The organism is Bacillus sp. FSL L8-0152 (genome assembly GCF_038006365.1).
GTDB classification, from domain to species: domain Bacteria; phylum Bacillota; class Bacilli; order Bacillales; family Bacillaceae_G; genus Bacillus_A; species Bacillus_A cereus.
Genome location: NZ_JBBOVB010000001.1, coordinates 1916446 through 1974116, shown reverse-complemented (window position 1 = coordinate 1974116; position 57671 = coordinate 1916446). Strand labels below are relative to the sequence as shown.

Genomic DNA, 57671 nt, shown 5'->3' with positions numbered 1-57671 from the left:
CTCTCTTTCTCTTTACCAAGTATAATGTAAGTCTATTTATCTTCATATTGAATTTCCTTTCATTAACCTTACAATTTTGTAAGGTTACTACTAAAACCCAATATGTATTCCATTTCACATTATACTCTCGTACTTATTTTTGGCAAGTCACTATTTACCAATTTCAAAAATTTAGCACTTCGCAACATGCGAATTTATAAATTCATTAACTCTTTCATTTTAAATTAGGATATCTTTTTCCAGATAAACGATATGAATAAAGAGTCCAGCTAATGATAAAACCTCTATGAATACAGTATATTTCACGTTATTATTTCTCAAACGGCGTATACATGCTTTTCTTCCCCTGATTATCAATAAAAGCCGACTTTGCTTTTATTTTCGCTTTTTCTACTTCCATGTCTTCATTTGAGAAGTTCACAATGATTTTAATATTTTTCCCATAAGAAACAGATTGTACTAGCTTATCTTCTGACAAATACGCAAAATTCGTCATCTCTTCTTTTACTGCTTTTTCATGAACTTCATTCCAAACTTTTAGATGCTCTGTAATTTCTTTTTTATGTTTATTCCACTCTACTTCATCTAAATGGTACAACGGAGGAACATTATACAATAATTCAGACAGCATGCGATTTCCCACTTCATCTTTTACCTTTAAACTTCCCCATTCCCAATGGTGCGTTGTAATAATGGAATCATTGTATACTAATTTATATAATGGTACCGAATATACTGGGTTTAAATACACTTGTTTATATTCTTCTTTCAATGGTACTTGTTTTGCATATTTTTCGGGAACATTTTGATTTGGTGACCAATATCCACCGACATAATACGGACTTGTTTTATTTTTCCGCATATCTTCATCGTCCCATTTAATAACAGGTGTTTCAATTCCGTGTGCAAATGCAATCGTACTACTAGCAAAATCATTTCCACCTTCAGAACCAACGACCATACCCTTTTCTTGTGCAATGTAGTCCATTCGTTTTAAACGTGCTTTTAAATCTTGCTCTTGTGTCGTTATATGTTTCGCTGAATAGTCATCGTAAATTTCACCTGTCGCATCACAATCAATAAACCATGAATTATATTTAGGACCATTTTGTAATATATCATTCATGCGTTCCTTTACACTAGGCAGCGATAAAGTCGGGTTTAACTTGCGACCTCTGCCTAAAAAGCCTTGCACCTTTTCTCCGTTTTTCTTCGTTACAGTAGCCTCTTCATATAATGATGGGTCATTAAAGGATGCTGTGTTCCAATTTTTATCACTTTTTTCGTGAATGGAATGATATGAATCATACGGACCAACTAAATACCCCATTTCCTTCGCTTTTGTCACGAAATTAGGTTGCATAAATCCTTGTTCCCAGTTCGGCAGACCAATCCACGCTTTTTCTATTCCTACCTCTTTCATTTCCTTTAGTATGTCCGTTCCATCTGCATTACCCCATTTACTTACCTCTTCAACCGCATCACCAAGTAGCGACTTTAATAAATGCTTATTTAAGCTATACAATTCTGTGTTCGTTAAGTGACCTACACCTTTCTTTACTAGCACACTAGCTTCCTGATCAACGTTTTGAAAAATATCCTCTTTATAAAATTCCTTCATGGATAATACTTCGTTTATATAACGTAAAATAACATTTTTTTGATACTTATCAATGAAATCTTGTTTACTTACTTGATCTAATACATTCAGTTCCCCAGGCTCTGAACTATTCTTTTGAATAAGTTCTTTTATATGACTAAACAGCGGGCTATTTATTTGCTCCCTTAGTTTTGGCCAATTTATATTATTTTCTGATAAACCATTTTGATTCCAAAAATAAAAATGCGCCGCTCCATATAACTTTTCGATTTCTTTATTTTTTCTAGCCTTTTCTTGTAATGTTTTAAATTCACCTTTTCGAACAATATCATCCTTATACAGTTTAGCAATGCTTACCGCATCATTATTTGTCACATATAATTGAAATCCATATGTTTTATTTTTATTTATGCTCGGAAATTCATGTGTAAAATCAAATCCTATTTTCGGATCCGAATGAAATTTCAATTCATTATTAAACATATTGTTTGCAATATATACAATTGAATATTTCGAACCATTTAAAGCGAAAAACTTCATAGAAAATGATTCAGCAAATGAATATGCATCATCCTTTAAAAACTTCTTCCAATTCTCATCATTGCTCGGAATTTGCTTACCCTCCCATAACGGAAGTGTATAATTTTCAGCTTCTACTTTCGGCCATGTAAAGCTTTCTGCACCAGTCGATTCCACTTCAATGTTTAAGTGGTCTTTTTTCTTTTCTAATTTTATTTTTACTTTTTGATCTGGATATTCCCACGATGTACGATCCTTTTCTTTTTTTACATTCGATACCTTCATTTTCGGTAGGGGTTGTGATGCCTGTTCCTTTACCCCCTCATGTTCTACAGTTAATGTGAATGTTTCTGGATTTACATCATAAGTAAAATCTTTATACGTCGATTTCTTTATTTTAGACTCTTGTACAGCATTACTACCTTTTACGTCACAACCGACTAAAGTCGAAAATGGCATAGTTATTAGAAGACATATCGCTATCATTTTTTTCATCCTCTGCACCTCCACCAATGAATATACAGGTGGTTTGTTACAGGAATGTGGCAAAAAATAATAGAGCTAGCATTTGAAGTGACCCCTAAAAGTTAGACACGGTTATTTCATTAGGCAGCTTGATAAAAGTGAGTCCGGTATTGTACTGGGCTCATTTTTAATTTTGCCTTAATCCGTTTCGTATTATAATAATCTATATATTTTTCTAATTCTATTTTAAAGTGCTCTACATTTTCAAATTCTTTTATGTAGAGGAACTCCGACTTCATAATCCCAAAGAAATTTTCTATTACTGCGTTGTCGTAACAGTTGCCTTTTCGAGACATACTCTGAACGATAGCTCTTGATTCAAGTGTAAGGACGTACTGTCTCATTTGATAATGCCATCCTTGATCCGAATGCATCAGTAGCTGGTGGGTTTCAGGTAAACGTTCCAATGCTTTCTCTAACATGTCTGAAACAAGCGAATACGTCGGTCTAGAACCAATTGTATAGGTAATAATTTCACCATTATACAAATCTAATACAGGTGATACATACAGTTTTTCTCCAAACAATTTAAACTCTGTGATGTCTGTTACCCACTTTTGATTCGGTGCATCTGTATAAAAATTACGCTCTAAAATATTAGGTGCAATTCTACCGACTTTTCCTTTATAGGATTTATATTTCTTCATACGCACAACACACTTTAACCCAAGCTCTTTCATAATGCGCTGAACCTTCTTGTGGTTCACTTTCTGGCCACGATTCGTTAATTCATCACGAATGCGACGGTAACCATAACGACCTTCATTTTCCTCATAAATCGCTTTAATCTCAGCTTTCAAATCGGCATCTAGATCTGGACGATTCATTTTCTTTACTAAATCATAATACGTGCTTCGAGGAATAGTAGCTAGCTCCACGAGTGCCTTGACCGAATATTTATGCCTTAATTCGTAGACTACTTGCGCTTTGTCTTGTTTTGTGATTTTTCCTTGTTTTGAACTAAGGCATTTAACTTTTTTAAGTACTCATTTTCCATCTCAAGCTGTTTAATGCGTGCTTCAAGTGCTTCGACTGACCCTTCAGCTAAAGGTTGTTTTAATTGTTTATTTGAATCTTTTTTCATGGATGGACGCCCCTTTTTCTTAGATTGAAGGGCATCAATATCAATTCCTTGTGTTTCGAGCTGTTTTTTCCAAACAGAAATCGTTGAAGGGGCAGGAATATTAAAGATAGCTGCCGTCTCAAATAAGGACATACCGTTTTCAATCATAAAGTTTAGTACGTCTAGTTTAAATTGTTGTGTGTAATTTGTACATCGTTTTAGAAAAGCTTCCAGACCATTCTGTTTATATTGGTTTACCCAATTCAAAATGATTGTGTCACTTATACCGAGCGATTTACCTATTTCTCGATAACTTTCATTTCCGTTCAAATAACGTAGAACGATTTGTATTTTTTCATCAGCTGTAAATTTAGCCATAGAAAAACTGCACCCCCAATTGTTAGACTGTGTCTAACAATTGGGGTGCAGTTCAATTTTGCTAGCTCTATTTGGAGTATTAAAAGTTGATATGAACAACTATAATTCGCTTAGAAGATATGTAATACAGTAACTGCATTTTTTCTCAACAATTATGAAACTAAACAAATCAAAATTTTAACAAGCATTCTTTAACTGAAAAAATAAGTGTATACAATGTATCCTAAAAGTAGTACTAAAATGATTATCCCTGTACCTTTCCAATTCATACCGCCTGCTATATCAACTGGACTACCTGTTTCCGCTCTATTGAGTCCGTCATGTAAAGAACCCGTAGGATTACTTTTTAATTCACTTTGTCTCATACGCTCTCTTTTTTCTTCTGGTGACTCTTTATTCATTTAATCACCTCCAAAATGAATGCACTCTTTACTTACATTATTCAAAATCAACATTTGTTTTATATTTTTTTCCGAAAAAACCTAATTTAAAATAGGTTTGCAACGTAAAGAAAGCTAGCCATGCCAGCTTTCTTTACGATTCAATATGCTCTTCCTTATTTACAATAATACCTTTATGGTCGATTTCAAGCTCACATACTTTCATATCTGTAAATACTCTCGCTAATTGCTCAGCGATTTCTTGACGTTTCTCATATGGCGTTAATATAAAAATAGATGGTCCCGCACCGCTAAGTGCTGTACCGTACGCACCAAATTCTTTTGCGCATTTACGAATAGATGGTAATAACGGTACGAGTTCTAAACGATATGGCTCGTGAAAATGGTCTCTCTCCATCATTTCACCTACAACTTCCCACCGCTTTTGACATAATGCAGCTACTAATACGTTACTTATCGCACTAGCTTTAACTGCCTCATGAAACGGAAACATCTTTGGTAATACAGATCGACTTTCATCTGTATTTAATTCTTCATTCGGAATAAGAGAAATTACCCCTAACTCCTTGCTCTCAATTCTTACGACGGAAATATCCTTTCCATCAAGTGCTCCGATTACAGTTCCACCTAATATAGAAGCAGCAACATTATCAGGATGTCCTTCAAAATTTGTAGCAATTTGAACTTTTTGATCAGCAGTTAAGTTCAAATTGCCTAGTTGATTCGCAAGTTCTATCCCAGCTACAATCGCTGATGCACTACTTCCTAGCCCTCTTGTTAATGGGATATTACTAGTAACTTCTATTATATGGGGTGATATAGAAGGACAGACTTTACATGCCGTGCTAACGATTAAATTTTTATCGTCTGTCGGAATTGATTCTTCAAAGGAATGGATTACTTGCCATTTATCAGCTTTTTCTTTAACCACCACATCTAAATACAATGACAAAGCTATTCCAACTGAATCAAATCCAGGACCAACATTTGCCGTACTAGCAGGGACACGAACACTTAATGGTATCACGACATAATCACCCCTTTAATATGATCTTTAATCTGTTCTATATCATTTGACAAACTTGCGATGTCTAGTTGATTTGAAGAAATAGCGATATCAGGATCCTTCAAACCATTTCCAGTTAATACTGCAACAACTGTTTCTCCCTTTTTGATTTTTCCAGATTTAACATGTTTAATTACGCCAGCTAATGAAGCATTTGATCCCGGTTCAGCGAAAACTCCTTCAGTTTTTGCCAATAACCTATACGCATGTAAAATTTCTTCATCTGATACCATATCTATTTCACCACAAGACTGCTCGGCAGCCTCTACTGCATACGACCAACTTGCTGGGTTACCAATGCGAATTGCTGTTGCAATTGTTTCAGGCTCTTCAATTACATGCCCTTTTACAATTGCCGCTGCTCCTTCTGCTTCAAAGCCATGAATTCTTGGCTTCTTATAACCTTTTTCTTTCTCATATTCACAGAAGCCTTTCCAATATGCTGTAATATTCCCTGCGTTCCCAACAGGGATAGCTAGAACATCTGGTGCATTTTGCAATTGGTCACAAATTTCAAATGCTGCTGTTTTTTGTCCTTCAATTCGATAAGGATTCACTGAATTTACTAATGTAATCGGCTCTTCTGCAGCAATATTTCTTACAGCCTTAAGTGCATCATCGAAATTCCCTTCTATTGAAATAATTTCAGCTCCATAAGCGACCGCTTGCGCTAATTTTCCATGCGCAATCTTTCCTTCAGGGATTACGATTATACATTTCATCCCAAGACGTGCCGCATATGCTGCAGCTGATGCTGATGTATTACCTGTTGATGCACAAATGATTGCTTCTGAACCTTCTTCTTTCGCCTTAGCAACTGCCATCACCATACCACGATCTTTAAAAGAACCTGTCGGATTCGCTCCTTCGTACTTACCATATAGCTGAATCCCTAATTGCTTTGATATATTTAATAACGGAATAAGAGGTGTGTTTCCTTCCATTAAACTGACATCAGGTGTGTTTTCATTCACCGGTAAATAAGAAGCATATTGTTTTAATAGTCCTTTATACATATTGTTTTTCCTCCTCAATAATGTAGTAACTGTTTATTTCACTTGCGACAGCTTCTATCGCTCCTAAAACTCGTTCGAATTGATACTTGGAAGTTCGATGTGTCACAACAACAACTTCTGCCAGTTCACGGTTTAAAGGTAATTGAATAACTTCTTTTAAACTTACAGAATAATTAACGAAACATTCTGTTATTTTTTGTAACATCCCAGGCTCATCTCGTAATGAAATACGCAAGAAATATTTCGAAACTACTTCTTCATCACCTTGTAATTCATAAGGAACTGGTTCTTTTAACGCACTTTTATTTTTCGGCACTTGATTCATATTTTTAACGATGGAAATAATATCACTTACTACAGCAGAACCAGTTGGCAACTTTCCAGCTCCAGGTCCATAAAACATTACTTCTCCTACCGCTTGACCGTGAACATATACTGCATTAAATTCATTATTTACATTCGATAATGGATGACGACTTGGTAAAAGTGTCGGTTCTACACTTAAATGAATGGCTGATCCTTGTTTTTCTGCTTTCCCAATTAACTTCATAGTAAATCCTAACTTTTCAGCCATTTGTAAATCTTCTTTTTCGACCTTTCGAATCCCTCTTACTTGCACATCATCTAATGAAACATTCATCGAAAAACCTAAGTTTGCAAGAATTGCTACCTTTCTCGCCGCATCTAGTCCATCTACATCTGCTGTCGGATCCGATTCTGCAAAACCTAATTTTTGTGCTTCCTGTAAAGCCTCTTCATAAGACCACCCATTTTGACTCATTTTTGTTAACATATAATTTGTTGTACCATTTACAATTCCCATTATTTTTTCAATTTGATCTGATGCTAGCCCGTCAGTTAGTCCTCTTAACACTGGAATACCGCCTGCTACGCTCGCTTCATAACATAAATCACAATCATTATCGTTTGCCAGTTGAAGAAGCTCTGCACCATATACAGCCATTAAATCTTTATTTGCTGTTACGACATGTTTTTTATTTTCTAAAGCCTTAACAATATGCTGTTTTGCTTCTTCAATTCCGCCCATTACCTCTACTACAATATCAATATTTGAATCATTTAGAACTTCATCTGCATGACTTGTGACTGCAATTCCGTCAATACAAACATCGCGTTCTTTTTCCAAATCACGTACAACGACTGTTTTCACTTTCACTGCGTATCCTGTATCAAGAGCGATTTTTTTATAATGTTCTTTCAAAATATGAACAACACCACTTCCGACCGTACCTAAACCTAATACCCCAACATTTATAACGTTATTCATCTTCTAATCTCCTCCTAAAAGTTTAATTGTTACACCTATAAATCACCTTACTCTGCTTTTTTGTCATGCAGGTGGTGGTTATTTCCGTACTTATAAATAGTTTCATGTTACCGCACCTCCCTTCAAAGTAATAAAAAAAACACACCCATCCCTAGGAAAGGGACGAATGTGTTTTCGTGGTTCCACCCTTGTTCCAATCTAGACGTATTTCTCCCTAGATTGCTCAAGTTCAGATAACGGCTGATACCGTCAATAATTACTAGATTACTCGTTCACTATTGAAGTTCAAAGGTGGTAAAATCATTTCTCGTGTTAGGAAGCTCACACCCTTGGCTTCCCTCTCTGTAAACCGTAAAAATGATTTCTTGTCCTTATCGTTACTTTTTCGTTCATGTTTATTTGTTAACTCATTATACTCGCATAAAAAACAAAATCAATACTATTTTTTAATTATTTTAAATTTTCAATCTCTAAATCCGTAAAAAAACACACTCATCCCTAGGAAAGGGACGAATGTGTTTTCGTGGTTCCACCCTTGTTCCAATCTAGACGTATTTCTCCCTAGATTGCTCAAGTTCAGATAACGGCTGATACCGTCAATAATTACTAGATTACTCGTTCACTATTGAAGTTCAAAGGTGGTAAAATCATTTCTCGTGTTAGGAAGCTCACACCCTTGGCTTCCCTCTCTGTAAACCGTAAAAATGATTTCTTGTCCTTATCGTTACTTTTTCGTTCATGTCTATTTGTTAATTTATTATAGTTATCAACTTTTTAAAAAGCAAGCCTATTTTTACTAACTATTTTCAAGAATTTTTTTTATTATATTTCACAATATCATTATGCAACCGCCACTCAATTTACCTATTTTGTTATTTCTCCAGTTTATAAATCAACGGTTCATATATAAATTCCCCATTCTAAAACCCGTACATATCCGCTCTACAAAACTATATTAATAAAATTTTTAATACAATCTTTTTGTATAACTTTCTTCTAAAGAACGTGCAACATCTTCTTCTGAAGTATTCACTTTCGCATGCTCCAGCAACATTTTTGCTGCTGATGGTAACTCTTTTTTATTTAACCAAGATTCTGGATACCACATCTTAGAACGAATAAACGCTTTTGCACAATGAATATAACACTCTTCTATTTCAACAACAATTCCAAGCAACGGATTGCGTCCATTCGCCTGCATTTCTTTCAAAATTTCTTCGTCGTTTATAATATACGCTCGGCCATTTATTCTCAGTGTCTCCCCAAGACCTGGAATAAAAAAGATTAGTCCTACACGTGGATTTGAAATAATATTCAAAATGGAGTCTATACGACGATTTCCTGGTCTTTCTGGAATGATAATTTTATTATTATTGAGTACGTATACAAATCCAGGTGCGTCTCCTCGCGGCGAGGCATCACACTCCCCCAACTTATTTGCAGTAGATAATACTAGAAAAGGAGATTTAGAAAGAAAATCTACACAATGGTGGTCTAATGATGAAATAACTTTTTTCAATGCTCGCTCACTTGGTTGCCCCAATATTTTCCGTAACTCTTCCTCTGTTGAAATAATCGATTTTATTTCCATACGCTCTATCTCCACTTATAATCGCCCCTTTTTCTTTATTTTCCCAAAATTCAATACAAATATTGTATAATAAAATTTGAGGAAAGGGGAATTAAAATGACAGAGTGGTTAACAATATTTGATCCTGAAAGAAATACACTTGGGAAGAAATTACGTGATGAAGTGCATCGTGACGGCGATTGGCACGAAACATTTCATTGCTGGTTTGTAGAAAAAGATGCTAACGATATATTCTTATATTTCCAATTACGCTCTAAAAACAAAAAAGAAGCTCCATGTATATGGGATATTACTTCAGCTGGACATATTATGCATGATGAAGATGTACAAATTGGTGGTCTTCGTGAAATCGAAGAAGAATTGGGGCTTTCCTTTCAAACTACTGATTTAGTATACAAAGGAATCTTTAAAATAGATTATGAAATTTCAAATCTTACTGATCGTGAATTTTGTCATATGTATTTTCACAATGTCATCAATCCACTTCCATTCGCACCAGGTGAAGAAGTAGACGATGTGATGAAAGTACATGCAACTTCTTTTCTACAACTTTTAAAAGGAGAGATTTCATCTTTAACGACTATTTCAGTCTTAAACAATACACCGATTACGATAACATTTGAAAATATTTATCCGTATGATCTTGCATACTATGAATTTGTTATAGAGCAAGGAAAAGAATTATTAAAAAATAATAGTTTATAAATAAAATAGGACTCCTAGCAAAATATTGCGTAGAGTCCTATTTTTTTATTATTGTTCAAGTATTTTTAATCTACTCTCTACTTGTATAAATAAACGAATGATTAATAACAGCATAACCACTATAATCGCTATTATTGTATGTGGATATCTAAACAGTATACTAATAACACTTCCAATTAACATCATGATAAATCCGTTTTGCTTCATCACTTCTGCACTATACCTGTTACCCGCATCCCATAATTCCTTATTTTTCATAGATCGTTTCGTACGATAACCATATGCCGCATTAATATCGGTCGGTGGATTTTTTTGAAGAATAATTGCCGCAAGTATAAAAATAATACCAATCAATATGCTTATTCCTATGTTTACTAGTGCATCAATTAATTATATCCCCCCTAACTTACACTTTCATTATACGACACAACCCTTATTTTTCCAATTTATAACACATTCACTTTCTTTCTTTCGATGTCTGGAACATACTTGGAAGTGTTACAAAACGTGCCCCTTTCGTTTTTAACTGCGGAATGATTTTGTCTAGTGCATCAACAGATCCTTGTAAATGCCCACCTGGAGTAGAATGCTGCAGTATGACACTACCTGGAAATGAATTCCCTAACACATTATTTGTAATCGTATCGGCACTTACACCTTTCCAATCAACTGTATCAACACTCCACTGTACGATCATAAAATTTTGCTCAGTTGCCCAATTCAATTGATTTTCAAGTATTTCACCATACGGTGGACGTATAAATTTAGGAGCATAGCCGGCTAAACGTTTTAATATTTCTTCCGTTTTTATAATTTGATTACGGTACTCAGCGTCATTTACTTTCGCTAAATTCGGATGACTGTACGTATGATTACCAATTACATGCCCTTCATTTGCAATACGCTTTACTACATTCGGAAATTTTTCTGCGTTTTCACCAAGTAAGAAAAAAGTAGCTTTTACATTATGTTGTTTTAACTTATCTAATATTTTTGGCGTGAATTCTGAATCTGGTCCATCATCAAATGTAAGAGCTACTTCCGCTTTATTATACGGTCCTGAAAATGCGTACGCATATTTTTCAACCCATGTAAATGGTGTCCACGATCCACGATCATCTGCTTTCATTTGTACTTCATAGCTTTGAGGGATATATGCGTATGGCAATGCGCTTATATAGTCTCCATAATAAAATGAGTTATATGGCATATAAGCATACGAAACATCTCGTTCTAGTCCCCATTGATATGGAGCAAACATTTCTGGCGAATAAAAATAATACATGATAAAAAACCTCCCTAAATTTTCATATGTAATTCATCTGCACTTTGTTAGAGAAATTGTTATTCATAAACAAAAATAAGACTGTCCTTAATTAGGACAGTCTTACTGCTTACTATTATTAATAAATCGATGTACTATCTTTTGGCAAAGCTTTCACATGTTTTAAATAGTTCGTCACTTTATCATCATCATCATCTTGCGGATATTGATATTCATATTTGTTAGCGATTTCGTTCGCCACTTCCCTAAATAAATCACCCATGACAAAGAATGACTCCCATATGTTTTCATATTCTGCATTAGAAAATGTTCTTTTAAATTGCACCCACATATCTTTTTCAATATATTGCTCGAAATGCTTTCCAAACTTCCCTGCATTAACTGTAAAATCTGTTTTCATACCAATATACCATTCTAGCATTACGATGAACATATCTCGCACTGGTCCCTCAAGCATTCCTTTTGCATAAGAAAGCTCTTCTCTCCATAGCCCTTTTGCCACATTCGTACTACACCACCAAAATTCATTACAACAATCCAAAAACTCTTTTTCTGTAGGCTTTTTTATTAAGTAATCTTTATCGCTTGCTGGCGGGAATCCTTCCATACAATTATCTTTATCGAGAAATAATTTACTTAAACTATCTTGTCCAACGAACTTTTTTATTAACTCAACTGGAACTAGCGTTAAATCAATCCGATTCCCATCCATGAACTGCATTAAATACGGAAACTTCCCATCTTCATCTGGTTGAACTAACGACATTTCTTCTGGCATTTGTACTATCATTATTTCTCCAAATCTATGAACCCAATTATGATTAGACGTAAAAGATTGTATATCATTTACAACATACATAATATCATAGTCTTGAAAACAATCTCTTTTCACATTTGGATTTACACGCGATCCATTCATGATAACTGCTCGAATTCTTCCATCCTCTTTTGCTGTATTAATAATTAAGTCTAGCATTTCTTTTTCAGTTCTCATCTACTTATAGCCTCCAATTTTTTGATATATAATATAGTGTTATGTATGTCGGAGGCCCACGAGCTAATCTCGTTATACAAGATACATGTTATAATTTTTCAAACATCTTTTTCATTCTATCTATCTCCTTACCTCATTCTTTTACGATTGCCATTACAAATCCATCGTATCCCTTACTTCCGACAGTTTGAAGCGCTGTAGCACTAACACGTGGCTCAGCAGCTATTAATTCATAGAAACGACGTATCCCTTGTACACGAGGATCGGTACTAGTATTGTCAATAACTTCTCCTTCACGTACTACGTTATCCCCAATAATTACAGTACCCGGTCGTGATAGTTTTAGTGCCCATTCAAAATAAGCAGGGTTATTTTGTTTATCAGCATCTATAAAAATAAAATCAAACGGTTCATACTTCTCGTTTTCTATTTGTTGTAAAGAATCTAACGCTAATCCTGTTCGTATTTCAATTTTATCAGTCAAATTAGCACGCTCAATATTGCTACGTGCAATTTCAGCATGTTTTTCACTTGCTTCCAATGTAACAACTCGGCCTCCAGATGACAATGCTCTAGCAAGCCATATCGTGCTATACCCGCCTAGCGTGCCAATTTCTAAAACATTACGAGCCCCTTGAATTTGTACTAATAGTTGTAAAAACTTCCCTTGCATTGGTGATACATCATGTGCTGGCAAATTAGCTGCAACATTAGTTTGAAGAACCCCTTCTAATGTAGAATCTTTCGGTATTAATACATCACTCATATATTGATCAACAGCCGTCCATTTTTCAATTGTACTCATGTAAATACCATCCCTTTCAATTTCCCAATGCTTTCTACCATTCACTTTTAATTATACCGAAAATTCTGTCTCCAATACAAAAAATAAAGAAGGGACATCTACCCCTTACAGAATAGATATCCCTTCTTTTAAAGTTAAATTTACTTCCTATGGATTAGTAGACCAAAGCCCAGCAGATTTAATAAATGTACGTTTATTTAATTTCAGCTGCGCTACGATAAATTCTGCAATATCTTCTGCTTGCATTACTTTATCAGGGTTTCCATCAGTTAACCCTAAATCTACAGCCATATCAGTCGCTACTGTACTTGGAGTTAAAGCTGTTACACGAATGTTATGTTTGCGAACTTCCATCGCTAACGATTCTGTTAGGCCAAGGACACCAAATTTAGAAGCACTATATGCACTTGTTACAGGTGCACCTTTTTGTCCTGCTGTAGATGAAATGTTAATGATATCACCAGATTGTTGTTCAATCATGCTTGGTAAAGCAGCACGAGTTGCATAATATACACCCATTAAGTTTACTTGAATGATTTTTTCCCAATCAGCAACATCTAGTTCTAAAAACTTACCGAATTTAGAAATACCAGCGTTATTAATTAAAATATCGATAGATCCTAAACCATTTTTTAACGTTTCAATCGCAGTTGTTACTTCTTCGTATGAAGAAACATCAGCAGTTGCAATAACGGCTTTTACACCTTCTGCTTCTACTTCTTTCGCTACAGCTTTTAAGTTTTCTTCTGAACGAGCTAATAAGCCTACATTTACGCCTTCTTTCGCTAATGCGATTGCTACAGCGCGACCAATCCCTCTACCTGCTCCTGTAATTAAAGCATTTTTACCTTGTAATAATTCTGCCAAGTATAACACTCCTTAATCATCTCTGTTATGTATTATATTAAAATTGTATCTATGTTTATGTAAAAAGGCAATGATGCACTTTCATGTGCGTAGGTTACTTGTAGGTAACTATAGAAAATTACTATTAATTCATTGCACGTATTTATCCTTATTCATGCAAAATAAAGACACCCTCCTCATAAGAGAGTGTCTGCGTATGAAATAAAAAATGGTTCTTTATCACTACACTATTTTTCTTCATAATTAGGAATACACACAATAAATTCAGTGCCATTCCCTTCCTCACTCTCAACTTTTATTTCCCCATGATGAAGATCGAGTACTTTTTTTACAATAGCTAAACCTAAGCCACTTCCTCCATAGGCACGATTTCGTGAAGAATCCGCTTTATAAAAACGCTCAAAAATATGTTGTTTCTGTTCTTCTGATATACCGATTCCCGAATCATGGATGCGCACTTCCACTACTGTTTCATGTTCCTTTAACTGAATAGTAATCGTGCCACCGCTTGGAGTAAATTTAATACTATTATGAATTAAATTAATCCACACTTGACTCATACTTTCTTGGTCAGCAATAACATGTACTTTTTCTAAATCTAGTTCTAACTCGATTTCTTTTTCAGCCCAGAGCGGTTCACTATTTAACACAATTTGCTTTAACTGCTGATCTAATCGATAACTCACTCTTTCTGGTATATACTCTTCTGATTCTAAAAGAGTTAGCTTCAATAAGTTTTGACTTAGTTTAGATAATCTCGTTGTTTCAGTTTCAATAATGGTAAGATAATGTTTTCTTTTTTCCTCAGAAAGATTATCTTCTTGTAGTGCTCTAGCAAACCCTTTTATAGAAGTTAATGGTGACTGTATTTCATGAGAAACATTCGATACAAATTCTTGTCTTATTTTCTCCATCGTATTCAGTTCATCTGTCATATCATTTATACTTTTTACGAGCACACCAATTTCTCCATCATACTTTTCTTCATTTCGTATTTTTACGGAGAAGTCTCCTTTTGCAATTTTTTGTATCGGTTCAATAATAGTCCAAATCATTGCCTCTCGTTTTGGCCTCATTAATATTCCAATTAATGTCCAAATAAGAATAATAAATACAAAACCGACCATATCACTAATTAGAAAGGCAACAAATGGCGATACGTTTACGTCAAAAGCATTCAATATACTAGTTGCTACATAAAATGCGATAGACCAAATGATAGTAAGAAAAGAAAAGAGCGCTAATACCGCTCCAAATACTTTCAGCATCTTCAACTTACTCATCCGTTTTCTTTTTCTCATTTACTTACCTCTAAGCGATACCCTAATCCTCTTATTGTTTTAATACTAAAATTCGACTGTTCTTCTTGAAACTTCTCACGTAACCGATTAATATGAACGTCTAGTGTACGTTCATTCCCTTCAAAGTCATATCCCCATATTTCCTCAATTAATTGCTCTCTCGAACAAGTTCTTCCCGATTTAGACCCTAAAGTAAAGAGTAACTCAAATTCTTTTAACGGTAACGTAACCGTTTGTTCTTCAGATGTAACTTCGAATGTTTTACGATTTAATAATACATTTCCAACTTGAATCGATTGTGAAACTGTAATTTGGTAACGTTTCAATAATGCCTTTACTCTCACTACTAGTTCTATAGGGTCAAATGGCTTTACAAGATAATCATCTGTTCCAAGGTGAAATCCTTTTACTTTTTGTGATGTTTCCCCTTTGGCAGTTAGCATCAGAACCGGGATATCATAGTATTTTCTTAATTCAAAACATACATCAAATCCATCCATATTTGGCATCATGATATCAAGAATAACCATATCGACTTTTACGTCATCCATTTTCCGAAGTGCATCTACTCCATCAATTGCCTCATATGTTTGAAAACCTTCTCGTTCTAAAAATACAGAAACGAGTTCCCTAATGTGTGGATCGTCGTCTACTATTAAAATTTTAGGTATCAAAGGAACCATTTCCTTTCTACTTAGCATCTAATATATTTTTTTAAAATGCACCCTCTTTAATTTTCAATTGTTGCGTTGCAAACTCACGATACATATCATGCGTCTGTAATAATTCATCATGCGTACCACTACCTGTAAGATTCCCTTTTTCAATAAAGATAATTTTATCTGCATCTACAACAGTAGAAAGTCTATGCGCAATCACTAACGTTGTTCTGCCTTTCATTAAGTTATTTAACGCTTTTTGAACGACAGACTCAGATTTACTATCTAAGCTTGAAGTTGCCTCATCGAGCATAAGAATTTGCGGATTTCGAAGTAACGCTCGGGCAATGGCAATTCGCTGTCTTTGTCCACCAGAAAGCTTCACACCGCGTTCTCCAACTTCTGTTGCATAACCGTTTGGTAAGTCATGAATAAATGCATCAACATATGCCATTGCTGCTACTTTTTCAATTTCTTCATCCGTTACTTCACCTTCAACGCCGTAACAAATATTATCACGAATCGTTCCATCGATTAACGGACTATCTTGTGATACGTAACCGATTTGACGTCGCCATGAATGTAATGAATAACTCGTAATTGATTCTTTTCCTAATTTAATGGCACCACTAGTTGGCTCATAAAAACGTTCCAGTAATGAGAATAACGTTGTTTTCCCACTACCACTTGGTCCTACAATCGCTGTCACTTTTCCAGATTCAATTGTAAAATCAATATTTTTCAAAACTTGCTCTTCTTCGTTATACTCAAAATGTACATTTTCAAGAACGATCGGTTGCTTAGCATTTGTCACTTTCACACCAGTTTCATGATCTTCTACTTTATATTCTAAAATCGTACTAATTCTTTCCGTTGCACCAATTGCCTTTTGGAATTGTGTAAAGAACATAGATAATTGACTCATCGGCATTACAATTTGAACTAAATACAAAATAAACGCTACAAGTTCACCAGTTGTTAATGCACCGCTAGAAACTCTCATCCCGCCATATCCTACGATAATAACAAGTAGTGCCATTAAAACAAACGACATAACTGGCGAAATTAATGCTTGCACTTTTCCTTCTTTCAAACCAAATTGTAATAACTTTTGTATGCCTGTATTACCCGTTTCATATTCTCTTTTTTCTGTATTTGAAGATTTCACTAAACGAATTTCTGATAACACTTGCGTTAACACACTTGTAAAAGATGCCGTTTCATCTTGAAGCGCTTTTGAAATCTTATACATTTTTCGTCCAAGTGGAACTAAAATTAATACAGACAACGGAATAACCGTTAAAAGTAACGCAGTCATTTTCCAATCTAACACAAATAATACAATTAACGATCCAACAATTGAAATACCACCTGTTAATAAGTTTGACAAATGCTCAGAAATTAACGTTTTCACAACACCTGTATCATTCGTCATACGGCTAATGGTATCACCTGTTCTATTTTGATCGTAATAAGATACCGGCAAGATAAGTACCTTTTTCCACAAACGTTCTCTTAGTCCCGCTACAATCTTCTGCCCAATATAATTTAGTAAATATATAGACAACCCTGCCGCAATAGTTTGCATTACAAAGAAAGCAACTAACCCAACAATTTGTCCTGCACTAATTGAAGAAAGCGAAAAATTATCTACTAATCCTTTTGTTAGCATAGGAATAAATAAACTCGCTCCCGTAGAAAGCAAACTCATTAATAACGCAAAAATTAAAATTCCTTTCGGAGGATTTGTATCTTGAATAAGGCGTAAAAACTGCCTCCAGCTCCCTTTTTTCTTCATTTCATTTCTAACTTCCATTCCTGTTCATCTCCTCATGTTAAACCAAACTATTCTTTCTAAAATTAGAATACGATACAAATGTAAACTGAATGTAAACACACTTTTTCTATTTTTACAAAATATACATAAAAACTCATCTTTACAACAGATATAAACATCTGATATTATTACCTGGTACTTAATATTATTCTATGTGAATTATAGATAAATAATTTAAAACACGATATAAATCTCCAGTTAGTGAAAGGAGTATCCTTTTTGCAAACAAATATACATTCTGAAAAGGAAACAATTATTTTTATTCATGGATTAGTTGGCAATCGTCGCGCCTTCAAAAAGGAGCAAAAACGATTTTCTGCCTCCTACAACATTATAACTTATGACTTATTAGGTCACGGTGATGATAAAGGAGAAGCAATCGACTTTTCATTACAGCGTCTCGTAGATCAATTATTAAACTTATATGAACAAGAAGGTATTAAAAAAGCTCATATTTGTGCGCTAAGTTACGGCTGTTACATCTCTACGATTTTTGCACAAATGCATCCAGAAAAAGTATTAAGTATTTGTCATATTGGAGGACATTACAATAACCCTTCTCGCTTATATAGCGTATTCCAAAATTTTTGGGAGAAGCGAGGGGATGAATACTCTAAATGGCTCTCTCAATACGCAAATACTATTTTTCCAAGTGGTATACTAAAAGCAAATCCGTTTGCAGTCATTTCAAGAAATATTTACTACCGTTTCGGATTACAATTACATTCATCCATTATTGCCCAGTCATTACGACATCGGTTAGAATTCGATTTAAAGTCTAAATTAAAATCACTTCCTCACCCTATACTATGGGTAATGGGAGAGCATGATCATCTCTATAAATCTTGTCTATTTGATTTGAAATCTATTTTACCTAACGTTCTATATAAGGAAATACCTTTAGCAGGACATGCAGCGAACTTATTTCGTCCTAACTATTTCCATGACTTATATGATCGATTTTTAAATGGAAATTTAAAATAAAAACTATTAAACTTCCAATTTATACAACTATAAAAAGGCTTCCCAAGTTTCCTTGGAAAGCCTTTTCTCTATACGAAAAGTATATAAAACTACTTTTTCTTAGTATGCTTTTGTGTAACCTAATAGGTGCTTGCTCCAGTAAGAGTTACTTACAGAACTAATACGTACACCAGTTGCATCTGTTTCTGCACTAATGAACTGACCGTTTCCTAAGTAAACACCCATGTGAGAAGGACCTGATTTATAAGTATTTTGGAAGTATACTAAATCACCTGGTTGTGGATTGCTAGTTTTTGTTTTAGAGCTCCAGTATCCAGCAACTGTTTGACGAGCGCCTTTATGACCAGTTTGATTTAATACGTAGTGAATGAATCCACTGCAGTCAAAACCAGCAGGTGTTGTACCAGCAGTTCTGTATGGTGAACCATTTAAAGATCTAGCGAATCCAGCGATTGAAGATGTATCTCCACCTGTTGTTGGTTTTTGTACGTCTTTACCTGGTTGTTGAACGTTATTTGTAACGTTATTGTTATTGTTATTTGTAACGTTGTTTACTCCGCCTTTTACAAACTTAACGAAGTCTGCACTTACGTAACCCGTGCGGCCGTTATGGTTAATTTTGTACCAGCCATTTTCAGCGTCAGTAACGTTTAGTACTTTACCATTTGTTACTCCACCGATTACAGCGTTGTATGTAGCTGGGCCTGTACGTACTTTTAAAGCACCAGTGTTAACAACATAAGAACCACCAGTTTGAACTGTTGTAGTATTGTTGTTTGTAGTTGGTTGTTGTGTTTGGTTAGATACAGCAGAACCACCTTTTGTTACGAAGTCTTTGCTTACGTATCCAGTTCCACCATTGAAGTTGATTTTAAACCAATCTTGTACTTCACCTACAACTTGTACTGTTTTACCTTTGTTTACAGAACCTAATACTGTATGAGATGTACTTGGGCCTGTACGTACGTTAAGTGAAGAAACGTTTACTGTGTAAGTACCTGTTCCTTGTTGAACAGTCGTTCCTGTTTTGCCACCAGTCATTACGAAGTCACCACTTACATAACCTGTTTGACCATTTACGTTTACTTTGAACCAACCGTTTTCTTGTCCAACTACTTGTAGCACTTGACCTGATTTCACTTTAGAAATAACGTTATGTCCTGTACCAGCACCTGAACGAACATTTAATACATCAGCAGTTACTGTGTATTTTAATTCAGAAGTTGTTTCTACAGTTTTTGTTTCAGTTACAGTCGTTTGAGTTTGAGTTTGTCCATTAATTTCTTTTAGCGCTTCATTTGAAACTTGTGCATGAGCAGAATCCATTCCTGGAACTGCAACGCCAGCTACAGAAGCTGCTGCTAAACCTGCAATTACTTTTTTCATAAGTTGTCTTTACTTCCTTTCCCTACTATCCTCTTAAAAAAAACTTAAAACTTTAATACTTTACAATATTATCAAAGTAAAATATTCATCCAGTTCCATTTTTTAGCAAGAGTTTTATTTTTCACACAGAGTTCATTTTAAATGAACAAAGTGAAATCCGTGTGAACTTCATGTGAACTTTATCATTAATTATAGTGTTTTTGCAATTATTTTTTCAAATTTCTTATATATCGCATGAAAATTCGACATTTTATTTAATATCTCAATATAAAACATCCCTTTTCTATCTTCTATAAAAAATTCTATTAACCTAATACAAACCACATTATGTATTTCCTTATAAAGCTCCTTACATGAAGTATACTTTCATCATGACAAAAATCACTCTATTTATCAATAGTATAATATTTTTAGAAAACTAAATTTCTATACTATCTACAATTTTGAAATAATTTGACGAATTGTAAGATTTATTTCACAAAAACCATTTCTCCTTTAAAGAAAACACACACTATACCAACTGTTTTCTTTTCCGATAATGGAATTTATAGGATAATCATAGTATTATATATCATAATAAAACTTTAATTAGTAAAGGTTTTATCCCCCCGCTAATTATTAACCCTCACTACTCGGGCTACCCATTAATGCGGAATTTTATTGGAATAAAAAGAGGAGGCATATTTGTGAGAAATATAATAGATGATCCAATACAAAAAAATATAGAGCTATACTATGCTTTTATTCAATTCGTTTCAATGATAACATTACAAAAAGTATCAGCTATTGAAATACGTAAAAATGAATTAAAAAATCAGATGAAAAATGCTGGACAAAAAAACCCTTATTACGTATAAAAAAGGTGAACAGGTTATATTCCTGTTCACCTTTTATCAAATTATTTTATTTATAAATTTTCACACGGTTTTCTAACGGTTGGAATTCTTTTTCACCAGCATGTACTACCGGTTTACCAAATGGCATTTGCGCAGTGAGCTTCCAATTTGCTGGAACATCCCACTCTTTTCTCACTTCTTCATCAATTAGCGGATTGTAATGCTGCAACGTAGCACCAAACCCTTCAATTTCTAAAGCTGTCCAAATTGCAAATTGTAACATTCCTGATGATTGCTGAGACCAAGTTGGGAAATTATCTTTATATAATGCAAAGTTTGCTTGAAGGCCTTCCACAACTTCACTGTCTTCAAAATATAAAACCGTTCCATAACCACTTTTAAATGCATTCATTTTTTCTTCAGTAGGTGCAAAGTTATTTTCAGGTACAATTTTTCTTAATGTTTCTTTCGTAATATCCCATAATTTATCATGTTGTTCTCCTAATAAAACAACAACGCGAGCACTTTGAGAATTAAAAGCTGAAGGTGTATGTTTTACAGCATGATAAATCACTTCTTGAATTTTTTCATCAGAAACTACTTGCTCTTTACTAATTGCATAAATAGATCTTCTGTCTTCAATTGCTGAGTAAAAATCTTTTGCCATCATAATTCCCTCCAATTTTCAATTGAGGCTATTTCATATGTATATGTCATATTACGCCCCTCAAACTTATTATTAATAAGCTTATAACTTTATAATATCACAGCAACAAATAAACTCAAATGATAACACTTGTATTTAGAATCTTTTTCCTTTTTAAAGTTAAAATAAAAAGACCGTTTGTTGTTATCTAAAATTAGTAACAACAAACAGTCTTACTTATGTAGCGATCTAGATTCGTATTTTACTTAATTAACTAATCCAAATGCATACGACATTAACTTATTTGTCTCTGTAAAACGTTTTGTTTTACTTGATGTCCCCATGACCACTGTAATAATTCGATTATCACCTTGCTTTGCAGTCCCCGTAAAACAGTATCCTGCGCTATCTGTAAATCCAGTCTTTAGTCCATCCATTCCTTCTATATATAAACTTTTATTATTTTTATTTAACATGTCGTTTGTGCTTATAACATTAATATTATTAAATGCTAGCTGACTTTGACGTAAGTGAGTCACTTCTAATATTTCCGGATAATCTTTTATAAGATGATACGCCAATTGTGCTACATCACCAGCCGTCATTTTTGTTTCACTTCCATCTGGCTCTTGTAATCCAGAAGCATTTGCAAATTTAGCATGTTCCGACATTTTTAACTGTTTCGCTTTTGCATCCATAAGCTGAACGAAATCTTTCTCCGATTTTGCCATATGTTCTGCTAAAGCCACAGCTGAATTATTAGCTGACTCAATCATTAATGCATGATATAAATCTTTAACAGTTAATGTGTCATTAACTTGTACTGGGATTCTCGCTCCCTCTGTTTGTGCCGCCTTCGCACTCATTTTAACTGGATCTTCCCAGCGAACTTTCCCGTTATGTATACTCTCTAGTAGGAGATACGCTGTCATCATCTTAGACATACTAGCCGGTGCAAAAGCTTCATTTTCATTATATTGATAAATAATATCTCCATCACTCGCATCGATAATCATAGCCGCTTTTGCGTTAATTTCTGGTGGGATGTACTTTGGCGGGACTACTTTTTCAGTAAATCCTGCTTTAGGTAGTTCTGCCACTTGCAAAGGTTGTCCTTCTACATTCGCTACGCTCTTTTGATTTCCTTGGAATAAGAACCAACATATCCCTAAAATAATGACTAATAGGACTGTCATCCTTCCCCATTTTAACCGATTCATTTCAAAACTCCTTTAGCAAACCTTTTATACACTCACATTTAACCTTAACAACAATTCCTTTATACAGTCAAGGTAAAAAGTATATTTATTCATATACAGTAATTATTATTTTAATTTGTTTATGTTACACTAATAATACTGAAATATAAGAATATTCAACAATAAAATCTTGTAAATAAACTATTTAATAGAAGGGTTTCATACAAATGCTACTTCCAAAATCATTAAAATATGGAGACACAATTGGGATCTACTCTCCTTCTTCACCAGTAACCTACACTTCCCCAAATAGATTCGGACGAGCAAAATCTTACTTACAACAGAAAGGGTTTCATATATTAGAAGGTTCATTAACAGGTCGATATGATTTTTATCGTTCTGGTAGTATACAAGAGCGTGCTGATGAACTAAATGCCTTGATAAGAAACCCTAATATTTCTTGTATTATGTCAACAATTGGTGGGATGAATTCAAATTCAATATTACCTTATATTGATTATGATGCTTTTCTAAATAACCCTAAAATAATGATTGGATATTCAGATGCAACTGCTTTATTACTAGGAATTTATGCTAAAACAGGAATCCCTACATTTTATGGGCCAGCTCTCGTCCCTTCCTTTGGCGAATTTGAACCTTTTGTTAATTGTACATACAAATATTTTGCAGAAACTTTACTACATGATCAATCTCTTCCTTATCATATAAAACAACCATTATTTTGGTCAGATGAATTTATTAATTGGGAAGAAAAGACGAAGGAGAAAGAACTTCGACCAAACAATTGGATTTCAGTAATTGACGGAAAAGCTACTGGCCGTATTATTGGCGGGAATTTAAACACGATACAAGGAATTTGGGCTAGCCCCTATATGCCACATATTCAAGAAGGCGATATTCTCTTTATTGAGGACAGTTCAAAAGATGCAGCTACTATCGAAAGAAGCTTTTCATTCCTTAAAATTAACGGTGTATTCGATAAAATTTCAGGTATCATTCTTGGAAAACATGAGCAATTTGATGATTGTGGTACAAATCGAAAACCTTTTGAAATACTGTTAGAAGTACTTCAAAATCAAAGAATTCCTTTTCTAGCTGACTTCGATTGTTGCCATACACATCCAATGATCACCATGCCTATTGGTGTTCAAGTAGAGATGGATGCAACAAATAAAACGATACATATTATAGAACCTTGGAAAAAATGAATGCATGGCTTCTATTGTTTTACAATAAAAGCCATGATACTATGTAATTTGGAATGTGAAAGATTAAACAAAATAGGTTCCAATATCTATTATTAGAAAAATTAGGTATAAATATATATTTATATGCAAAAGAGAGTGAATAAATGAAACCAACTATTAAAAATTATGTATTTTTACATGTAGCTTTTTGATATATTCTATCATTATGGTTTACATGAAATGGGCAGCTCAATTCCCAATTGCTTCCACCTAATTTTTGTTACTTATTTCGGACTAGTTGTACTTTTATTCGGATATGCAATGTTATGGCAACAAGTAATTAAACATTTCGAAATTTCAAAAGCATATTCACATCGCGGGATTATTATACTATGGTCAATGCTTTGGTCAGTATTTCTATTTGGAGATACGATTTAGTGGAATCATTTACTTGGTGCAGCTATTATTATCGTTGGTGTAATCGTTTATTGTATCCAATAATAAAAAGCTCCGTTTATCACAAACGGAGCTTTTTACTATTGACCTAAATTTTGCACCTTATCTTTCAAATCTCGAACTTGATCTACGGTCTGCATAAGCTCTGAGTTTTTAAATTGCTCTACATCCACTTTTCCTTCTTCTATCTTTGTCATCGCCGTATCAATTAACGTATTTAACTTTTCGTTATATCCGACGATTTGTTGATGAAGATCCTTTGCTACATCAGGTGGCGTTAATTCATTGAATGCGGGTATATCTTGTTTAATTTCACTAAGCTTCGTTTCTAATTCTTTTCGAGCCTCGCTATCATTAACGGCCTTTTCTGCTAATGCTGGTGCATCGTTTGCAAATGCACTTATTTCATTTACATAGTCTGTCGCCTTTTGAGCATAATCTATGGAGTTCTTTCCTTCTTCCACTATTGAACATCCCATTAAACCAATTGAAACTATAAATACTAATAAAATTGATTTTATTTTCATTTTAGACTCCCTTCGTCTTTATCATTGTCTGTAATTTTCTCTATACATAACTTCTAGCTAAATTGTTTATAACCTTTTTCAAATAGCTATTTATCCTCTTACATGCCCTATTATCGTTACAACATCTATTTCTATATGTACGCTTATAATATCTTCAATTATATCCATATATCCTTGTCCTATAGCTGTTCCATAGTGTAATGTAAGCCCCTTCTTTTCATACACTGACTTTGGCACTGAAAAAATAAATCTCCTCAAGTTTCTTTCATCAGCTGGTTCCATAATTAAAACAATCCCATCCTCATCAAACATATACGCTCGCCCTCCAACTTTACATTCACTATGGCTCAGTATTGCCTTGGTCAGCAAAATTTAAAACATAATAAGTTAAGATACACTCCGCTCTATCATAAAGTGAAACTTTAATTAGCCCTCACCAGTCGAATCTTTACCAGCAAATAGCGGGATAAAAATAAAAAGCATTCATTCTTTTTTGTTAAGAATGAATACTTTTTAAAAAATCAATTTCTAACTCTAGCATCTTTTTTTGACGAGGTTTTACTTTCCTTACGGGAACTCCAGCGTAAATATACCAATCATCTAAACTCTCTTTTACCATACTCATCGCGCCGACTGCCGTTCCTTCTCCTACCGTTACATTTGGAAAAATAATAGAATTAGCACCAATAATCACATGTTTTTTTAAAATAACTTTTTCTGCTTTCACATTCCTATATTGATTCGGGACGGTTGGCCCCATTAATGTATTTCCACTGAAATCATCAAGTACTGCATATACGATTGTTTTAGCTGAGATGTTTGCAAAATCATGCATTTCAATCCCAACTTCCCCTCCATATAACGCTGTATACGCTGATATGTGCGAATAACTTCCAATTGTGATTTTACCACTTAAAATGCAAAAATCATCAATTCTTACATGATTGCCAACTGATATAGCACTCGGATTATATATACTTGCTTTTTTACTAACCAATACATTTTTCCCAACAGATAAAAATCCAATTTTCTTTAGTTCTTCTTGACTATAAAAACTATTCATCTACCGACACCACCTTCTGCTCTAAACAGATTACAATTTGCTCTACTAGTTCTTTCGTCATTCCTTCCCATAAAGGTAAACTTACGATTCGTTTTGCTATTTTATTCGTTTTTGTTAAATCTGTAGACTTATAGTTTTTAAAAAGAACTTGTTGGTGGCAAGATGGTGAAAAGTATAATCTAGCTTCTATTTTCTGTTTTTTCAGTTCTTCTATTACTTGTATGTTGCGAACTTCTTCTGGACAAATGATAGGCATAAATTGGTGAATAACTGCTTCTGTCTTTTGGACATTCCACCCTTTTTTCATTAGCCTAGTATTTTGTAACAACTGTTTATACCATTCAGAAATACGGGTGCGTTCTTTTAATTTTTGATCCCACTTTTTTATAGTCGCAATCCCAATAGCTGCTGCGTATTCAGACATTTTACAATTAAACCCCATCATCGTGCATTCACGATTTTTATCAAATCCGAAATTCCCCATTCTTTTAATACGTTGTATATCTTCTTCGTTTTTACTATATATGAGCCCTCCTTCACCAATTCCGAACGGCTTTGTTGCATGAAAGCTATATACGATCATTCCACTAAAATCTTGACCGTAATGCATCCCTCCATTCATTAATCCAAATCCCGGCGCCGCATCTACGACAACCGGAATCCCCTTCTTCTCTAATTCTTCATATTCTTCTAAGTTCATCCATGATCCAAAGGTGGCGTACGGGACAACAATCGCAACCTCTTCTTTTAATTCTTCTATCTTATCCAAAAGTACCGTTTTATCCATATACCAATCATCTATTGAAATATCAATAAAGTAAGGTTCCAATCCACACCAAATAGCGGCTAAGGCAGTCGCAGGGAATGTAAAGCTAGGCATGAGAGCATACTTTCCCTTTCTTCTTTTCTTTAGTTGAATAGCCGCCATTAACCCTAACGTTGCGTTTGCTACTGTTGTAACAGCTCCCCTGTTTTGAAAAAATGACGACATAATTGTTTCCTCAAAACGTTGATTTATAGGTCCATAATTCGTATATATGTGAGATGTATCAATTTCCTTCAATTCGTCCAAATACTCACTTACAGGTACAGTTGAAGCACGTAAAAAAGGAATATTCTCCATATCTATCTATTCCTTCCTATCATTTTCGGACAATATAGAGCATATCTGTTTCAGATAATCCAAATTTCCTAGCACTTTTCATTCCTTGTTTTTCCGCTATGTTATATAATTCTACCTTAAATCCTGCATTCATTAATCGTTGAATAAATCCCGATTGATTGTAAATTCTCACATGATCTTCTTGACCAAAAGCTAATTTCCTCAATTGTGGTGTTACAATTAATTCATTCTCTATAATAAAATCTACATTCATTACGATTGGTACTTGAATAATTCCCCATCCATTTGGCTTTAACACTCTATATAACTCTCGCATTGCTTTGTCATCATCAGGAACGTGTTCTAATACATGGCTACATAATATTACATCAAAAGTATTACTATCATATGTAATTCTTGTAACATCAATTTCCTTCATTAATGGATCCTTTGGTTCTAAGTCACCACATACATACGTAATATTTTTATACTCGTTAAACCAATCTCTTAACTTTGCTTCAGGTGCAATATGAAGCATTGTATAGTTTCTATTTAACAAGTCCGTTTCCGTTTCAATGTACGCACGGTACAATCTTTCACGATCCATCGAATTACAAACTGGACATATCCCTGTATCTTTATTCCACATTTCAAATTTATATTTCGGAAAATCATAATGTGCTGGCCAAGGTGAAAATTTTTCAAATTGTTGATTGCAATATTGACAATAACAACATTCTTTCTCGAACATATGAGCAACTAACTTGTTTAAGCCTTTTTTTATCTTTTCATTATAAATTTGATCTAGTTCGCCATTTCTTACTGCATCCTTAACTATAAATCCCGCATTTTCTAAACAATAAGATAAACTCTCTTTATACTCACTTTCGGAGCTTAAAAACCCACTATTATATGCATCTATAATTAATTCAATCCACTCTTCAATTGTCATTAAAATAAAATGCATTTGTTTTTGATTTTGTCCACTATGCTGTCTAAAATAACTAAGAGGTTCATGTATATAAACTACTTTTCCTTTCCTCATCATATCTAGCCAAGTTGCAATGTCATTAATAGCAGAATAAGCCTTTCCTTTAAAATATCCAAACTTCCCGTCAAACAAATTCCGATTAAACAAAACAGTTGTCGGCTCACCAACTACATTTTTCAAGTTTTTTAACATATAATTCCCTAATTCTTTTCCTTCAAAAAGTGTAGTTTCTTTCGCGATTTTCATATTTAATGTTGAAGGTGGTAATATCTCTCCATTCTCATCAATCAGTTCACGATATGACGTCACAAATGAAATATTTTCTAACGCCAAAAAGTATTTCATCATTCTCTCGATCTTTTCATGATGAAATAAATCATCATCTAATAAAAAGTTTATATAGTCCCCATTCGCAAGTTCTACACACTTATTAAAGTTTTCGGCAACTAACGGCGTTTCATTTTTTACATATGTAATACACTCATATTCACGTAAGTACGGTTGAATCATAGCATTGACTTCATTATTTGTACTGTCGTCAGAAATAATAATTTCAATATTTTCATATGTTTGATTCAAAGCGCTGTTGAGTGCTAATTCCAAGTAATAAGGTCTATTGTATGCAGGAATAAGTATACTTACTTTCGGTAAAGAAGAATTATTATTTATATGTTGTTTTTTCTTTTCTATGTTTATTTTCTTCGCTCTAATTTTTTGGTAATAGTCTAATGTATATAATATTGATGATGGAACTATCCTTCTTGCATAATCTAGAAAATTAGTTATCGCTTTGTCTAACTCTTTTTCAGTGGATAAGAAACCATATTGTTCTCCTGCTATAATACTGTGTGAAAAATCTTCTAACCCATCCATCATTTTATTAGATTCATTTAACTGTTGATCTGGATGTAATCGAAAGTAACTAAGTGTCTCTGCTATATATACAGCTTTTCCTTTACTTAATAAAGATAACCATGAAGCTATATCTACGTTACATAAATACCGCCTCTTATCAAAAATCCCAAACGGTTCTTGTAAATCATTTTTACGAAATAAAACTGTTGTCGGTTCTCCAATATAATTTTTTTGATCCACAATTACCTTATTTCCTAATTCTGTTCCCGCTATAATGGTATCCTCTTCAAATAAACGGACAGTCGAATAAATATGTCGTAGCTCTTTCCCTTTATCATCAATGACTTGACGATGAGATGTTACAAGCTTAATTTCATTATCTAAATCATCGAAAAAATACTTCATCATTTTTTCAATTTTATTCACATGAAATACATCATCATCCATTAAAAAATTTATATATTCACCGTTCGCTTCATTAAATAACATTAGCGCATTTTCAAATTGTCCGAGAGTTGATCTATTTTTTATATAAATAATATTTGAATGATCACATAAGTATTTTTGTAACACTTTTTCTGTTTCATCATTCGTGCTGTCATCTCCAACTATAATTTCTATATTAGGGTACGTTTGTTCTAACACACTACATAGCGCCTTTTCAAAGTAACGAGGACGATTATACGTAGGAATTAATACACTTACCAATGGAAGTTGCTCTACCACCTCTTCAGTTCTTTCAATACGAGTTCTCATTTTAACTCTCTCACCTCTTCGCATATTATTTATATACGCGACACAAAAATCACATTACTTTAACTGTATGGAGCCTATATACTTTTATGCAAACATGAAACAAAATATCATACTTTTCGTTCCTGAATAAACATATTTAATAAAGCGGACATTTTATTTGCACCTTTTTTATTCATATGATCACTATCATAAAAATCAGCCTCACAAAATAATGGCGAATCAAATAGGTCTATGATTTGAAAAGAATATTGAGTTTGAAACTCATTTATAACTTTATAAAAATCTTCTTTTAATTTCTTACTACTACAATTGAAATAATGTGAAGTAACAGGGAATACAACAATTAATGGCTTTATATCGTTTTTCAACAGTAATTCTAAATATTTCTTAAAAATCATTTTATTTTCAACTAAAGTATGAGGATACACCAATTTAGTATGTGAAGCTGCTCTTATTTTCCCGTGTTCTTCAAAAGGAATATGAAGAGAAGTAGTATTCCATTCAGCATTTATCCAAGGCAGTATCAATGATTCATCTTTTAGTTCGTCTAATAAAATATATTCAAAATGCAAATTAAAAATAGAAAGAAGTGGTTTCGGAGTATTTAGATGTGAGAATCCATCAGTGGGTAGAGGAGAGTGAACTACAGTATGATGACCATCTTGAAACAATGGATAATATACTTTGTGAATTCTATATGATTCAGATGATAACGACATATCAAAGTAAAACGAGAAATAGGCTATTCCTATTAAACAATATTGAAATGAATGATTGTTTGATAAAAGTTGTGACGCTATTAAATAATCATAGTATAGATCTTGCGATGGAAGTGTTAATTTTATTGACTTTTTTGAGAGAAGCTCCGTACTTATGCCACAATGTGGATAAGACAAACCGGTAGCAAACAATTCATACGTCGGATCACTCTTTGCTTTTTTCATAGAAATGTATAAAGACATAAGATCCGGATTTATTTGATAGATAGAAATTAATTTATCCTTCCATTCATACATGTATTTTGTTAAATTAATAATTTTTGAACTTTGCACGCCCCTATTTATCAAGTCATTTGTAAGTTTTTCTGCGTCCACTCTCCAAATGACTATATATTGAAAAGAACTTTCTATACGAACAACATTTGAAACGTCTACAACATGAACTATTGTTTTACATTTATTTTTGTCTAACGTATTTCGAATCCTATCCCCTGATAATTCATCACTTAAAACAATGATTTTATATTGCTCCTTCATGTACATCCCCTCCATTATATGTATAATATGAAATTCATTTTTAATTCGTAACAATCATATACACCTTCAATCTAACAAAAAAATAGCTCCACCATTAGGCGTAGCTATTTTTACAATTATTGCTTATTCAAATCATATTCCTTTATCTAACTCATAAAGTTTACGATACTTTTCATTTTCTTTCAGAAGTTGTTTATGACTACCTTGCATGACAATTTGGCCACGATCAAGGAATATAACTTCGTCTACATGTTCTATTCCTACAAGATGGTGCGTAATCCAAATAACCGTCTTTTCTTCCGTTGCAGAAAACATTGTTTCAATTAAAGACAATTCTGTTTTTGGATCTAAACCGATAGTCGGTTCATCAAGTACAATAATTGGTGTTTCTTGCATAAGAGTTCTAGCAAAAGCAACTCTTTGTCTTTCCCCACCAGAAAACCGCTTTCCCATTTCATGCATTTTTGTTTGTAATCCGTCTGGAAGAGAAGTAACATGTGAAGCTAGTTGTGCTTTCTCTAAAGCTTTCCATATCTCTTCATCCGTCGCCTCTGGTTTGCCAATTCGTACATTATTTCCAATTGTCGTATCAAACAAATGCGGCTTTTGATTTAATACAGAAATATATTTAGATAAAAGATTCGTATGAGCTCGTTCACCATTCAATACAACTTGGCCATTTACTGGGCTTAACGCCCCTGTTAACAATTTTAGTAAAGTAGATTTCCCTGTGCCACTTCTCCCTAAAACAGCAATTTTCTTCCCTGCTTTTATTTGTAATGATACATCTTTTAATACAATCTCATTACTATCTGGATAACTATACGATACGTGATTCAGTTCAATATCTACATGTTTTGGTTCAATATAATCTTTCTCTCCATGCAAATCCGTTTCATCATGTAAAACACTATCACTTTCTACGCCATTAAGACGATGGGTAGATTCTACATACGACGGTATTCGATCGATGGCATCTGCAATAGGAATAAGCGCGTTCGTTACAGATAAAGTCATTAATACGAAAGCTGCGATAACTGTAGGAGCAATTTGTTCACTTGCCGCTTCATTACCAGTCCATATGATCATCGAAATAACTACAATACCTACTACTAATTGAATGATACTGTCCCGAATATGATACCAGCGTTTCACTCTCTTTTCGATTTTTAACAACTGATCATTTTGTTTTACATACTCATTAATAAATTCATCTTTACGACCACTTGCTTGCCAATCAGATAATCCAAAAACAGCATCTGTCAGTTGTTGATACAAACGGTTTCTTCCTTGCTTTAAAGTAACATGATGTTTCTTCATCAAAAGTAATGATACAAACGGAAGAAGAAAAACGATAATAGCTAACATACAACCTACAATAAGTGCAAAAACAAAATCAAATGCACCGATAACAAGTACGAAGATACTATAAACAACTAGCGCTAATATGCTAGGAAATATTGTACGTAAATATAGGTTTTGCAAATGCTCTATATCTTCGGATAACACTCCTAACATATCACCCGTTTGAAATCGAGAACGGAAAAATAACGCCTGTGGTTCTACTATTCTATATAGCCTCGTTCTCATTTTTTCTAATATACGTAGTACGACATCATGTCCAACTAAGCGCTCTATATAATGAAATACAGCTTGCCCTATACTAAACGCTCTTGTTGCAACAATAGGAACATATACAGCCATTACATTTTCTGGTCTAAGGGCAGATTTTGAGATCAAATAACCTGAAATAAAAAGTAACATCGCTCCTGAACTAACTCCAAGAAGACCAAGGAAAATAGTTAAAGTCATTCTACCTTTATTTTGTTTTATATAAGGTTTAACCCAGTTACTCATTTCTCTCCCCTCTCTTCCCTATGAAAATGTAATGTCTCATTCTCTAAAAGTTCTTCATACGTCCCACTTTCTTTCATTTCCCCTTTATTTAAAATAAGAATATGGTCCATTTGTTTCATCCAATGTAGACGGTGGGTTGCTAAAAATACTAACTTTCCATTAAATAGACGTAACATCGCTTGCTTTATTTCAAATTCGGTTTCAATATCAAGATGTGCCGTAGGCTCATCTAATAAAATGATTGGTTTTTTACTTAAAAGCGCACGCGCCATAGCAACACGCTGTTCTTGTCCGCCACTTAGCATACGTCCACCTTCCCCAATTCTTTCGTGCATCCCATTTGGAAGTGATGTAACGAGTGAACGAAGGCCGACTTCATTAATAACTCTTTCAACTTCTTCATCTGTTGCATTTGTTTCATAAAAACGAATGTTATCCTTTAATGAAAGCGGAAAAATATAAGGTTGCTGCGGAATATAAGCGATATTTTTTTGCCAATCTTCACGAGTAGATCCATCAACTTCTAGACCATTTACTAACATCTTTCCACTCGAAGGAGATAAAAAACCTGCTAATACGTCGATTAACGTCGATTTGCCTGCACCACTTTCACCAATAACACCAATAGCACCGTTACCTTCCCAAGTAAAATTAATCCTTTCTAATATAGCCTTTTCAGATTCAGTATTATTAACTTTGATATCTTGTAATTTCAAGCTACTAGAGGCATTCCATACTATGTCTTCGTTTAAATCTTTCTTTTGTATTCCTTTTTGTTGTTGCAAAATCTCTTCTATTTGCTCCATCGCAATTTGTCCATCTAATGTCGCATGATAATTTGCTCCCACTTGTTTAATCGGCAGAAAATATTCCGGAGCTAAAATCAAAATTGTAAGGGCTGGTAATAGTATAATCGTTCCATCTATTAAACGTATCCCTAATCCAACTGCCACAAACGCGATTGATAAACTCGTAAAGAAATCTAATGCAAAAGAAGAAAGAAAAGCAACTCGCAAAGTACGCATCGTTGCTTTTCTATACCTTTTACTTACTTTTTCAATCTTTCCTTCGTGCTGTTCACTTTTCCCTAAATACTTTAATGTTTCTAAACCTTTTAACGTATCTACAAAATGGTTCGAAAGTACACGATATATCTCGTACTGACTATCTGCCATTTTTTGCGCTGCTAATCCGAGAAGAATCATAAATATGATCACGATAGGAATCGTTACAACTAAAATGATTCCAGACTCAATATCTAGCGTAAAAACGTATAGTGCAATTAGACCTGGAACGATGCTACTTCTAATCATTTTAGGAATCGTTAATTCAATATATGTTTTAAATTTCTCAATCCCTTCAATTGATAAGGTAACCAGATGACCAGTTCCAACAGTTTGAACATACCTTGGACCTAATGTGAAATATGCCTCTATTAGTTGTTTTCTTAGTAACGACCCTGTTTTTTCAGCAAAACGTTCCACTAATATTTGTGATGTTCGAACTACTATGTGACGCGCTGCAAACGCGATACCAAAATAAACAATTTCACTTAATATTGTTTGTACTGTCTCTCCATGAAATAAAAACGTAATAGCTCGTGCTAAAAAGATTGTTTGCGCAATAATACTAAAAGCTTCTAAAATACTAATAATCGTTAACGCTACATATAAAATACGGCTACCGGGATAAGACGGAAGTCCTCTTTTTCTTTTCATTAGTACTCCAAATCGTTGTCTGACTTAACAGGTTGTCTAAATACATAATAACTCCATATTTGACTTCCGATAACGAAAGGCAAAATAGCAATCGCAAAGTAAGTCATAAGTTTTAATGCATAAGCTCCTGATGCTGCGTTGTAAATTGTCAAATCATTCATTGCTCCTAAAGAGCTAATCATAACACGTGGGAACATACCGATAAATACACTCGCACTTAGTAAAATGATTGTTAAACTCGTCATAAAGAAAGCCCAACCATCTCTTCTTCTTTTATTTAATAAAGTGGACACTAATAGTGCTACAAAAGCTCCGATTGGCACCATAATCCATTCTGTTCCATGAGCAGTGAAAATGTCGGTTTTCCATAACCCCACACCAGCAAAAACAAGAAGTGTAATTAATGAAAATGGTGCAATTTTTATTGCAGCAATTCGTGCACGTTCTCTCAATTTACCAGTTGTACGTATCGTAAGAAATTGTAATCCGTGAACAATACATAGCAGGAGAAACATTACTCCTCCAAGTAACGCAAATGGATGAAGTAATTGCAAGAATCCACCTACAACATTTTTACTCTCATCAATAGGTACACCTACCATAAAGTTTGCAATCGCAACTCCCCAAAGGATAGGAGGTAACATACTTCCAATAAACATCCCCCAATCCCATGCACTCTTCCATTTATGATTATCTATTTTCGCGCGAAATTTAAAAGAAACACCTCTTAAAATTAAAGCAAGAAGCATAAATACAAATGGAATATAAAAACCACTAAATAAAGTTGCATACCAGTGCGGAAATGCTGCAAACATCGCTCCGCCAGCACAAACAAGCCATACTTCATTCGCGTGCCAGAACGGTCCTATTGTATTTAAGTAAACTCGTTTTTCAAAATCATTCTTTCCTAAAAACCTCGAAACCATTCCTACCCCAAAGTCGAAACCTTCCAGTACAAAGAATCCAACAAATAAGATTGCAATAACTAAAAACCATAACTCATTAAGAGATAACATACTCTTCCTCCTTATCAAATGGATCATGGCTTTGATAATCCTTTTTCGTTTTCTTATTCTTGTGGCCCTTAATGGTACGAACAAATAAGTACACACAAATTCCACCCATAATTAAATACATTGATGTGAATGAAATAAGTGAGAATAATACTTCACCGAATGTTACATTTGGTGATACAGCATCTTCTGTTTTCATTACACCAAATACAACCCAAGGTTGACGACCCATTTCAGTCATAATCCACCCTACTGTATTACCGATGAATGGAAGAGAAATTGCATACACCATTAATTTTAAATACCACGTTTTTTCCGCTAAACGATCTTTTCTTGATAAGAACCATCCGTAAGCTCCTAGAAGAAGCATGAATGTTCCACTCATTACCATCGCTCTAAAACTCCAAAACATTGTATGCACTGGAGGAATATAATCTCCAGGTCCATATTTTTCCTCATATTGTTTTTGAATTTGATTCATCCCTTCAACTTGACCGCTAAACTTATCATACGATAATAGACTTAGCATATAAGGGATTTGAATTTCAAACGAATTTTCTTTCTTCTCTGTATCAATTTTCGAAAATACTGTAAATGGTGCTGGATCCTCACTTGTATTCCATAGCGCTTCGGCTGCCGCCATCTTCATTGGATGTGTCTTAATTAATTGTTGCGCTTGTGCATGACCGAAGAATAATACAAGCGCCGTTGTAATTGTTCCAACAATGATAGAAATTCGGAAAGATTTTTTAAATACTACAGTTTCTTGTCCTTTTGTAATTTTCCATGCACTTACACCAGCAATAAAGAATGCACCTGTTGCAATTGCCGCTGTAATTGTATGCGGGAATTGTACCCATAGTTGTGGATTTTGAATAATGGCTAAGAAATCATTCATTTGCGCACGACCATCAGCTGCCATTTCATACCCGACAGGTGACTGCATAAATGCACTTGCAGTTAAAATCCAGAATGCTGATAACATCGTTCCAATTGAAAGGAGCCAAATACACATTAAGTGAATTCGCTTCGGTAATTTATCCTCACCGAATACCCATAAACCCAGGAATGTAGACTCAATGAAAAATGCCAGTAATCCTTCAATCGCAAGTGATGGACCAAATACATCACCTACAAAACGTGAATACGTTGACCAGTTCATACCAAACTGGAATTCTTGTAAAATACCTGTTACTACACCTACTGCAAAGTTAATAAGGAATAATTGCGTCCAAAACTTTGCCATCTTCTTATATACTTCTTGCCCTTTTACCACATACAACGTTTGCATGATCGCAATAATAAAAGCTAAACCAATTGACAGCGGAACAAAAAAGTAATGGAAAATCGTTGTTGATGCGAACTGTATTCGTGCCAATTCGAGCGTTTCCATACTAAAATCACTTCCTTCATAGTTTTTATAATAAAAGTTAATTGAGCAATCTTATCAAACTCAATTATTAAGAAATACGAAAAGACAAAAACATTTTGTATGTATTGTCGAAAAATATGAAGTTTCAGTTTTTCAAACTATTGTAATGCTATTTTTTACCTTTTCACTATTTCTGTAGTGTTTTATTCGTTAATCGAATTGTATAATATACCTGCATAGTAAATTCAGGTTATTTTTGACGTATTATTGACATCATTTTGTCTGAAATATGTCTTTTGTCATTTTTTTGAATCAGATTTTTCTCATTAGAAAAATGTGTTTTTTCAATATACTTCTTACTTTTATATCTATAAAACAATCGTTTTTCTCTTCATACACTTGACTTTCACCCGAAAAAATGTCCTCGAAACTACCCTCGATAAATGCTTGTTTTTTGTCAAGAGAAAAATGTATTTTCAAAATTCAAACTCGAAATAATGTTATTCAAAAATAGAAAATAACTTCCCTCTTCTCGACTAAAAGTTCATTTTTTTGTCATTTTTCCAGAATAAATAAAAAAAACTGAAAGTCGATTAGACTCTCAGTTTTTTATTTATTTTGCTGTATGTTTTCTAACGGCTGGTAAAATTTCAGTAGCAATTAATTCAATATTTTTCTCAATTTTATCAAATGGTACACCGCCAAAATCAATTTGTGCCATAAAGCGTTGTTGGCCAAATAATTCATATTGGTAAAGCATTTTCTCAATGATTTGTTGTGGGCTACCAACCATTAAAGCATCACGGTAATCTATTGCATTTGTAAATTGCTGTTTCGGATACCCACCACCGCGCAGTGTAAGCATACCAGCATTAATGTGAGGGTAATATTCACTAAGTGCATCTTGTGAATTTTTTGCCGTATAAAATAAACTCGTTGTCGCAACTGGTAAACTAGCTGGATCAAATCCACTTTGCTGAGCAGCCTCGCGGTAAGCATCTACTGACACTTTAAAGTTAATTGCTGGACCACCAAGTGTTGTTATCATCATTGGCACACCTGCACGTCCTGCTTTAATTGCACTAGCTGGCGGTCCACCAACCGCACGCCAAATTGGTAGGTTATTATTTTTAGCTCTAGGGATAACTGAAGCATGCTCAAGTGGTGCTCTGAACTGCCCATTCCATGTTACATGTTCCTCTTTATTAATTTTTAATAAAAGATCCATCTTCTCTTCAAATAACTCTTCATAATCATTCACATCATAACCAAGTAAACTATATCCTCCAATACGAGATCCACGACCAGCTACGATTTCAGCACGACCATTAGAAATCAAGTCAATGGTAGCGAAATCCTCATATACACGAACTGGGTCAGATGTACTTAATATCGTTGCGGAACTTGCAATTTTTATATTTTTCGTAGCTTGCGCGACCGCACCTAAAATAACTGTATGAGCTTGCGTTGTAAAATGCGTTTGATGACTTTCGCCTACAGCAAACACATCAAGCCCTGCCTCATCTGCTAACTTAGCTGTTTCAATTAGTTCGTGAATTCTTTTTTCTGGCGTAATTTTCTCCCCATTATGTGGATTTAAAACATGATCGCCAATTGAATATAACCCAAACTCAATTCCTTTTCTTGTATCTATACGGTATTTTTCCATAGTTACTCTCCCCTTTAATAATGTAGTATTAGTTTTTCTTCTAAAAACGTTGGTAAGTCAAGTATATCTCCGTATTACCTACCTCATCACTTGATTAGTCAATTGATAAGGTAAAAAAAATTACTCTTGCGGTAATTCTTTTTTTTCGCTATGCTTATGAACTTTCGTCATCAGCTCGTATAATATTTTCTGCTCTTCTTCATTTAATACATCATCAAAAAACGAAGATTGAAATGCAAGTTGCTCTGGCAATGCTCTCTCTAAAGCAGCTTCTCCTTGCTCTGTAAGACTAATTGTTTTCGTTTTCCAATCTTGTTTTCGTACAATATATCCTTCTTTTTCAAGACGAGTTAACATTCGAGAAATGCCACCTTGTGTAACAGTTACCTTTTCAGCTAACTCCATTTGTGTGAGTGGTTGATACGTACGTATTTGCAAAAGCACATCAAATTGAGCTGTCGTTAAATCAAAACGTTTTAAAAACTCATTTGACATTTGATTACTTTGGTTCGTAAATCGTATTAAACGTAACCATATTAATGATCCTATCGTATTATCACGCATGTTTCATCACTTCCTAGCGTTCATCTTACTATCACTTTACTACGCAAGTGATAAAAAAGCAAGATAAAATGTAATAAATATAGCGATAGAGTATTGCATAAATAATGATAAGTAAGAATTCATATAAACATGAATTCTTACTTATCATTATTCTTAACTTTTCATTTCATTCATTACTATATTTAAAGCTGCCATAGCTTTTGGCCAACCAACGTAAAAAGCCATATGTGTTATTAATGCAACCAATTCATTCTCCATAACCCCATTTTGTTTAGCTAGCTTCAGATGAAATTGTAATTGTTCTGTATTACCGAGACTGATTAGTGCTGACACAGTACACAAACTTCTTTCTCTTAATGTTAAAGTGGCATCCCGCCACACTTCCTCAAATAATATCTTTTCACTATAATGAGCAAATGCAGGTGACATTTCTCTCATTTTCTTTTTAATATGTACTTCAATAAGTTCATTTTTCATTTTTTTCTCCCTTTATTTTCACCATTTGTGCTATCCCTTGACCAAATGACCAGTTTTCAGCAGCTGTCTCATTTAGTGTAATAAAAATATCCGAAGTTTTAACGTCGGAATGTTCCGTAATTTTTAGGGAAACCGATTGATACAAATCTTTTTTCTGTTGCACCGTTCTTCCCGGTCCACATGTAATAGAAACATAAATCATATTCTCTGTTCTCTTTTCTCCTCTTTCCAACAAATAATATGGATTATATAAAAATTTGTTTTGTTGGTAAGGTAAGAACATTTGAAAATAATCATTTTCAGGGATGTTAAAATGTTCAATTAATGAAAGATGGATACATTCACCCATTTTTTCCAACTCTTCTTCATTTAATATGTTTTCAGAATAATAAATCTTCACAAAAGGCATAGACTTTCATTCCTTTTCTTATTTTTAATATACAACAAAATTTCATCGTGAAATGTGTAAAATCTCATATACTGTAACACCCTTATTCACTACAATATCAGGCTTCTCTTCATAAAACTCAAACCTACTATATCCCCATTTATCCGGATTATAAACGATTACATTCCCTAAACACTTTTCGTTGTTTTGTACATCTTCATTCATAGTGCTTAATTGAGTCCCAATCAGTGTTTTACTTTGAGAAATACTTCCTGCATATTCAACAACATATCTACTTTTCCTAAATCCATCACTTAGATTAACCACTAATGGAACACCTATATGTATTTGTTGCCATCCAAAAGATTGTAAAATGTTATCGTAATACCCTTCAAAGATAAATTTATTCATCCCTTCATGACCATTCCAAATATATAAAGGTGCATAGCAGTTATAAAAATTCCCGTCTTTCTCCGTTTCCGTAATTAAATAAGCTTTAAAATTTAGTTCTTGGAAACCATCAGTTTTATAGCCATTATCCTTTACCCTTTTCTTAATAATTTCCATGTCATAATCCTTTGGAAGAATGACCTTATATTGCATTCCAATCATGTTTATCACTCGCTTTCAATCTTATATACATTATGATAACTCGATAAGTAGCTAACGTAAAATAGGTATAAATTATGTTTGGTATCATTTATAATGATAGTGCATAAGGGGCTGAGATATATGGAAATAAATGATCTTATTATATTCAAAACTGTAGCCAGTGAGGGTTCTATTAGTAAAGCTGCTAAAGAGTTAGGTTATGTTCAACCGAACGTAACTGAAAGAATCAAAAAATTAGAACAAGAATTAGAAACACCCTTACTACATAGAGATAACAAAGGCGTTTCCTTATTACCTTCTGGTGACATTTTATTAGATTACACGAATCAAATATTAACTCTATTAGAAGAAGCGAAAGATAAAATTAAAACAAGTGGGTCTTCTTATATAATCGCGACGTCACAATCGATTTTGACTAATTATTTAAGTAAGCGTATTAAAGAAAATTTCATAAATTATCAAATATATGTAGAAAATAGTAGTCATTTGCCAAAATTACTGCAGCAACAAAAAGTTGATATGGTCATCACTTATGAGGATGATTCTGGTACAGGTTTTAAAAAAGTATTTACTACTTCAATTTCTATAGGCTTACTAAAAGATCAAGAAAAATGTATCATTGACTATTCAAAGGAACTCTTCTTCGTTAGTAATGACAAAAAGTGCCCTTTTAGAAATAAGACGATACAATTTCTAAAAGAAAATAATTTATCTCAGCGTCAACTTCAACAATTAGATTCTTATTCGCTTATGGAAGAGTTTATTCAGGACGGAAAAGGGATAGCCTTTTTGCCGATTAAAAATGATAAATTGGTACCAATTGAAGATTTTCCAGTTGAGAAATTAGCTGTTCATTTCTTTACAAATCAAAACTCTTTCAAACAAATCCCTGATGAACTATTTGGTTAATAAAAAATCCCTCCTTTATGAATCTAAAAGAGGGATTTTCATATTCTATACAATTGATTTTTCACACATTTTGCTCCACTTCTGCACTTTTCTCCTTCTTATTCCGTTTCATATTCTTCAGTCCCTTAACCGTGCCAACTAATCCTTTCGGGAAAACTAGCAATACGATAATGTACAATAAACCAAGAATAATCGTCCATCGTTCAAAGATCGGATACTCTGTAGCTAGTTCTGATAAATAATATTTTAGAGATTCAATAATTCCAGCTCCTGCAATTGCTCCAATTAACGTTCCAACCCCACCAATCATCGTCATCAATAATGCATTTAATGTCATTTCAATTGAAAATACAGTCGTATTAACAAAACGCAATGTGATAACAAATAAACCACCGCTAATCGCAGCTACTACTCCTGCAACAATGCTAGCAATAATTTTATAATGAAGCACTTTATATCCTAGTGCTTCAACACGTTGCTCATTTTGGGAAATTGCCTTTAATACTTTTCCAATAGAAGATTTGGTGAAAAGACGTAACAGAACAAAAATGATAAGTAAACATATAAGTGTTACATAATAAAACGTAAAACGATCACGGAATACGTCTGGTACACCAAATGTAAAACCATCTCCTCCGTGAGTAAGCCCACGCCATTTTTCAGCAAGTACAAAAAATAACTGTGAAATAGCAAGTGTTAACATTGCATAAAAATGACTTTTCAATCGTAAAGAAAGCAAACCAATTATATAACTAACGATTGCTGAAACGATAATTGCAGCTACTATTCCAATTAAAAAGTTCGTTATTGATACGCCTTGTCGATCAAATAAAAGCGCTACCCCATATGCTCCTATCCCAAAGAACATACAATGACCGAACGATACAATTCCTGTATACCCAAGCAATACATCAAAACTCATTGCAAAAATAGCAAAGATGAAGATTTGAGTGAACAAAATTAACAGGCTCCGTGAATCATTTACGAACGGAAATACACTTAAACAAATGAGCATACATACTCCGAAGTATACTTTAATTCGGTCCGATGTGTTGTTCACCATTTCACCCCTTTTCACCAACAAGTCCAGTTGGCTTCACTATTAAGAAAAATAGTAACATTAACATATTAATTGCAAGTGATAAATCTGGTATAAAATACGCTGTAAAAGCACCAGCTAATCCGACAATTAAAGAAGCAATAGCTGAACCTTGAACACTTCCTAATCCACCGATAATTACTACTATAAAAGCTAAAATTGCATACTGCATGCCCATCTCGGCGAAAATAACGCCCGAATACGGCGCTAATAAGAATCCTCCCAAAGCTGCCATCCCTGCCCCTAATAAAAAGACGAAAGAAAATATCGCTTTTACATTAATACCAAGCGCTTGAACCATTTCTTTATCCATTACACCTGCACGGATCATAAGACCTATCTTCGTCTTTTGGAGTAATAGTAGTAGTGCAATGTAAATAATTATCCCAATCAAAATAACAAATAGACGATATTTAATTAATATAATACCTCCGAATGTAAAACTTCCTTGTAACCATAACGGTAATTTTGCACTAATAGGGTTTGGCCCCCAAAATATTTTAATACACTCACTAAGAACGAGCATTCCTCCAAGCGTAACGAGCAGCTGTCGAACATGATTTCCATATACCGGCCTAATAAGAAACCTTTCTAAAATAAATCCTAGGAACATTCCCATGGCTACTGCTCCAACTAAAGCTAATATATAACTTCCTGTCATATTAAATAACCAAACACCTGTAAATGCTCCCCATGCAAATAAACCACCGTGTGCAAAGTTTAAAACGCTCATTAAACCAAAAATAAGTGAAAGACCTGATGCTAACAAAAAAATGAGCATCCCTGTTGAAATCCCATTTACAAATAAATTGATTAACACATCCATCCTTTTCACCTCGGATTCATGTTAAGAGATTCCTAAATATTTATGACACATTTCCTTATCCTTTTTTAATTCATTCATAAAACCGTTATGAACAATTCGTCCGTTATCCATAATGTAAAAATAATCGCCAATTTGACTAGCCATCATAAAATTTTGCTCAACAAGTAAAACTGTTGTTTTCTCTTTCATCTTCAAAATAGCTACCATTAATTTCTCCACCATTATCGGGGATAGCCCTTTGCTCGGTTCATCAATAAGTAATAATCCATCACTATTAATAAACGCTCTTGAAATAGCCAACATTTGCTTTTGCCCTCCGCTCAAGAGCCCACTTTTCTTATTCCAAAACTGCTTTAAATCCGGAAATAGTTCCAGCATCCACTCTATTTTCCCTTCTACTTCCTCACCTTTTCCCCTAGCAAGAGCGAAAGTTTCTTCTACTGTCAAATCATGAAAAATACCTTGATTTTCTGGTACATACCCTATTCCTTTCCTTGAAATTAAATGTGTAGGTAATCCACTCACTTTTGCACTATCATAATAAATTTCACCATCTGCAATGCGGTGAAACCCCATCACTGAACGTAATGTCGTTGTTTTCCCTGCCCCATTTCTACCAAACAGTACAGTAATCGTCCCTTTCTCAACAGCAAGAGATACTCCTTGCAAAATATGAAACTGATCTAAATACGTTTCTATATTATTCACTTGTAATAGTGCCACTATATAATCCCCCTAAATAAGCACTTTGTACACGCTCATCTTTCATAATTTCTTCTGGCAATCCTTCAGCCAATAACTCTCCATGAAATAAAACGATAAGATGATCTGACAAACCTAGTATCATATCCATTTTGTGTTCGATAAGTACAATTGTGCTCTCTGGATGTTTCTTAATATTTTCAATCACTTGTAATATAGCAGGGACTTCCTCAACCGAAATACCTGCCGTCGGCTCATCAAGTAATAACACATCCGTTTTTAAAGCTAATAACATCGCAAGTTCTAGCTTCCTTTTCTCTCCATGTGCCAAATCTTTCGCTAATACGTTCTCTTTTTCATGAAGTAATACTGTTTTTAAGAAACGTCTCGCCTCTCCAACTTGTTGCTTTAATTTTGCTGAACTCGGGAAAAAACTATAGTAATCTTGTACGAATGATTGAACACTTAAACGGACATTTTCAAGTACCGTTAATTCTGGGAATATGTTTGTAAGCTGAAAAGAGCGACCGATTCCTAAGCGTGTTCGATCTGAAATCGATAGTTTTGTAATATCTTGCCCTTTAAAATACACTTCACCTGTTGTGGGTGAAATCTGTCCACTTAGTAAATTAAATAACGTTGTCTTACCCGCACCATTTGGCCCAATAATAGAAATGAGTTTTCCTTTTTGGACAGTTAAATTTACATCTTTAATAACTTGATGTTCACCAAAAGATACGCTAAGATTTTTCGTCTCTAGCAAATGTGTCACGAAATCCCTCCCTTTAAAGCCGTGAGTATGAAAGAAATATGTATAAAGAGGGTCCCCCCTCTTTATACAAAAACAACAGAAAATTCAGTCTATTTATTTTGAACTGGTGGTTCTGTTTCTTTCATCGTTAATTCTCGCTCTAACACTGGCACCGGATAATCAATACCGTCTTGCTTTTTCAATGTGATAGAATACAGTGTCTGCATCGCTTGGTGGTCCTTCTCTCTAAACTTCATCTTTCCTTTCGGTGTATCAAATTCCATTCCTTCCATTTTCTTAATCAAGGTATCTACATCTGTATCACCTTTTGTTTTCTTTAAGGCTTCTACAATAGAAATTGCTGCTGACATTCCTCCTGCTGTAAACAAATCTGGCATTGCACCATTAAAACGTTTTTTATGCTCTTCAACTAGCCAATCATTCACTTTATTTTTTGGAAGTGTGTGATAATATACAGAAAAACCTTGCATACCTACTAATGCATCCATTGTTTTTAATGCTGGTATATCTGGCGCACCTGTAGAAATTTTAATACCTTGCGCTTCCACATTCATATCTTTCAACTGTTTCCAAGGTGAATTTGCCCCTGCCCAAACGATAAATAAATAATCTGGTTTTGAACTAATGATATTTTGAATATTCGCTGTAAAATCTGTTGAATTTGTATCCGCGTATTGCTCATTCACAATGTTCGCACCTAATTTTTTCGCACCCGCTTTAAATGCAGCAATCCCTTCACGACCAAAAGCGTTATCTGGGGCAAATGTCGCAATCTTTACATCTTTTTTCGCAATTGCTGCTGCTCCTGCAATCGCATCTTGTGAGGAACTTCTTCCAGTTCTAAAAATATATTTATTCCAGTTCTTCCCGGTAATACTATCCGCAACTGCCGGTTCTACAACCATAATCTTTTCATATTCTTCAGCCAGTGGTAAAACCGCTAACGTATCACTTGAACTAGACGATCCAACTAAAAAATCAACTTTCTCTTCTTCTAATAACTTCGTAGCTTTTTTAACTGCTACATCCGCTTTCGTTTCTGTATCTTCTACAACAAACTTAATCTTTTTCCCATCTACTTTCCCAGTTCCACCAGTTGCATAATCTAACCCTAATTCAAATCCGTTCACTGTTTGTTTTCCATACGATTCTAGCGGTCCTGTTAAAGAAGCAAGGACTCCTACCTTAATCGTTTTTTCATCCTCTGTACTTGTTTTCTTTCCTGAACAAGCTGCCGTTATTAATAACGAACCTAAAACACAACCAGTAAACATTGTCTTTAGCCACTTACGTTTTTTCATCGACATTGTGATCCTCCCCATACTTTACTTTCTGATAGAATCAAACACGCCAAAATCCCCTGTCCGTAATCATGACTAACTAATTCGATAGATAATGGAAAACTCTTGTAGTACCCTCTACATTCGGCACAAATATATAATCACCTTCCTATGTAATGGAAACGGACATACAATCAATATATATTCTGCAATCCAATTGAAAATACTGTTTCATTTCAGCAATGACCATACAAAAAGACTAACTTATTTTTAAGTTAGTCTTTTCCCCTTAATTAGAGTTAAGTTCTACTTTCTCTAACCCTTCAGCCAATTGTTTCTTATCTAGTCCTTCTCCTATTACTACTAAGTTTGTCGGGAAACCGAAGTCTTGTTCTAATAAAGTTGGTACTCCGAACGAATATTGGAATAGGTGAGGGTATTTATCTCCACGGAATTTCACAAAACCTTTCACTCGATAAATACTATCTGGTAAATTCGAAAGCCATTCATATAATTTGTCTTGATCAATCGGTTTCGTAAATTGATATGTCATCGTTTGTATATGTAAATGCTGTTTGACATGTAGTGTCTCATGTTCCTCATCATTTGGAAATTCTGCTTCTTCTATATCTTTTAAAGATATATTACAATACTTTGTCTCATACATTTTCGCATGATCATTTATTGCCTTTACTTCTTCAAATACTGTGTTCTTATCTTCATCTGTTAGTAAATCTGCTTTATTAACAAGAATGTGACTACCAAATTTAAGTTGCTCATGCAATAGCTGTTGTACATTTGCACTTAATATACTTCGGTTTAACCACCTTACTGCATCTAAAACGACTACAATTGATTTCACTTCCAGAAAAGGAGCTAAAATTGGCGAGACACACGCGTCTAACACTTCAATTGGATGCGCAACACCTGTCGTTTCTATATAAATTACATCTGGTCTTTCTTGTTGGTATAACGAATGTAATTGTATTTCAAGCTCTTCTTTTAACGTACAACAAATACATCCTTTAAGAAGTTCTCTTAAAACATTCTCTTTTCCAATAATATCTGTATCTACCGAGTATTCACCAATTTCATTCATTAATACTGCAACTTTTCTATTCTTCTTTTTCTCTGCTAACAATAAATTTTGTAATAATGTTGATTTACCACTACCTAAAAAACCACCTAATATATGAATCTCCACTTTATTCATTCAACCGACCATCCATTTCTTTACTTCAAATGTATTCAAAGCGTAATAATTACGATTTATATTTATCATTTTATTAAAAGAATGACCATTTGTAAATATAAGAGATTCACTGTTCATTTACTTCATATGCAACTCTAACTCCAGACTCAATTGCCCCTTGCATCCACCCATGTGTTAATGTCGTATGCTCTCCTGCAAAGTGTACTTTTCCAGATGGTGGTGTAATATACGGAAATAACTCGAGCTCTTGGCCTGGTTCGAAAGCTGTAAATGCACCGCAAGAATACGGATTTTTACTCCAGCTAAAAGATGTTCCAGTGACAAACTCACTATAGACGATGTCACCGTATATTTCCGCTAAATTTTTTAATGCGTAACGAATACGATCTCTTTGCGGGAGACTATCCCATGTTAACGCCTCATCTGCCCACGTATAACTTGCTATAACGATAGCTGGTCCTGGAGTATGAATGCCATAACTCGGATAGTATGTAAACCGTATCGGTAAATCAGTAATAGATTTACCTCCACACTGTCCCGCTTTCTCCCAAAATCTACTTTTAAACTCTATTGCAATTTTAGTTGCAGCAATATAATTTAATTCACGAATTGCTCTTTTTTTAAAATAAGAGAATAAATAGTATGGCTGAACTTCTACAAATCTTAACGCTGAAAATGGAATTGTAATAATAGCAAAATCACTTGTTATTGTAAATTGCTCTAACGTTTGTTCATGATTTCCTTGTAACATTACTTTATTATCTTCTTGTATAATTTTATCAACCTTATACTGCATTAAAATATGTTCCCTTAATTGTGGTAAGAATGCATTCGATAACTTATCCATTCCACCAGTTATTTCATAATATTTCGTTGTTGAAGTAAAGAAAATCATTTCACGTAATACTTCAATTAAGGACATTCCCATATAAGCTTCCATATCAAGAAGTACCCCAATCATATCTATTGCACCATCTGAATAATACTCCATTAAAAATGAACCAAGCGAATACGTTTTATACTTTTTTTCAACGATAAGCCAGTTTTTATCAGGATCCTTCTTAATGTAATTTAGTATTGGTTCTAATACTTCGATCATTAGCTCTTCTGCCGTTTTTCCTTTTTCTTTATCCAAAACCGGATATTCAAGTACACTTGGATCATTTTCAAACACATTCAATCTCGTTTGAATGTTATTCGTATAAATGATATCTGCAAAAGTTTTATTTATAAAAAGGTTTAAAGGTAGTTTAAATTTATGAATATACGCTAAGGTTAACTTATGGGTGTCAGGGATTCTCATCGGTCCCGCATTAAAATATAAACCCACACTAAATGGTTCCCGAATCGTATACACTCTGCCACCTATTCTGTTATTTGCTTCTATAATCGTTACTTCGTGCCCAGCCTCTTTTAATAAAGAACCTGCAACTAATCCAGAAATCCCTGCACCTGCAATCGTAATCCGTTTTGGGTTATTCTTTTTAACAAGCCCTGCATGAATAATATGAAGCATTTCTTCCATTGTTAATGGGTTCCCCATACCATTTCCCCTTTTACAAAGGATTTTACTGAATTATATTCGGTTCACTGAATTCCTATGTTTTGTTCGCAGATTTGCACGGATACATTTTCAAATACTTGAATATCTTTTATAAAATGTAATAAACTAGATATGACTCTATAGAAGTAAGACGTATTATCTTACATAACAAAACCAATGAAATTGCGAGGAATTTTGAAATGAAAAAAGGTATTAACCGTGTTGTATTAGTAGGAACAGGAGCAGTTGGATGTAGTTATGCTTACTGCATGATTAACCAAGCCGTAGCTGAAGAATTTGTTTTAGTCGATGTAAATGAAGCAAAAGCTGAAGGGGAAGCAATGGATTTAAGTCATGCTGTTCCATTCGCCCCAGCTCCAACTAGAGTATGGAAAGGCAGCTACGAAGATTGTAAAGATGCTGACCTTGTAGTTATTACAGCTGGATTACCACAAAAGCCAGGCGAAACACGTTTAGATTTAGTTGAGAAAAACGCCAAAATCTTTAAACAAATCGTTCGCAGTATTATGGATAGCGGATTTGATGGCATCTTCTTAATCGCAACAAACCCTGTAGATATTTTAACTTATGTAACTTGGAAAGAATCTGGTTTACCGAAAGAACGTGTAATCGGTTCTGGTACAACGCTTGATTCTGCTCGTTTCCGCTATATGTTAGGTGAGTACTTCGATATTGGTCCACACAACATTCACGCTTATATTATCGGAGAACACGGCGATACTGAACTTCCAGTTTGGAGCCATGTTTCCGTTGGTATCCAAAAACTACAAACACTGCTTGAAAAAGACAACACGTATAATCAAGAAGATTTAGACAAAATTTTCATAAACGTCCGTGATGCAGCTTACCATATTATTGAGCGTAAAGGCGCAACTTATTATGGTATCGGTATGTCACTTCTACGTGTTACAAAAGCAATTTTAAACGACGAAAATAGTGTATTAACTGTATCAGCTTACTTAGAAGGTCAATACGGTCAAAAAGATGTTTATATCGGGGTACCTGCTGTTTTAAATCGCGGCGGTGTTCGTGAAATTTTAGAGGTTGAATTAAGTGAAGATGAAGAATTAAAATTCGACCACTCTGTTCAAGTATTGAAAGAAACAATGGCTCCGGTTCTTTAATTAAGATAAAAAGCAATCCAATTTATTTTGGATTGCTTTTTATTTTCATTATCTCCTATGACTTTTTAGTGATTTTCTATCATTTCTTATTTTTTAGTCGCATCCTCATTATTTATATCAAGTACATCTAATAAAAAGATAAAGATTGGTATCCCGATAATAAGCCCCCATATTCCGAGGAAATGCTCTGAGAAGATAAGAATCATAAATGTGTAGAATATTGGTAAATTTGTTTTTGCAGACATAAACTTCGGATTTAAAAAATAACTTTCAAGAGCATGGATTACTGTTATGAATACGAGTATGTATACTACGTACATAACTCCGCCTACGTTGTAAGCAATGATACAAAGTGGAAACAAAGAAATAATCACACCTGCAACAGGAATCAACCCTAGTAAGAAAATCATAACAGCTAATACAAGTAGCTGTGGAAATCCTAAAACGATTAATGCAATGACAGTAAGAATACAATTTACAACGGCAATTAAAAACTGAGCCTCAATTACTTTGCCGAACGATCTTGCAAATCTTTCACCAAAATATGCAATTTCCTCATAAAAGATTTTTAACTTACTATCTTTAAACTTAGATGTAAATGTAATAATACGCTCTTTTTCTAATAAGAAAAATAAGCTTAAAATTAGAGATAATAATATTTGTAAACTTACCTTCCCTATATTTGCTATCGATTGATAGATGACATCCACACCTTGTTCTATATATTTTGATACTTCCATCCCATTAATTGTCGAAAGTGCATATTTAACGATTTCATTATCAGGTGGATTTTGAAAAAATAGTTTAAACTGATAAATTAATTGTGAAATTTGTATCGTCAGCACAGGTAAATATTTATATAACGTTGTGCCTATAAAGGAAACTAATATTATATATAAACATGCAATAACAATTTTCCGGTTTACTTTCAATTTTCTTGAAATAAAACGTTGAAATCGATCCATTAAAAACGTCAGTATAAACGTAATTAATATTAAATTAATCATACTTTTTAATGCGTATAATACAAGCGCTACTATTATTAAAACGAGAAACCGTTGAAACCCTCTACTTCGAAAAAAACTCTTTACTTCATTCATTAAGAATTAACCTCCCCCTTCAATGGATGGAAATTGAATATATTACATTTTATGAACTCCTATAGACAATCTTTCTTACTAATTGAGAAGAATCCTTTTTTTCTTTTCATATTGTTAGATTCCAGTTATTTTTCATATAATCTTTTATAAACTAGGTAATTTTCTATTTTTAGACTGCTGTTCATACGCATATCCAATATTGAAAAGCTCTTTTTCACCAAACTGTTTCCCTACAAATACTACACCGATTGGTTCTCCATTTTTATCATATCCAGCAGGAACCGCTAATTCCGGATAACCAGCTACAGCTGATAGAAGAACTTCATCGTTATTAATCATAACTAGAGCATCCAAACCTTTTTCTACTAAATACCTATCTAGCTCTTTTCTTGCATTTTCTTGACTCGTTTGCACTACGTTTTCAAACTCTTCTTTCGTTATAACAGATTTTTCAGACCCTTCAATTAATGTTTGTCCGTATTTTATTCGTCTTTTACTATCCTTTTTATTAAACGCTATAATCTCTTCTAACGATTTTACCGGTACATTCTTTTGCTGTGAAAGATAGTCGTTTACATTATGCTTGAACTCATATTCTAATGTTTGCAAATTATCTACACCCTCAGCACTTAACTGGATATTATCAGTTAATATCGCACCTGCATCTTGAAGGTCTTTTCTAATTTTTTCTGCTACTGCTTTTCTATTTTCATCTTGTTGGTCTACAGAAAAAAGAAGCCCTATCTTTTTCCCTTTTAATCCATCTATCGATAAATCCTTTGTATAATCAATTCTTTCTTTATCTTTCATTTTTTCTGTCATAACATCTTTTTCGTCATAACCTATCATTGCATTAAATAATGTTGCTGCATCTTTTACCGTTCTTGCCATAGGTCCTGCTGTATCAAGAGTTTCAGCTAACGGAATAATTCCTGTTCTGCTTACCATACCTAAAGATGGACGTAACCCAACTACTGATTGCTGCGCCGCGGGTGCAACAATCGATCCCGTCGTTTCTGTTCCAATTGCAAGCGGTGCAAAATCTGCTGCAACTACTGTAGCAGATCCTGAACTTGATCCTGAAGTATCGAATGTAATCGGACCGTACGGGTTTAAATTTTGTCCTTTCTTCCCGCTATACCCGCTTGGCATTGTAAAAGATAAATAGTTCGCCCACTCAGACATATTCGCTTTTCCTAAAACAAATGCTCCTTCTTCTTTCAACTGCTTCACAATTGTTGCGTCTTGATCTGCAATCCAATCTTTTAATACATAAGTTCCTGCACTAGTCGGCATCACTTTTTCCGTCTGTACATTATCTTTTACAACGACAGGAATACCATATAAATTCGAATTTTTGTTTCTACCCCGCTCTTGATCTAACTTTCTTGCTTCTTCCATCGCATTAGGATTTATCTCTGTAACAGAATTTAATGTTATTCCATTTTGATCATGTTCTTGTATTCTAAAGAGATAAATACTCGTTAATTCTTCATATGACAACTTTCCATCATCAATCATTTTTTGAAGCTCATCTACAGTCGCATTTACGACTTCTTTTTCTTTTATCTTTACATTTTCTATATTGATTCCTTTAAGCTGATTATGTATCGGTTGTAGCACTCTTTCTTTATCATATACAATACGCTCAGGTTCCTTTGGAAAATAATTTTTATACACGTAATATCCACCAGCACACGCTAATAAGACAATGCCTCCAGTGATAGACAGCGTTACCTTTACCCATTTCTTCATGTTGCTTCCTCCACTCTATAAGATGCTTAGCTATACAAAAAAGAGAGTTACCTTTTACTTAACTCTCTCCAATCAAAATGCTAAATGAAAAAATGAAAGATTTCAATCTAATTACTTCTTTTTTTGCATTTGCTTTGCTAACATTTCTTTCACTTGATTATACGTTAACCCTGAATTTTTATTTAAACGCTTTACTTCCTCAACATCAGTACCTACCACTGTATATTTTTTCTCATCATTCATTTTTCTAATTCCCTTCTCACCGTATTATTTCTTATATTTCTTCCCTAAATACGCATAAATTAACACCACTACAAAAAAGGAAGCTGTTTTTAAGCACAGCTTCCTTCTCGTTACATATTGTATTTCTTAATAAAATTTCACTACATCTTCAGTAGGTAAGAACGTTCTTTCTGCTGGTTGTTCGTTTGGTTCACCAAATGGCATTTGACCTACTAAGCTCCACTCTGCCGGAATGTTCCAAGTTTCTTTCACTTCAGCATCTACGATTGGGTTGTAATGTTGTAATGACGCTCCAATTCCTTCAGCAGATAATAGCATCCACACAGTATGTTGTAACATCGCATTTCCTTGATGAGACCAGAATGGGAACTGATCTTTATATAATGGCGCATTTTCTTGCATTTTTTCTACAGTTGCTTGATCTTCAAAGAATAGAACTGTTCCTACACCTGCATGGAAGCCTTTTAGTCTTTCTACAGTCGCTTCAAAGTTTTCTGCTGGTACGCGGGCTCTTAGTGTTTCTTTAACGATATCCCAAAACTTTTCATGCTCTCCATCCATTAATACAACCATACGACCACTTTGCATATTGAAAGATGTTGGTGCGTGTAAAGCTGTTTTTAACACTTCTTCAATTCTTTCTTTCGTAATTGCATCGTTTTTTGCTACTTTACGAATTGAACGGCGGTTCACGATTGCTTCTTTTAAGTTTGTTGTAGTTACTGACATTTTAATTCCTCCAAATGTTTGTTTTATAATTTATTTTGTTATTTCATAACAAGCGAATTAGCAATATCCATCGTTATTACATTGCATACCTTCAAATGAATTTGTTTTATCCTTTTCAATTTCTTTATCAATGACCCTTTCTAGTGTTTCTTTACTAGCAAGCCCTTGAATGACTTCATCTCCAATCATGACAGTTGGAACAGCCATAATATTCGCTTCATCATATGCGTGTTGAATTGCTTCTTGATGCTTTTCTTTATATTTACGAGTTACTAAAGCATCTTTAAATTCCGCCTCAGGAAGTCCTACTTCTACCGCTAATTTTGTTAACACATCAATATCTTCAATGTTTTGCTCTTCTTGGAAAAATGCTGTGAATACGCGGTGATGATACTCATTACCTAGTCCACGTTCTTTCGCAAATTGACATCCTTCGAAAGCTAAATGTGTATATGGATGCGGTGAAACACGTGGCAAGCGCATATCAATTCCTAACTTCTTCGCTGTCGGAAGAATGAAAGCATCCCATGAACCTAATTTTTCTGGTTCATTCCATGGATCTATTTTTGAATATGGACTTGGACGTAATTCAAATGGCATCCATTCAATCTCTACATTTTTCTCTTTCGCTACCTCATCTAATGGACCTTTTGCTAAAAAACAAAACGGACATATAAAATCTGAGTATACTTTCATTTTTACAGTCATAACTTTTACACCTTACCTTTATAGTTGTAACTCAATCAGTTACATTAGTGATAAAAAAATATAAATATTATTTAAGCATTCATTTTTTCTTGCAAAGTTTCAAACAACTGCTCCATCGTAATATTTCTCAAAACTTCTTCCATCGCGGATTGTGCTTGAATTAAAATAATTTCTAACACCGCTTGAATGTTCGCCCCAATTGGACAATCTGGATTCGGTTGGGCGTGAATATGAAATAGCTTGTCTTCTTCCACTACGTTCACTGCATGATACACATCTAACAATGTGATTTCATGTAAATCCTTTAGTAATCCCGCGCCACCCGGTCCACGATTTACGTAAACAAAGCCAGCTTGTTTCAAGTACGACATGATTTTACGAATGACTACTGGATTTGTATTGACACTCTCAGCCATATAGTCTGAAGTACAAAGTGAAGATGGATTGTTTTTCAAAATAGATAAAATATGAACAGCTATGGAAAAGCGGCTACTAATTTTCATCGTAATCACCACCTTGATGTAATCATTATAGTTACAACTAAAAAATAAGTCAATCCTTTTCATAGATTTTTTATAAGTAAATTAAAAAGTGTCCCATTATGATATATGAGACACCTCTTTTTATTCTGCAAATAGCGATTGAAATTCTTCAATAAATAGCTGCACAGCGATTGAAGAATCCTTTAATGAAGGAATAGCTAAAGCAATTTCTCTCCATACTTGTGGTTCCAATTCTCTCGTTTGCACATTTTTTGGTAAATTCGTTAAAGATAATTCAGCTAATATTGCAATGCCTAATCCTTCTTGAATCATATTTAAAGCTGTAGTAACTGTCGAAATTACATACTCAGCCCGAAGTGGTACGTTTGCTTGTTTAAACATATCAATAATAGGTGGTTCGTATCCGCCCTTACATAATATGATCGGTTCATTCTCTAAATCACAAATTGTAAGAGCGTCCTTCTTACAGAGAGGATGATCCTCTCTTAAGATAGCAACCATTTTCCCCTTCGTTAATGGAACAATCTCCATATCTTTATTAGGCAAAATAACAATTCCTATATCAATAACCCTCGATACTAACCAATCTTCAACTTCTTTAATCGTTCCTTCACAAAGAACCACTTCTAATTTCGGATACTTCTCCTTAAAAAGGTTTATCATTTTGGGTAAGAAATGTGCAGAAGCACTCGGAAAACTACCAATTCGAATCGTCCCAACTTCGTGTCCTTTCTCCATCGCAACTTCTTGTTCAATCTTCTCTACACCGTTCAAAATCTCTCTAATATGTACAAGAATCCTGTTTCCTACATCCGTAACGAGGAGCCCTTTTCGTTTATCACGTATAAGAATAGTAACTCCTAACTCTGACTCAATACTTGAAATCGCATGACTAACAGCTGGCTGCGTCATATTTAATACCCTGGCAGCTTTCGTAAAACTACCTAACTCAACAGTTTTTATTAATACTTGCAGTTGTGTAATGGTCATAACTAATCACTTATACTCCTCATAAAAAAGATTCATTTTATTTATTACAGTCGATATCATATCATAGTGAAATGAATAACAACAAGGAGGTCTTTCAGTGACACAGCTTTCTCGAACTAAGACGGCCATAATCCTTACCTTTCTCGTTTTCATGTGGGGAATCAATTGGCCTTTATCAAAGTTTGCCCTGCATTATACACCACCTGTTTTATTTGCAGGCGTTCGAACTTTAATTGGAGGATTCATTTTACTCCTGTTCGCATTACCGAAATACAAAGAGTTACATTTAAAAGAAACGTCGCATTTATACGTTATTTCTTCTTTACTTAACATCATTATATTTTACGGATTACAAACTGTCGGCCTTCAATATATGCCTGCTGGGTTATTTTCCGCCATTGTATTTCTACAACCAGTTTTACTCGGTATTTTCTCGTGGATATGGCTTGAAGAATCAATGTACGGCTTGAAAATTTTCGGGCTTTTTCTCGGATTTATTGGTGTAGGTGTTATTAGCTCTAGCAGTTTAACAGGACATATTTCTATTATTGGAATCCTTCTCGCGTTAGGATGCGCTATCGGCTGGGCACTTGGCACAGTATTTATTAAGAAGACTAGTCACCGTGTTAATGCCATTTGGATGGTAACACTTCAGCTTATTATTGGTGGCCTTTGCTTAATTGGATTTGGTTCAGAGTTTGAAAGCTGGTCTAGTATCGCTTGGAGTATACCATTTGTTAGCGTACTTCTCTTTATTTCGTTCTTCGTTATTGCAATGGGGTGGCTTGCATACTTCACACTTGTTGGAGCTGGTGAAGCAAGTAAAGTTGGGGCTTATACATTCCTCATTCCACTAATAGCTATTATTGTAAGTTCAATTTTCTTACATGAGGCTATTACCATTAGCTTATTCATCGGACTATTATTTATTGTTGTGAGTATTTGTTTTGTAAATATAAAACCGAAAACACTTGCTGTAAGGCAGCAAGTTGAAGTGAAATAAATATGGGAAAGAGCCTACTGTTTGTAGGCTCTTTCTTACGTTTTACTTTTTACGACGTACTACAAAAACACACGCACTTACCGACGATACTATCGCCAAAATAGATAAGACAATTGCTATCAATTGCATATTACTAGTACCTTCATTCTTTTCTACACTAGACACTTCACCATGTTCTCCTGTTAATGACGTACCTTTTGCAATTGTAGTAAGTGAATGCGGTTTTTCAGCTTTTTCATCACCTGTCCATTCAACAATTTCTCCATCTTTATATTGTTGATATGCGTCCCAAGCTATTTTTTGTTCCTTATTTGGA

The 57671-nt window shown here is 34.1% G+C and carries 55 protein-coding genes, 1 pseudogene and 2 other annotated features (1 of these 58 running past the window's edge); of the genes and pseudogenes, 8 read left to right on the top strand and 48 right to left on the bottom strand.

All coding sequences use genetic code 11. The annotated features are described in order from the left end of the window. Nucleotides 1–310: 310 nt before the first annotated feature. From MHH27_RS10035 to MHH27_RS10005, 7 genes are all read right to left on the bottom strand, one after another. On the bottom strand, nucleotides 311–2614 hold the full coding sequence (locus tag MHH27_RS10035; protein WP_340942394.1) for a glycoside hydrolase: 2304 nt from the start codon (nucleotides 2612–2614) through the stop codon (nucleotides 311–313). 110 nt (nucleotides 2615–2724) lie between these two features. Beyond that, nucleotides 2725–4085 (bottom strand): IS3 family transposase gene (locus tag MHH27_RS10030; RefSeq protein WP_340942218.1). Its coding sequence is split into 2 segments (ribosomal slippage): nucleotides 2725–3626 and nucleotides 3626–4085, totalling 1362 coding nucleotides; the frame shifts between segments, so codons are not numbered across the junction. A 191-nt stretch (nucleotides 4086–4276) separates the two neighbouring features. Next, nucleotides 4277–4486, bottom strand: a complete 210-nt coding sequence (locus tag MHH27_RS10025) for a DUF6366 family protein (RefSeq protein ID WP_001031479.1) — start codon at nucleotides 4484–4486, stop codon at nucleotides 4277–4279. Nucleotides 4487–4619: 133 nt separating this feature from the next. Beyond that, nucleotides 4620–5513 (bottom strand): homoserine kinase, encoded by an 894-nt coding sequence (gene thrB, locus MHH27_RS10020; protein ID WP_098251029.1) that lies wholly within the window; start codon nucleotides 5511–5513, stop codon nucleotides 4620–4622. Further along, nucleotides 5510–6568, bottom strand: coding sequence for a threonine synthase (thrC, locus tag MHH27_RS10015; RefSeq protein WP_000276434.1), 1059 nt, complete (start codon nucleotides 6566–6568; stop codon nucleotides 5510–5512). The genes thrB and thrC overlap by 4 nt, the downstream gene beginning before the upstream one ends. Further along, nucleotides 6561–7856, bottom strand: coding sequence for a homoserine dehydrogenase (locus MHH27_RS10010; protein WP_098251028.1), 1296 nt, complete (start codon nucleotides 7854–7856; stop codon nucleotides 6561–6563). Before MHH27_RS10010 ends, thrC begins: the two co-directional genes overlap by 8 nt. Before the next feature lie 155 nt (nucleotides 7857–8011). After that, nucleotides 8012–8243 (bottom strand) — a binding site (T-box leader). A gap of 115 nt (nucleotides 8244–8358) precedes the next feature. Then, nucleotides 8359–8590, bottom strand: a binding site (T-box leader). 233 nt (nucleotides 8591–8823) lie between these two features. After that, complete coding sequence (locus MHH27_RS10005; RefSeq protein ID WP_340942391.1) at nucleotides 8824–9462, bottom strand: pyridoxamine 5'-phosphate oxidase family protein; 639 nt, start codon at nucleotides 9460–9462, stop codon at nucleotides 8824–8826. A gap of 81 nt (nucleotides 9463–9543) precedes the next feature. Between MHH27_RS10005 and MHH27_RS10000 the strand changes: the two genes are divergently transcribed. Further along, nucleotides 9544–10152, top strand: a complete 609-nt coding sequence (locus MHH27_RS10000; RefSeq protein ID WP_098251026.1) for an NUDIX hydrolase — start codon at nucleotides 9544–9546, stop codon at nucleotides 10150–10152. 48 nt (nucleotides 10153–10200) lie between these two features. Here the strand turns inward: MHH27_RS10000 and MHH27_RS09995 are convergent, their stop codons facing one another. The 8 genes from MHH27_RS09995 to MHH27_RS09960 form a co-directional block, all read right to left on the bottom strand. Further along, entirely contained in the window at nucleotides 10201–10539 is a 339-nt protein-coding gene (locus MHH27_RS09995; protein WP_025118474.1) for an SdpI family protein, read from the bottom strand. 70 nt (nucleotides 10540–10609) lie between these two features. Then, nucleotides 10610–11437: a peptidoglycan-N-acetylglucosamine deacetylase gene (locus MHH27_RS09990; protein ID WP_000291203.1), complete on the bottom strand. Its 828-nt coding sequence runs from the start codon at nucleotides 11435–11437 to the stop codon at nucleotides 10610–10612. 118 nt (nucleotides 11438–11555) lie between these two features. Continuing rightward, complete coding sequence (locus MHH27_RS09985; RefSeq protein WP_340942388.1) at nucleotides 11556–12431, bottom strand: aminoglycoside 6-adenylyltransferase; 876 nt, start codon at nucleotides 12429–12431, stop codon at nucleotides 11556–11558. A 133-nt stretch (nucleotides 12432–12564) separates the two neighbouring features. Further along, nucleotides 12565–13236, bottom strand: a complete 672-nt coding sequence (locus MHH27_RS09980; protein WP_090976720.1) for an O-methyltransferase — start codon at nucleotides 13234–13236, stop codon at nucleotides 12565–12567. A gap of 147 nt (nucleotides 13237–13383) precedes the next feature. Then, nucleotides 13384–14103, bottom strand: a complete 720-nt coding sequence (locus MHH27_RS09975) for a 3-ketoacyl-ACP reductase (protein WP_000818985.1) — start codon at nucleotides 14101–14103, stop codon at nucleotides 13384–13386. A gap of 227 nt (nucleotides 14104–14330) precedes the next feature. Then, complete coding sequence (gene hitS, locus MHH27_RS09970; protein WP_340942387.1) at nucleotides 14331–15404, bottom strand: envelope stress sensor histidine kinase HitS; 1074 nt, start codon at nucleotides 15402–15404, stop codon at nucleotides 14331–14333. After that, nucleotides 15401–16078, bottom strand: coding sequence for an envelope stress response regulator transcription factor HitR (hitR, locus tag MHH27_RS09965; RefSeq protein WP_141541719.1), 678 nt, complete (start codon nucleotides 16076–16078; stop codon nucleotides 15401–15403). The genes hitS and hitR overlap by 4 nt, the downstream gene beginning before the upstream one ends. A 40-nt stretch (nucleotides 16079–16118) precedes the next feature. Beyond that, complete coding sequence (locus tag MHH27_RS09960; RefSeq protein ID WP_098251023.1) at nucleotides 16119–17879, bottom strand: ABC transporter ATP-binding protein; 1761 nt, start codon at nucleotides 17877–17879, stop codon at nucleotides 16119–16121. A gap of 240 nt (nucleotides 17880–18119) precedes the next feature. Here MHH27_RS09960 and MHH27_RS09955 point away from each other — a divergent pair, with 240 nt between their 5' ends. Continuing rightward, complete coding sequence (locus tag MHH27_RS09955; RefSeq protein ID WP_023521720.1) at nucleotides 18120–18884, top strand: alpha/beta fold hydrolase; 765 nt, start codon at nucleotides 18120–18122, stop codon at nucleotides 18882–18884. Nucleotides 18885–18983: 99 nt separating this feature from the next. On the opposite strand, the gene entFM is transcribed toward MHH27_RS09955, so the two are convergent. Further along, complete coding sequence (gene entFM / locus MHH27_RS09950; RefSeq protein ID WP_340942384.1) at nucleotides 18984–20270, bottom strand: enterotoxin EntFM; 1287 nt, start codon at nucleotides 20268–20270, stop codon at nucleotides 18984–18986. Between the two features lie 686 nt (nucleotides 20271–20956). On the opposite strand from entFM, the gene MHH27_RS09945 reads away from it, so the two are divergent. After that, a complete protein-coding gene (locus tag MHH27_RS09945) occupies nucleotides 20957–21127 on the top strand; it encodes a hypothetical protein (protein ID WP_063547083.1) in 171 nt (56 codons plus the stop codon). A gap of 46 nt (nucleotides 21128–21173) precedes the next feature. On the opposite strand, the gene MHH27_RS09940 is transcribed toward MHH27_RS09945, so the two are convergent. Both MHH27_RS09940 and MHH27_RS09935 read right to left on the bottom strand, forming a co-directional pair. Then, a complete protein-coding gene (locus MHH27_RS09940) occupies nucleotides 21174–21776 on the bottom strand; it encodes a nitroreductase family protein (RefSeq protein ID WP_002093949.1) in 603 nt (200 codons plus the stop codon). Between the two features lie 242 nt (nucleotides 21777–22018). Then, on the bottom strand, nucleotides 22019–22972 hold the full coding sequence (locus tag MHH27_RS09935; RefSeq protein WP_001080881.1) for a D-alanyl-D-alanine carboxypeptidase family protein: 954 nt from the start codon (nucleotides 22970–22972) through the stop codon (nucleotides 22019–22021). A 206-nt stretch (nucleotides 22973–23178) separates the two neighbouring features. Here MHH27_RS09935 and MHH27_RS09930 point away from each other — a divergent pair, with 206 nt between their 5' ends. Both MHH27_RS09930 and MHH27_RS09925 read left to right on the top strand, forming a co-directional pair. Continuing rightward, nucleotides 23179–24180, top strand: coding sequence for a S66 family peptidase (locus tag MHH27_RS09930; RefSeq protein WP_090976228.1), 1002 nt, complete (start codon nucleotides 23179–23181; stop codon nucleotides 24178–24180). Between the two features lie 143 nt (nucleotides 24181–24323). Then, nucleotides 24324–24594 (top strand): annotated as a pseudogene (locus MHH27_RS09925) (hypothetical protein); the annotation flags it as partial. Nucleotides 24595–24695: 101 nt separating this feature from the next. Here the strand turns inward: MHH27_RS09925 and MHH27_RS09920 are convergent. From MHH27_RS09920 to MHH27_RS09850, 15 genes are all read right to left on the bottom strand, one after another. Next, nucleotides 24696–25142: a DUF6376 family protein gene (locus MHH27_RS09920; RefSeq protein ID WP_000695203.1), complete on the bottom strand. Its 447-nt coding sequence runs from the start codon at nucleotides 25140–25142 to the stop codon at nucleotides 24696–24698. 90 nt (nucleotides 25143–25232) lie between these two features. Beyond that, entirely contained in the window at nucleotides 25233–25454 is a 222-nt protein-coding gene (locus tag MHH27_RS09915; protein WP_000459099.1) for a hypothetical protein, read from the bottom strand. 184 nt (nucleotides 25455–25638) lie between these two features. After that, nucleotides 25639–26205, bottom strand: a complete 567-nt coding sequence (locus MHH27_RS09910) for an acyltransferase (RefSeq protein ID WP_001084185.1) — start codon at nucleotides 26203–26205, stop codon at nucleotides 25639–25641. Continuing rightward, nucleotides 26198–27328, bottom strand: a complete 1131-nt coding sequence (locus MHH27_RS09905; RefSeq protein ID WP_098235575.1) for a DegT/DnrJ/EryC1/StrS aminotransferase family protein — start codon at nucleotides 27326–27328, stop codon at nucleotides 26198–26200. Before MHH27_RS09905 ends, MHH27_RS09910 begins: the two co-directional genes overlap by 8 nt. A gap of 19 nt (nucleotides 27329–27347) precedes the next feature. Next, nucleotides 27348–29909 carry a glycosyltransferase gene (locus tag MHH27_RS09900; protein ID WP_070757554.1) on the bottom strand — a complete coding sequence of 854 codons (2562 nt, stop codon included), beginning with the start codon at nucleotides 29907–29909 and terminating at the stop codon, nucleotides 27348–27350. 107 nt (nucleotides 29910–30016) lie between these two features. Further along, complete coding sequence (locus MHH27_RS09895) at nucleotides 30017–31165, bottom strand: hypothetical protein (RefSeq protein ID WP_340942380.1); 1149 nt, start codon at nucleotides 31163–31165, stop codon at nucleotides 30017–30019. A gap of 132 nt (nucleotides 31166–31297) precedes the next feature. Further along, nucleotides 31298–33022: a thiol reductant ABC exporter subunit CydC gene (gene cydC, locus MHH27_RS09890; RefSeq protein WP_065228660.1), complete on the bottom strand. Its 1725-nt coding sequence runs from the start codon at nucleotides 33020–33022 to the stop codon at nucleotides 31298–31300. Next, on the bottom strand, nucleotides 33019–34740 hold the full coding sequence (gene cydD / locus MHH27_RS09885; RefSeq protein ID WP_065228659.1) for a thiol reductant ABC exporter subunit CydD: 1722 nt from the start codon (nucleotides 34738–34740) through the stop codon (nucleotides 33019–33021). Before cydD ends, cydC begins: the two co-directional genes overlap by 4 nt. Continuing rightward, nucleotides 34740–35756, bottom strand: coding sequence for a cytochrome d ubiquinol oxidase subunit II (cydB, locus tag MHH27_RS09880; RefSeq protein ID WP_000950083.1), 1017 nt, complete (start codon nucleotides 35754–35756; stop codon nucleotides 34740–34742). The genes cydD and cydB overlap by 1 nt, the downstream gene beginning before the upstream one ends. Further along, nucleotides 35743–37146, bottom strand: coding sequence for a cytochrome ubiquinol oxidase subunit I (gene cydA, locus MHH27_RS09875; RefSeq protein ID WP_000448869.1), 1404 nt, complete (start codon nucleotides 37144–37146; stop codon nucleotides 35743–35745). Before cydA ends, cydB begins: the two co-directional genes overlap by 14 nt. Nucleotides 37147–37738: 592 nt before the next feature. Next, nucleotides 37739–38794 (bottom strand): LLM class flavin-dependent oxidoreductase, encoded by a 1056-nt coding sequence (locus MHH27_RS09870; RefSeq protein ID WP_079519245.1) that lies wholly within the window; start codon nucleotides 38792–38794, stop codon nucleotides 37739–37741. A gap of 120 nt (nucleotides 38795–38914) precedes the next feature. Then, nucleotides 38915–39358 carry a MarR family winged helix-turn-helix transcriptional regulator gene (locus tag MHH27_RS09865; protein ID WP_001205523.1) on the bottom strand — a complete coding sequence of 148 codons (444 nt, stop codon included), beginning with the start codon at nucleotides 39356–39358 and terminating at the stop codon, nucleotides 38915–38917. 153 nt (nucleotides 39359–39511) lie between these two features. Next, a complete protein-coding gene (locus MHH27_RS09860) occupies nucleotides 39512–39835 on the bottom strand; it encodes a carboxymuconolactone decarboxylase family protein (protein ID WP_000787201.1) in 324 nt (107 codons plus the stop codon). Further along, complete coding sequence (locus MHH27_RS09855; protein WP_090976222.1) at nucleotides 39825–40244, bottom strand: tautomerase family protein; 420 nt, start codon at nucleotides 40242–40244, stop codon at nucleotides 39825–39827. Before MHH27_RS09855 ends, MHH27_RS09860 begins: the two co-directional genes overlap by 11 nt. Before the next feature lie 42 nt (nucleotides 40245–40286). Beyond that, complete coding sequence (locus MHH27_RS09850) at nucleotides 40287–40835, bottom strand: DUF4865 family protein (protein WP_340942375.1); 549 nt, start codon at nucleotides 40833–40835, stop codon at nucleotides 40287–40289. A 120-nt stretch (nucleotides 40836–40955) separates the two neighbouring features. Here MHH27_RS09850 and MHH27_RS09845 point away from each other — a divergent pair, with 120 nt between their 5' ends. After that, nucleotides 40956–41744, top strand: a complete 789-nt coding sequence (locus tag MHH27_RS09845) for a LysR family transcriptional regulator (protein ID WP_090976220.1) — start codon at nucleotides 40956–40958, stop codon at nucleotides 41742–41744. A gap of 61 nt (nucleotides 41745–41805) precedes the next feature. On the opposite strand, the gene MHH27_RS09840 is transcribed toward MHH27_RS09845, so the two are convergent. From MHH27_RS09840 to MHH27_RS09810, 7 genes are all read right to left on the bottom strand, one after another. Continuing rightward, the gene (locus tag MHH27_RS09840) at nucleotides 41806–42759 is read right to left on the bottom strand and encodes a branched-chain amino acid ABC transporter permease (protein ID WP_002040965.1); all 954 of its coding nucleotides are present in this window, start codon (nucleotides 42757–42759) and stop codon (nucleotides 41806–41808) included. A gap of 49 nt (nucleotides 42760–42808) precedes the next feature. Further along, nucleotides 42809–43669, bottom strand: coding sequence for a branched-chain amino acid ABC transporter permease (locus MHH27_RS09835; RefSeq protein WP_090976216.1), 861 nt, complete (start codon nucleotides 43667–43669; stop codon nucleotides 42809–42811). 21 nt (nucleotides 43670–43690) lie between these two features. After that, nucleotides 43691–44392 (bottom strand): ABC transporter ATP-binding protein, encoded by a 702-nt coding sequence (locus MHH27_RS09830; protein ID WP_001196696.1) that lies wholly within the window; start codon nucleotides 44390–44392, stop codon nucleotides 43691–43693. After that, a complete protein-coding gene (locus MHH27_RS09825) occupies nucleotides 44370–45143 on the bottom strand; it encodes an ABC transporter ATP-binding protein (protein ID WP_000149338.1) in 774 nt (257 codons plus the stop codon). Before MHH27_RS09825 ends, MHH27_RS09830 begins: the two co-directional genes overlap by 23 nt. Before the next feature lie 89 nt (nucleotides 45144–45232). Then, nucleotides 45233–46450, bottom strand: coding sequence for a substrate-binding domain-containing protein (locus MHH27_RS09820; RefSeq protein WP_340942372.1), 1218 nt, complete (start codon nucleotides 46448–46450; stop codon nucleotides 45233–45235). Nucleotides 46451–46712: 262 nt separating this feature from the next. Continuing rightward, nucleotides 46713–47636 (bottom strand): CobW family GTP-binding protein, encoded by a 924-nt coding sequence (locus MHH27_RS09815; RefSeq protein ID WP_001044941.1) that lies wholly within the window; start codon nucleotides 47634–47636, stop codon nucleotides 46713–46715. A gap of 106 nt (nucleotides 47637–47742) precedes the next feature. Beyond that, entirely contained in the window at nucleotides 47743–49179 is a 1437-nt protein-coding gene (locus MHH27_RS09810; RefSeq protein ID WP_000528024.1) for a flavin monoamine oxidase family protein, read from the bottom strand. Nucleotides 49180–49379: 200 nt separating this feature from the next. Here MHH27_RS09810 and MHH27_RS09805 point away from each other — a divergent pair, with 200 nt between their 5' ends. After that, complete coding sequence (locus tag MHH27_RS09805) at nucleotides 49380–50324, top strand: L-lactate dehydrogenase (protein WP_000715321.1); 945 nt, start codon at nucleotides 49380–49382, stop codon at nucleotides 50322–50324. Between the two features lie 86 nt (nucleotides 50325–50410). Here the strand turns inward: MHH27_RS09805 and MHH27_RS09800 are convergent, their stop codons facing one another. From MHH27_RS09800 to MHH27_RS09770, 7 genes are all read right to left on the bottom strand, one after another. After that, nucleotides 50411–51424 (bottom strand): AI-2E family transporter, encoded by a 1014-nt coding sequence (locus MHH27_RS09800; protein ID WP_001006597.1) that lies wholly within the window; start codon nucleotides 51422–51424, stop codon nucleotides 50411–50413. 144 nt (nucleotides 51425–51568) lie between these two features. Continuing rightward, complete coding sequence (locus tag MHH27_RS09795) at nucleotides 51569–53179, bottom strand: amidase family protein (RefSeq protein WP_000759469.1); 1611 nt, start codon at nucleotides 53177–53179, stop codon at nucleotides 51569–51571. Nucleotides 53180–53290: 111 nt separating this feature from the next. Further along, nucleotides 53291–53422 carry a hypothetical protein gene (locus MHH27_RS09790; RefSeq protein WP_000997344.1) on the bottom strand — a complete coding sequence of 44 codons (132 nt, stop codon included), beginning with the start codon at nucleotides 53420–53422 and terminating at the stop codon, nucleotides 53291–53293. A 126-nt stretch (nucleotides 53423–53548) separates the two neighbouring features. Continuing rightward, nucleotides 53549–54151: a nitroreductase family protein gene (locus tag MHH27_RS09785; RefSeq protein WP_098566775.1), complete on the bottom strand. Its 603-nt coding sequence runs from the start codon at nucleotides 54149–54151 to the stop codon at nucleotides 53549–53551. A gap of 57 nt (nucleotides 54152–54208) precedes the next feature. Further along, nucleotides 54209–54859, bottom strand: coding sequence for a DsbA family oxidoreductase (locus MHH27_RS09780; protein ID WP_097821608.1), 651 nt, complete (start codon nucleotides 54857–54859; stop codon nucleotides 54209–54211). 71 nt (nucleotides 54860–54930) lie between these two features. Continuing rightward, nucleotides 54931–55362, bottom strand: coding sequence for an Rrf2 family transcriptional regulator (locus MHH27_RS09775; RefSeq protein ID WP_097821607.1), 432 nt, complete (start codon nucleotides 55360–55362; stop codon nucleotides 54931–54933). 120 nt (nucleotides 55363–55482) lie between these two features. Continuing rightward, nucleotides 55483–56352 carry a LysR family transcriptional regulator gene (locus MHH27_RS09770; protein WP_097821606.1) on the bottom strand — a complete coding sequence of 290 codons (870 nt, stop codon included), beginning with the start codon at nucleotides 56350–56352 and terminating at the stop codon, nucleotides 55483–55485. Between the two features lie 97 nt (nucleotides 56353–56449). On the opposite strand from MHH27_RS09770, the gene MHH27_RS09765 reads away from it, so the two are divergent. Beyond that, the gene (locus MHH27_RS09765) at nucleotides 56450–57355 is read left to right on the top strand and encodes a DMT family transporter (protein WP_340942367.1); all 906 of its coding nucleotides are present in this window, start codon (nucleotides 56450–56452) and stop codon (nucleotides 57353–57355) included. Nucleotides 57356–57397: 42 nt separating this feature from the next. Here the strand turns inward: MHH27_RS09765 and MHH27_RS09760 are convergent, their stop codons facing one another. Next, nucleotides 57398–57671 carry the 3' portion of a YcnI family copper-binding membrane protein gene (locus MHH27_RS09760; RefSeq protein WP_071714428.1) on the bottom strand. The gene runs 347 nt beyond the window's last position, so only the last 274 of its 621 coding nucleotides appear in the window; its start codon lies off the right edge, out of view; its stop codon occupies nucleotides 57398–57400.

Bases quoted from the DNA above. Each gene is read 5' to 3' on its own strand.
- MHH27_RS09940 (WP_002093949.1), bottom strand. From the start codon at position 21,776: ATGATGGCAAAAGATTTTTACTCAGCAATTGAAGACAGAAGATCTATT.
- MHH27_RS09795 (WP_000759469.1), bottom strand. From the start codon at position 53,179: ATGAAGAAATGGGTAAAGGTAACGCTGTCTATCACTGGAGGCATTGTC.
- MHH27_RS09980 (WP_090976720.1), bottom strand. From the start codon at position 13,236: ATGAGTACAATTGAAAAATGGACGGCTGTTGATCAATATATGAGTGAT.
- hitS (WP_340942387.1), bottom strand. From the start codon at position 15,404: ATGAGAAAAAGAAAACGGATGAGTAAGTTGAAGATGCTGAAAGTATTT.
- MHH27_RS09785 (WP_098566775.1), bottom strand. From the start codon at position 54,151: ATGTCAGTAACTACAACAAACTTAAAAGAAGCAATCGTGAACCGCCGT.
- MHH27_RS09780 (WP_097821608.1), bottom strand. From the start codon at position 54,859: ATGACTGTAAAAATGAAAGTATACTCAGATTTTATATGTCCGTTTTGT.
- MHH27_RS09905 (WP_098235575.1), bottom strand. From the start codon at position 27,328: ATGGAGAATATTCCTTTTTTACGTGCTTCAACTGTACCTGTAAGTGAG.
- MHH27_RS09810 (WP_000528024.1), bottom strand. From the start codon at position 49,179: ATGGGGAACCCATTAACAATGGAAGAAATGCTTCATATTATTCATGCA.
- MHH27_RS09770 (WP_097821606.1), bottom strand. From the start codon at position 56,352: ATGACCATTACACAACTGCAAGTATTAATAAAAACTGTTGAGTTAGGT.
- MHH27_RS09815 (WP_001044941.1), bottom strand. From the start codon at position 47,636: ATGAATAAAGTGGAGATTCATATATTAGGTGGTTTTTTAGGTAGTGGT.
- cydA (WP_000448869.1), bottom strand. From the start codon at position 37,146: ATGGAAACGCTCGAATTGGCACGAATACAGTTCGCATCAACAACGATT.
- MHH27_RS09805 (WP_000715321.1), top strand. From the start codon at position 49,380: ATGAAAAAAGGTATTAACCGTGTTGTATTAGTAGGAACAGGAGCAGTT.
- MHH27_RS09870 (WP_079519245.1), bottom strand. From the start codon at position 38,794: ATGGAAAAATACCGTATAGATACAAGAAAAGGAATTGAGTTTGGGTTA.
- MHH27_RS09990 (WP_000291203.1), bottom strand. From the start codon at position 11,437: ATGTATTATTTTTATTCGCCAGAAATGTTTGCTCCATATCAATGGGGA.
- MHH27_RS09930 (WP_090976228.1), top strand. From the start codon at position 23,179: ATGCTACTTCCAAAATCATTAAAATATGGAGACACAATTGGGATCTAC.
- MHH27_RS09835 (WP_090976216.1), bottom strand. From the start codon at position 43,669: ATGGATGTGTTAATCAATTTATTTGTAAATGGGATTTCAACAGGGATG.
- MHH27_RS09920 (WP_000695203.1), bottom strand. From the start codon at position 25,142: ATGAAAATAAAATCAATTTTATTAGTATTTATAGTTTCAATTGGTTTA.
- cydB (WP_000950083.1), bottom strand. From the start codon at position 35,756: ATGTTATCTCTTAATGAGTTATGGTTTTTAGTTATTGCAATCTTATTT.
- MHH27_RS09985 (WP_340942388.1), bottom strand. From the start codon at position 12,431: ATGAGAACTGAAAAAGAAATGCTAGACTTAATTATTAATACAGCAAAA.
- cydC (WP_065228660.1), bottom strand. From the start codon at position 33,022: ATGAGTAACTGGGTTAAACCTTATATAAAACAAAATAAAGGTAGAATG.
- MHH27_RS10025 (WP_001031479.1), bottom strand. From the start codon at position 4,486: ATGAATAAAGAGTCACCAGAAGAAAAAAGAGAGCGTATGAGACAAAGT.
- MHH27_RS09790 (WP_000997344.1), bottom strand. From the start codon at position 53,422: ATGAATGATGAGAAAAAATATACAGTGGTAGGTACTGATGTTGAGGAA.
- MHH27_RS10035 (WP_340942394.1), bottom strand. From the start codon at position 2,614: ATGAAAAAAATGATAGCGATATGTCTTCTAATAACTATGCCATTTTCG.
- MHH27_RS09895 (WP_340942380.1), bottom strand. From the start codon at position 31,165: ATGAAGGAGCAATATAAAATCATTGTTTTAAGTGATGAATTATCAGGG.
- thrC (WP_000276434.1), bottom strand. From the start codon at position 6,568: ATGTATAAAGGACTATTAAAACAATATGCTTCTTATTTACCGGTGAAT.
- entFM (WP_340942384.1), bottom strand. From the start codon at position 20,270: ATGAAAAAAGTAATTGCAGGTTTAGCAGCAGCTTCTGTAGCTGGCGTT.
- MHH27_RS09915 (WP_000459099.1), bottom strand. From the start codon at position 25,454: ATGTTTGATGAGGATGGGATTGTTTTAATTATGGAACCAGCTGATGAA.
- MHH27_RS09800 (WP_001006597.1), bottom strand. From the start codon at position 51,424: ATGAATGAAGTAAAGAGTTTTTTTCGAAGTAGAGGGTTTCAACGGTTT.
- cydD (WP_065228659.1), bottom strand. From the start codon at position 34,740: ATGAAAAGAAAAAGAGGACTTCCGTCTTATCCCGGTAGCCGTATTTTA.
- MHH27_RS09840 (WP_002040965.1), bottom strand. From the start codon at position 42,759: ATGCTCATTTGTTTAAGTGTATTTCCGTTCGTAAATGATTCACGGAGC.
- MHH27_RS09775 (WP_097821607.1), bottom strand. From the start codon at position 55,362: ATGAAAATTAGTAGCCGCTTTTCCATAGCTGTTCATATTTTATCTATT.
- MHH27_RS09900 (WP_070757554.1), bottom strand. From the start codon at position 29,909: ATGAGAACTCGTATTGAAAGAACTGAAGAGGTGGTAGAGCAACTTCCA.
- MHH27_RS09910 (WP_001084185.1), bottom strand. From the start codon at position 26,205: ATGAATAGTTTTTATAGTCAAGAAGAACTAAAGAAAATTGGATTTTTA.
- MHH27_RS09960 (WP_098251023.1), bottom strand. From the start codon at position 17,879: ATGGAAGTTAGAAATGAAATGAAGAAAAAAGGGAGCTGGAGGCAGTTT.
- MHH27_RS09935 (WP_001080881.1), bottom strand. From the start codon at position 22,972: ATGAATCGGTTAAAATGGGGAAGGATGACAGTCCTATTAGTCATTATT.
- MHH27_RS09850 (WP_340942375.1), bottom strand. From the start codon at position 40,835: ATGATTGGAATGCAATATAAGGTCATTCTTCCAAAGGATTATGACATG.
- MHH27_RS09845 (WP_090976220.1), top strand. From the start codon at position 40,956: ATGGAAATAAATGATCTTATTATATTCAAAACTGTAGCCAGTGAGGGT.
- MHH27_RS09855 (WP_090976222.1), bottom strand. From the start codon at position 40,244: ATGCCTTTTGTGAAGATTTATTATTCTGAAAACATATTAAATGAAGAA.
- MHH27_RS10010 (WP_098251028.1), bottom strand. From the start codon at position 7,856: ATGAATAACGTTATAAATGTTGGGGTATTAGGTTTAGGTACGGTCGGA.
- MHH27_RS10000 (WP_098251026.1), top strand. From the start codon at position 9,544: ATGACAGAGTGGTTAACAATATTTGATCCTGAAAGAAATACACTTGGG.
- MHH27_RS09820 (WP_340942372.1), bottom strand. From the start codon at position 46,450: ATGTCGATGAAAAAACGTAAGTGGCTAAAGACAATGTTTACTGGTTGT.
- MHH27_RS09860 (WP_000787201.1), bottom strand. From the start codon at position 39,835: ATGAAAAATGAACTTATTGAAGTACATATTAAAAAGAAAATGAGAGAA.
- MHH27_RS09865 (WP_001205523.1), bottom strand. From the start codon at position 39,358: ATGCGTGATAATACGATAGGATCATTAATATGGTTACGTTTAATACGA.